Source organism: Catellatospora aurea (assembly GCF_042663325.1).
Classification (GTDB): Bacteria; Actinomycetota; Actinomycetes; order Mycobacteriales; family Micromonosporaceae; genus Catellatospora; species Catellatospora aurea.
Genome location: NZ_JBHTAC010000029.1, coordinates 1 through 56,014, shown reverse-complemented (window position 1 = coordinate 56,014; position 56,014 = coordinate 1). Strand labels below are relative to the sequence as shown.

At 71.6% G+C, this 56,014-nt stretch carries 53 protein-coding genes and 1 pseudogene (1 of these 54 cut by a window edge); 23 read left to right on the top strand and 31 right to left on the bottom strand.

Features of this window, described 5'->3' with window-relative positions; genetic code table 11:
* The 4 genes and pseudogenes from ACFQO7_RS24870 to dut form a co-directional block, all read right to left on the bottom strand.
* Window positions 1-442, bottom strand: the 5' portion of a protein-coding gene (locus ACFQO7_RS24870; RefSeq protein ID WP_376808626.1) for a DUF3159 domain-containing protein. Its footprint begins 260 nt before the window's first position; only the first 442 of its 702 coding nucleotides appear in the window; the start codon lies at window positions 440-442; its stop codon lies off the left edge, out of view.
* A gap of 31 nt (window positions 443-473) precedes the next feature.
* Entirely contained in the window at window positions 474-863 is a 390-nt protein-coding gene (locus ACFQO7_RS24865; RefSeq protein ID WP_360529899.1) for an OB-fold nucleic acid binding domain-containing protein, read from the bottom strand.
* A 371-nt stretch (window positions 864-1,234) separates the two neighbouring features.
* Window positions 1,235-1,990, bottom strand: a pseudogene (locus ACFQO7_RS24860) (DUF3710 domain-containing protein); the annotation flags it as partial.
* 9 nt (window positions 1,991-1,999) lie between these two features.
* Window positions 2,000-2,455 carry a dUTP diphosphatase gene (gene dut, locus ACFQO7_RS24855; protein WP_376808625.1) on the bottom strand — a complete coding sequence of 152 codons (456 nt, stop codon included), beginning with the start codon at window positions 2,453-2,455 and terminating at the stop codon, window positions 2,000-2,002.
* A gap of 181 nt (window positions 2,456-2,636) precedes the next feature.
* On the opposite strand from dut, the gene ACFQO7_RS24850 reads away from it, so the two are divergent.
* Entirely contained in the window at window positions 2,637-3,080 is a 444-nt protein-coding gene (locus ACFQO7_RS24850; RefSeq protein WP_376808624.1) for a DUF3093 domain-containing protein, read from the top strand.
* Here the strand turns inward: ACFQO7_RS24850 and ACFQO7_RS24845 are convergent.
* Entirely contained in the window at window positions 3,063-3,905 is an 843-nt protein-coding gene (locus ACFQO7_RS24845; RefSeq protein WP_376808623.1) for a hypothetical protein, read from the bottom strand. The genes ACFQO7_RS24850 and ACFQO7_RS24845 overlap by 18 nt on opposite strands.
* Before the next feature lie 181 nt (window positions 3,906-4,086).
* A complete protein-coding gene (locus tag ACFQO7_RS24840) occupies window positions 4,087-4,383 on the bottom strand; it encodes a DUF4193 domain-containing protein (RefSeq protein WP_155372233.1) in 297 nt (98 codons plus the stop codon).
* A 343-nt stretch (window positions 4,384-4,726) separates the two neighbouring features.
* Between ACFQO7_RS24840 and ACFQO7_RS24835 the strand changes: the two genes are divergently transcribed.
* Complete coding sequence (locus tag ACFQO7_RS24835; protein ID WP_360529910.1) at window positions 4,727-5,257, top strand: LytR C-terminal domain-containing protein; 531 nt, start codon at window positions 4,727-4,729, stop codon at window positions 5,255-5,257.
* Window positions 5,258-5,336: 79 nt separating this feature from the next.
* On the opposite strand, the gene ACFQO7_RS24830 is transcribed toward ACFQO7_RS24835, so the two are convergent.
* On the bottom strand, window positions 5,337-6,137 hold the full coding sequence (locus ACFQO7_RS24830; protein ID WP_376808622.1) for an inositol monophosphatase family protein: 801 nt from the start codon (window positions 6,135-6,137) through the stop codon (window positions 5,337-5,339).
* A gap of 236 nt (window positions 6,138-6,373) precedes the next feature.
* Between ACFQO7_RS24830 and ACFQO7_RS24825 the strand changes: the two genes are divergently transcribed.
* Both ACFQO7_RS24825 and ACFQO7_RS24820 read left to right on the top strand, forming a co-directional pair.
* Window positions 6,374-8,056, top strand: coding sequence for an RNA polymerase sigma factor (locus tag ACFQO7_RS24825; protein ID WP_376808621.1), 1,683 nt, complete (start codon window positions 6,374-6,376; stop codon window positions 8,054-8,056).
* A gap of 381 nt (window positions 8,057-8,437) precedes the next feature.
* Window positions 8,438-8,671, top strand: a complete 234-nt coding sequence (locus tag ACFQO7_RS24820) for a DUF7455 domain-containing protein (protein WP_155373022.1) — start codon at window positions 8,438-8,440, stop codon at window positions 8,669-8,671.
* 157 nt (window positions 8,672-8,828) lie between these two features.
* Here the strand turns inward: ACFQO7_RS24820 and ACFQO7_RS24815 are convergent, their stop codons facing one another.
* The 4 genes from ACFQO7_RS24815 to ACFQO7_RS24800 all read right to left on the bottom strand — a co-directional run bounded on the left by ACFQO7_RS24815 (window position 8,829) and on the right by ACFQO7_RS24800 (window position 12,775).
* Window positions 8,829-10,547, bottom strand: coding sequence for a DEAD/DEAH box helicase (locus ACFQO7_RS24815; protein WP_376808620.1), 1,719 nt, complete (start codon window positions 10,545-10,547; stop codon window positions 8,829-8,831).
* Between the two features lie 185 nt (window positions 10,548-10,732).
* A complete protein-coding gene (locus tag ACFQO7_RS24810) occupies window positions 10,733-11,374 on the bottom strand; it encodes a trimeric intracellular cation channel family protein (RefSeq protein WP_376808619.1) in 642 nt (213 codons plus the stop codon).
* 88 nt (window positions 11,375-11,462) lie between these two features.
* Window positions 11,463-12,404 (bottom strand): ribokinase, encoded by a 942-nt coding sequence (locus tag ACFQO7_RS24805; RefSeq protein WP_376808618.1) that lies wholly within the window; start codon window positions 12,402-12,404, stop codon window positions 11,463-11,465.
* Between the two features lie 125 nt (window positions 12,405-12,529).
* Complete coding sequence (locus tag ACFQO7_RS24800; RefSeq protein ID WP_155372228.1) at window positions 12,530-12,775, bottom strand: DUF3039 domain-containing protein; 246 nt, start codon at window positions 12,773-12,775, stop codon at window positions 12,530-12,532.
* A 149-nt stretch (window positions 12,776-12,924) separates the two neighbouring features.
* Here ACFQO7_RS24800 and ACFQO7_RS24795 point away from each other — a divergent pair, with 149 nt between their 5' ends.
* From ACFQO7_RS24795 to ACFQO7_RS24785, 3 genes are all read left to right on the top strand, one after another.
* Window positions 12,925-13,848, top strand: a complete 924-nt coding sequence (locus ACFQO7_RS24795; protein ID WP_376808617.1) for a pseudouridine-5'-phosphate glycosidase — start codon at window positions 12,925-12,927, stop codon at window positions 13,846-13,848.
* Window positions 13,845-14,759, top strand: coding sequence for a carbohydrate kinase family protein (locus tag ACFQO7_RS24790; RefSeq protein WP_376808616.1), 915 nt, complete (start codon window positions 13,845-13,847; stop codon window positions 14,757-14,759). The genes ACFQO7_RS24795 and ACFQO7_RS24790 overlap by 4 nt, the downstream gene beginning before the upstream one ends.
* A gap of 92 nt (window positions 14,760-14,851) precedes the next feature.
* Entirely contained in the window at window positions 14,852-15,211 is a 360-nt protein-coding gene (locus ACFQO7_RS24785) for a DUF3099 domain-containing protein (RefSeq protein WP_376808615.1), read from the top strand.
* 91 nt (window positions 15,212-15,302) lie between these two features.
* Here ACFQO7_RS24785 and ACFQO7_RS24780 read toward each other — a convergent pair whose 3' ends face one another.
* From ACFQO7_RS24780 to ACFQO7_RS24770, 3 genes are all read right to left on the bottom strand, one after another.
* Entirely contained in the window at window positions 15,303-16,037 is a 735-nt protein-coding gene (locus tag ACFQO7_RS24780) for an alanyl-tRNA editing protein (RefSeq protein WP_376808614.1), read from the bottom strand.
* Window positions 16,038-16,108: 71 nt separating this feature from the next.
* Entirely contained in the window at window positions 16,109-21,154 is a 5,046-nt protein-coding gene (locus ACFQO7_RS24775; RefSeq protein WP_376808613.1) for a Pls/PosA family non-ribosomal peptide synthetase, read from the bottom strand.
* Window positions 21,155-21,355: 201 nt separating this feature from the next.
* Complete coding sequence (locus tag ACFQO7_RS24770; protein ID WP_376808612.1) at window positions 21,356-22,774, bottom strand: aspartate aminotransferase family protein; 1,419 nt, start codon at window positions 22,772-22,774, stop codon at window positions 21,356-21,358.
* Between the two features lie 321 nt (window positions 22,775-23,095).
* On the opposite strand from ACFQO7_RS24770, the gene ACFQO7_RS24765 reads away from it, so the two are divergent.
* Window positions 23,096-23,794 (top strand): LppX_LprAFG lipoprotein, encoded by a 699-nt coding sequence (locus tag ACFQO7_RS24765; RefSeq protein WP_376808611.1) that lies wholly within the window; start codon window positions 23,096-23,098, stop codon window positions 23,792-23,794.
* On the top strand, window positions 23,784-25,373 hold the full coding sequence (locus ACFQO7_RS24760) for an MFS transporter (RefSeq protein WP_376808610.1): 1,590 nt from the start codon (window positions 23,784-23,786) through the stop codon (window positions 25,371-25,373). Before ACFQO7_RS24765 ends, ACFQO7_RS24760 begins: the two co-directional genes overlap by 11 nt.
* A 123-nt stretch (window positions 25,374-25,496) precedes the next feature.
* On the opposite strand, the gene ACFQO7_RS24755 is transcribed toward ACFQO7_RS24760, so the two are convergent.
* Window positions 25,497-26,078, bottom strand: a complete 582-nt coding sequence (locus ACFQO7_RS24755) for an HhH-GPD-type base excision DNA repair protein (protein WP_376808609.1) — start codon at window positions 26,076-26,078, stop codon at window positions 25,497-25,499.
* Window positions 26,079-26,198: 120 nt separating this feature from the next.
* Here ACFQO7_RS24755 and ACFQO7_RS24750 point away from each other — a divergent pair, with 120 nt between their 5' ends.
* Window positions 26,199-26,429 (top strand): ribbon-helix-helix domain-containing protein, encoded by a 231-nt coding sequence (locus ACFQO7_RS24750; protein ID WP_360529955.1) that lies wholly within the window; start codon window positions 26,199-26,201, stop codon window positions 26,427-26,429.
* A complete protein-coding gene (locus ACFQO7_RS24745; protein WP_376808608.1) occupies window positions 26,416-26,763 on the top strand; it encodes a type II toxin-antitoxin system PemK/MazF family toxin in 348 nt (115 codons plus the stop codon). The genes ACFQO7_RS24750 and ACFQO7_RS24745 overlap by 14 nt, the downstream gene beginning before the upstream one ends.
* Window positions 26,764-26,802: 39 nt before the next feature.
* Here the strand turns inward: ACFQO7_RS24745 and ACFQO7_RS24740 are convergent, their stop codons facing one another.
* Window positions 26,803-27,354 carry a VanZ family protein gene (locus tag ACFQO7_RS24740; RefSeq protein ID WP_376808607.1) on the bottom strand — a complete coding sequence of 184 codons (552 nt, stop codon included), beginning with the start codon at window positions 27,352-27,354 and terminating at the stop codon, window positions 26,803-26,805.
* Between the two features lie 62 nt (window positions 27,355-27,416).
* On the opposite strand from ACFQO7_RS24740, the gene ACFQO7_RS24735 reads away from it, so the two are divergent.
* Window positions 27,417-28,877 carry a DUF7782 domain-containing protein gene (locus ACFQO7_RS24735; RefSeq protein WP_376808606.1) on the top strand — a complete coding sequence of 487 codons (1,461 nt, stop codon included), beginning with the start codon at window positions 27,417-27,419 and terminating at the stop codon, window positions 28,875-28,877.
* An 84-nt stretch (window positions 28,878-28,961) separates the two neighbouring features.
* A complete protein-coding gene (gene dtd / locus ACFQO7_RS24730; protein WP_376808605.1) occupies window positions 28,962-29,384 on the top strand; it encodes a D-aminoacyl-tRNA deacylase in 423 nt (140 codons plus the stop codon).
* 91 nt (window positions 29,385-29,475) lie between these two features.
* Here dtd and ACFQO7_RS24725 read toward each other — a convergent pair whose 3' ends face one another.
* Window positions 29,476-30,261: a sporulation protein gene (locus ACFQO7_RS24725; protein WP_376808604.1), complete on the bottom strand. Its 786-nt coding sequence runs from the start codon at window positions 30,259-30,261 to the stop codon at window positions 29,476-29,478.
* 113 nt (window positions 30,262-30,374) lie between these two features.
* On the opposite strand from ACFQO7_RS24725, the gene sigB reads away from it, so the two are divergent.
* The 3 genes from sigB (at window position 30,375) to ACFQO7_RS24710 (ending at window position 33,379) form a co-directional block, all read left to right on the top strand.
* Complete coding sequence (sigB, locus tag ACFQO7_RS24720) at window positions 30,375-31,355, top strand: RNA polymerase sigma factor SigB (RefSeq protein ID WP_376808603.1); 981 nt, start codon at window positions 30,375-30,377, stop codon at window positions 31,353-31,355.
* A 130-nt stretch (window positions 31,356-31,485) separates the two neighbouring features.
* Window positions 31,486-31,974 carry a SigE family RNA polymerase sigma factor gene (locus ACFQO7_RS24715; protein ID WP_376808602.1) on the top strand — a complete coding sequence of 163 codons (489 nt, stop codon included), beginning with the start codon at window positions 31,486-31,488 and terminating at the stop codon, window positions 31,972-31,974.
* Between the two features lies 1 nt (window position 31,975).
* Entirely contained in the window at window positions 31,976-33,379 is a 1,404-nt protein-coding gene (locus tag ACFQO7_RS24710) for a hypothetical protein (RefSeq protein WP_376808601.1), read from the top strand.
* A 67-nt stretch (window positions 33,380-33,446) separates the two neighbouring features.
* Here the strand turns inward: ACFQO7_RS24710 and ACFQO7_RS24705 are convergent, their stop codons facing one another.
* From ACFQO7_RS24705 to ACFQO7_RS24695, 3 genes are read right to left on the bottom strand one after another with little or no spacing between them, the layout of a single operon-like run.
* On the bottom strand, window positions 33,447-35,996 hold the full coding sequence (locus tag ACFQO7_RS24705) for a GNAT family N-acetyltransferase (RefSeq protein WP_376808600.1): 2,550 nt from the start codon (window positions 35,994-35,996) through the stop codon (window positions 33,447-33,449).
* Between the two features lie 3 nt (window positions 35,997-35,999).
* Complete coding sequence (locus ACFQO7_RS24700; protein WP_376808599.1) at window positions 36,000-37,175, bottom strand: acetoin utilization protein AcuC; 1,176 nt, start codon at window positions 37,173-37,175, stop codon at window positions 36,000-36,002.
* Window positions 37,176-37,191: 16 nt separating this feature from the next.
* Window positions 37,192-38,016 (bottom strand): sulfurtransferase, encoded by an 825-nt coding sequence (locus ACFQO7_RS24695; RefSeq protein WP_376808644.1) that lies wholly within the window; start codon window positions 38,014-38,016, stop codon window positions 37,192-37,194.
* Between the two features lie 89 nt (window positions 38,017-38,105).
* On the opposite strand from ACFQO7_RS24695, the gene ACFQO7_RS24690 reads away from it, so the two are divergent.
* Entirely contained in the window at window positions 38,106-38,282 is a 177-nt protein-coding gene (locus ACFQO7_RS24690) for a VOC family protein (protein ID WP_376808598.1), read from the top strand.
* A gap of 99 nt (window positions 38,283-38,381) precedes the next feature.
* Window positions 38,382-39,068, top strand: coding sequence for a metal-dependent transcriptional regulator (locus tag ACFQO7_RS24685; RefSeq protein WP_376808597.1), 687 nt, complete (start codon window positions 38,382-38,384; stop codon window positions 39,066-39,068).
* 59 nt (window positions 39,069-39,127) lie between these two features.
* On the opposite strand, the gene ACFQO7_RS24680 is transcribed toward ACFQO7_RS24685, so the two are convergent.
* Window positions 39,128-39,673 (bottom strand): hypothetical protein, encoded by a 546-nt coding sequence (locus ACFQO7_RS24680; protein ID WP_376808596.1) that lies wholly within the window; start codon window positions 39,671-39,673, stop codon window positions 39,128-39,130.
* 73 nt (window positions 39,674-39,746) lie between these two features.
* Between ACFQO7_RS24680 and ACFQO7_RS24675 the strand changes: the two genes are divergently transcribed.
* A complete protein-coding gene (locus ACFQO7_RS24675) occupies window positions 39,747-40,124 on the top strand; it encodes a VOC family protein (protein ID WP_376808595.1) in 378 nt (125 codons plus the stop codon).
* Window positions 40,125-40,163: 39 nt separating this feature from the next.
* Here ACFQO7_RS24675 and ACFQO7_RS24670 read toward each other — a convergent pair whose 3' ends face one another.
* Entirely contained in the window at window positions 40,164-40,973 is an 810-nt protein-coding gene (locus tag ACFQO7_RS24670) for a hypothetical protein (protein ID WP_376808594.1), read from the bottom strand.
* Between the two features lie 145 nt (window positions 40,974-41,118).
* Between ACFQO7_RS24670 and ACFQO7_RS24665 the strand changes: the two genes are divergently transcribed.
* Window positions 41,119-42,120, top strand: a complete 1,002-nt coding sequence (locus tag ACFQO7_RS24665; protein WP_376808593.1) for an aldo/keto reductase — start codon at window positions 41,119-41,121, stop codon at window positions 42,118-42,120.
* 161 nt (window positions 42,121-42,281) lie between these two features.
* On the opposite strand, the gene ACFQO7_RS24660 is transcribed toward ACFQO7_RS24665, so the two are convergent.
* The gene (locus ACFQO7_RS24660; RefSeq protein ID WP_376808592.1) at window positions 42,282-43,208 is read right to left on the bottom strand and encodes a DMT family transporter; all 927 of its coding nucleotides are present in this window, start codon (window positions 43,206-43,208) and stop codon (window positions 42,282-42,284) included.
* Window positions 43,209-43,398: 190 nt separating this feature from the next.
* On the opposite strand from ACFQO7_RS24660, the gene ACFQO7_RS24655 reads away from it, so the two are divergent.
* Window positions 43,399-43,722 (top strand): tetratricopeptide repeat protein, encoded by a 324-nt coding sequence (locus ACFQO7_RS24655; RefSeq protein WP_376808591.1) that lies wholly within the window; start codon window positions 43,399-43,401, stop codon window positions 43,720-43,722.
* Between the two features lie 100 nt (window positions 43,723-43,822).
* Here ACFQO7_RS24655 and ACFQO7_RS24650 read toward each other — a convergent pair whose 3' ends face one another.
* Both ACFQO7_RS24650 and ACFQO7_RS24645 read right to left on the bottom strand, forming a co-directional pair.
* Window positions 43,823-44,320: a hypothetical protein gene (locus tag ACFQO7_RS24650; RefSeq protein ID WP_376808590.1), complete on the bottom strand. Its 498-nt coding sequence runs from the start codon at window positions 44,318-44,320 to the stop codon at window positions 43,823-43,825.
* Window positions 44,317-44,679, bottom strand: a complete 363-nt coding sequence (locus tag ACFQO7_RS24645; protein ID WP_376808589.1) for a DUF6915 family protein — start codon at window positions 44,677-44,679, stop codon at window positions 44,317-44,319. The genes ACFQO7_RS24650 and ACFQO7_RS24645 overlap by 4 nt, the downstream gene beginning before the upstream one ends.
* 56 nt (window positions 44,680-44,735) lie before the next feature.
* Between ACFQO7_RS24645 and ACFQO7_RS24640 the strand changes: the two genes are divergently transcribed.
* Window positions 44,736-45,434, top strand: a complete 699-nt coding sequence (locus ACFQO7_RS24640) for an N-acyl homoserine lactonase family protein (RefSeq protein WP_376808588.1) — start codon at window positions 44,736-44,738, stop codon at window positions 45,432-45,434.
* Between the two features lie 238 nt (window positions 45,435-45,672).
* Here ACFQO7_RS24640 and ACFQO7_RS24635 read toward each other — a convergent pair whose 3' ends face one another.
* From ACFQO7_RS24635 to nrdR, 4 genes are all read right to left on the bottom strand, one after another.
* On the bottom strand, window positions 45,673-46,548 hold the full coding sequence (locus tag ACFQO7_RS24635) for a hypothetical protein (protein ID WP_376808587.1): 876 nt from the start codon (window positions 46,546-46,548) through the stop codon (window positions 45,673-45,675).
* 9 nt (window positions 46,549-46,557) lie between these two features.
* On the bottom strand, window positions 46,558-47,658 hold the full coding sequence (locus ACFQO7_RS24630; protein ID WP_376808586.1) for a hypothetical protein: 1,101 nt from the start codon (window positions 47,656-47,658) through the stop codon (window positions 46,558-46,560).
* A 472-nt stretch (window positions 47,659-48,130) separates the two neighbouring features.
* Entirely contained in the window at window positions 48,131-50,947 is a 2,817-nt protein-coding gene (locus ACFQO7_RS24625; RefSeq protein WP_376808585.1) for a vitamin B12-dependent ribonucleotide reductase, read from the bottom strand.
* Window positions 50,948-51,007: 60 nt separating this feature from the next.
* On the bottom strand, window positions 51,008-51,538 hold the full coding sequence (gene nrdR / locus ACFQO7_RS24620) for a transcriptional regulator NrdR (protein ID WP_376808584.1): 531 nt from the start codon (window positions 51,536-51,538) through the stop codon (window positions 51,008-51,010).
* Between the two features lie 401 nt (window positions 51,539-51,939).
* Between nrdR and lexA the strand changes: the two genes are divergently transcribed.
* The gene (gene lexA, locus ACFQO7_RS24615) at window positions 51,940-52,677 is read left to right on the top strand and encodes a transcriptional repressor LexA (RefSeq protein WP_376808583.1); all 738 of its coding nucleotides are present in this window, start codon (window positions 51,940-51,942) and stop codon (window positions 52,675-52,677) included.
* 59 nt (window positions 52,678-52,736) lie between these two features.
* On the opposite strand, the gene ACFQO7_RS24610 is transcribed toward lexA, so the two are convergent.
* Together ACFQO7_RS24610 and hflX are read right to left on the bottom strand one after the other, a co-directional pair.
* Window positions 52,737-54,359 (bottom strand): hypothetical protein, encoded by a 1,623-nt coding sequence (locus tag ACFQO7_RS24610; RefSeq protein WP_376808582.1) that lies wholly within the window; start codon window positions 54,357-54,359, stop codon window positions 52,737-52,739.
* A 51-nt stretch (window positions 54,360-54,410) separates the two neighbouring features.
* Window positions 54,411-55,847 (bottom strand): GTPase HflX, encoded by a 1,437-nt coding sequence (gene hflX / locus ACFQO7_RS24605; protein ID WP_376808581.1) that lies wholly within the window; start codon window positions 55,845-55,847, stop codon window positions 54,411-54,413.
* Window positions 55,848-56,014 lie beyond the last annotated feature (167 nt).

Sequence of the window (56,014 nt, the reverse complement as noted above, 5' to 3'; positions counted from 1 at the left end):
AGAACCAGCCCACCATCGGGTGGCGCAGCGCGATCGAGCCCAGCAGGATCACGATCTGGCCCATGGTGATCCAGATGCCCGGCAGGTAGAAGTCGACCTCCTTGCCGGAGTCCCAGGCCATCCAGGCCCCCAGCCCGATGCCGAACAGTCCGTTCAGCGCGAAGCGCACGGGCCGCTTCTGGATGAGCCGCACCACCGCCACGCCGATCGCCACCGCCGCGGACGCGCCGATGGCGAACTGCAGCGCGGTGCGTGAGTCCTCGGCCGGAAACCAGAAGCCCAGCACGATGTTGGTCAGCACGAACACGATGACCGGGATGGCCGCCTCGGTCATCCCGCGCCAGCCGCCCAGCTGCTGCGCCACCTGCTCGGCGAACGGCGGAAGCTGCTCGAGATCATCCTCGGCCACGGCACGATTACGATCGGTGACAGGGTCGCTCATGACTGCTCCTCGCTGCGTGCGGATCGCTCGCTCACGCGGCCGCTTCCAGCTCGTAGTAAGGGTTGTAGATGACCTTGCGACCGTCGCGTACGGCGACCCGGCCGCGCACGTGCAGCCCGCGCCCCGGCTCGATGCCGTTGATGTGCCGGCGGCCCAGGAACACCAGGGTGATCAGGTCCGTGCCGTCGTAGAGGTCGGCTTCCAGGGTGGGCAGGTTGGTACGCGGCGTGTAGACGACCGTACGAAGCCGGCCGCTGACGTTGACGAGATCGCCGCGGTGCACGGTGTCCGCGCAGACGCAACCCGCGAGTTCGGTGTCCCGGCGCAGCTCCTCCGACTCGAGTTCGGAGTCGGTGGCGGTGAGCCGGTGGAGCATGCCACGCAGCCCCTTGTGCCGTGATCGGGCGTCGTCGGTCGACATGACCTGCTTCATCCTTCCCCGTCGGGGCGAGGTCCCCGAGCGGCGCGTAACAGCCAGCCTACTGCGGGGCGACCCGGCTGGGGACACCCCGGCCCGAACATGGGACAGCCCCGGGCGCGCCGCCGTCGCAGCGGCGCGGCCGGGGCCGGCCTGGGTCAGTCGCGGCGCGGGCGCGGGGAGGGCTTGCGCCGCGGCGCGTCACCCGGAGCGGGGGCCGCGCCGCCGCTGCCGCCCGCCGGTGCGATCGAGCCGAACGTCGGCGTCGTGGGCGTCGGCGGCACCCGGCCCGGCACCAGCCGGCTACCGGATCCGTCGTACGGGTCGCCACCGTAGGCCCCGTCGCCGTACTGCGCCTGGCGGGGCTGCTCGACGGGCGGTTCGGGCTGGTTCTGCGCGGCCTGCCGGGCGGCGGCCTCCTCGGCCATGTTCGGCGGCAGGCGCAGCGGCAGCGCCTCCCGGACCGGGCGGGCGGTGTCGTCGCGGCGGACCGCCAGGCCCGTCAGCACCAGCGTGAGCGGACCGGCCTCGGTGACGTCGACCGCCGCCGGGCCCTGGAACACGGCGCGGACCATCCAGCGCGGGCCGTCGACCCCGATGAAGCGCAGGTCGTTGAACCCCTCGGGGGTGCGGATGCGGGCGCGCAGCTCGACGCCCCAGCGCCCGTTCACCTCCTCGGCGCCGACCCCGTCGGCGAACAGGGACTTGCGGATCTCCTCGCGCACCTCGTCCCAGATGCCCTCGGTGCGCGGCGCCGCGAAGACGCCGAGCTGGAGCGCGTTCGGGCCGTGCACGAGCGCGATCTGCTGGATCATGCCCTGCTCGCCGGCCTGCACCCGGATCTCGACCCCGTCGACGGCGGGCAGCAGCAGACTGCCCAGGTCCAGGCGGGGTGCGTCGGGGGCCTCCGAGGCGTCGTACGGGCCGTCGTCGCCGAAGATCGACGCCTCGGCAGGGAGGTGGGAGCCGTTCGTGCCGTTGGACTTCGCCGCGGGGGTGTCAGCCTCGTCGGGCTGCCAGTCCTCGCCGAGCAGCGCGGCGCGCCGGGCGGCGCGGGCGTCCACGAACTTCGGCTCCTCGGCCTTGGCGTGCCGGCCACCGCTGGCCGCACGTCGTCGCGAGAAGATCACTGTTCCTCCTCATTTCCCCGTCGAGCCGTGCCCACCGGTGCCCCGTACGGAGTCCGGCAGTTCGGCGACGTCGTGGAAGTGTGCCCGCTCCACCCGCTGCACGACAAGTTGCGCGATGCGGTCGCCGCGAGAGATCTTGGCGGTGTTCGCCCGGTCGTGGTTGATCAGCTGAACCAGGATCTCGCCCCGGTAGCCCGCGTCGACGGTGCCGGGAGCGTTGAGCACGGTCACCCCCATTTTCGCCGCCAGACCGGACCGGGGGTGGACCAATCCGACGAACCCGTCCGGCAGGGCGATGGCCACGCCCGTGGGCACCAGCCGGTGCTCGCCCGGAGCGAGCACGACGTGCTCGGCGGCGTACAGGTCCGCGCCCGCGTCACCCGGGTGGGCGTACGACGGCGGCGGCAGGTCCGGGTCGAGCCGGCGGATCGGCACCACGACGGGTGGGGTCGCAGGGGGATACAACGGTCCAAACCTCCGGGGGAAGTGACTGACGCGCACCCGTGACGGGGAGCTGCGTCTCCTTGCCTCTATCCTGCCGCGCCCGGTGGACCCGGCGGGCCCTACCCTCGATGCTGTGACACATCCAGGCAGCGGCACGGCATCCTCAGGCACAACGGCGACAGGGGGTGGCGCGGCACGGCTTGTGTCCGGTCACACCGAGCGCCTGTCCGTGCCGTGGTGGCTCTGGCTGCCGTCTTTGCTGGTCGGAGCGGTGTTGGCGGCTCAGGTCGGATTGGGCGCCGCCGGACCGCGCGGCTGGGTGGCGTACCCGGTGGTGCTGACCCTGGTCGCCGTCGGCCTGTGGCGGCTGGGGCGGATCCGGATCAGCGTGACGGAGGACGAGTTCCTGGTGGACGACGCCCGGCTGCCGCTGCGCCACGTGGCGCAGGCGATCCCGCTGGACGCCGCCACCAAGCGCGAGCTGCTCGGGCCGAGCGCCGACCCGATGGCGTTCGTGATCCAGCGGCCCTGGGTCCCCGGCGCCGTGCAGGTGGTGCTCGACGACCCCGACGACGTCACGCCGTACTGGGTGATCAGCAGCCGCCGGCCCGAGGACCTGGCCCGCGCGCTACGCCGCGTCGGCTGACCCGGGCGGCAGCGCCGGACCGCGCCGCTGCCGGCGCAGATCGTTGCGGATGTCGTCGCCGAGCCGCCGGGTGGCCTTGCGGTTGAGGTAGCTGGCGATGGCCGCGCCGGTCAGCAGCGGCCCCAGCGTGGTCAGGTTACGCCCGAACCGCTTGAGGACCATGTCGCGCAGCTGCTTGCGGGTGGCCGTGCCGAGCACCGTGGCCGCGGCCGCGCCGGGCAGCATCGGGCTGATGCCCCGGTGGCTGGCCCAGCCCTGCATCAGGCTGATCGCCCGCTGCGACGGCGTGCCCACCACCGGCTGCCCGTACACCTCGTGCAGCTCGCCGATGAGCTTGAGCTCGATGCCGACCACGCCGACCGTCTCGGTCGCCAGCAGGACCGGCGTGGACAGCAGGGTGGGCGGCACCGCCCACTCGATGGAGGCCATGCCGCCGCCGACCGCGCCGACACCCGCCGCGGCACGGGCCGCGTTGCGGATCAGGCGCTCGGCGAGGGCCTCGTCGTCGAGGCCCGGGTAGTGCCGCCGCAGCGTCTCCAGATTGCGCACCGGCACGTGCGGGGCCAGGTCGGAGACCGCCTCGGTGATCCAGTTGATCGCCTTGCGCGGCATGAACACTTCTTTGACGCCGCGCTCGCGCAGGCCCACCAGCATCCGCCCGAGCAGCTTGCGCCGCCCCGCCTTGTCCAGGTCCTCGTCGGCGAGTCCCGCCACGGCCAGGGCCAGCTCGTCGGGCCTACCCGCGGCGGCGCCGGGTGCGGCAGTGCCCGACCCGCCGGTCGATGACTCAGCGCCGCCGGGCACCTGGTCGGGGCTCGTGGTCATGGCTGGCTCCTGTCGGCTGAGACGGCATCCGGTCCACGACGGTCGTCGGGCCCGCTGCGGACCCGGACCGTGTGCGGCACGCCGCGTCCGTTGCGGCGTGCCTCGATCCGTGTACCCAGATGTTCTGCGCCATCTCACCCCATCGCGTCAAGCCCCGGAAATGCCCGGCCGGCTCACGCGCTCAGGCGCACTCGCGGCAGATCGGCTCGCCGTTGCGCTCGCCTGCCAGCTGGCTGCGGTGATGCACCAGGAAGCACCGCGAGCAGCGGAACTCGTCGGCCTGCATCGGCACGACCTTCACCGTGAGCTCCTCGTCGGCCAGGTCGCCGCCGGGCAGTTCGAAGTTCTCGGCGAGGTCGGTCTCATCCACGTCCACGCTGCCCGACTGTGTGTCGACACGCCGGGCCTTCAGCTCCTCGAGGCTGTCCTCACCGAGGTCGGCCTCGTCACGGCGCGGGGCGTCGTAGTCGGTGGCCATCGATTGTCACACTCCCAATTTGTGTACTCGTCCGTCATGCGCGCGCTCGTTGTCACTCTCAACGAGCGCGGTACTTTAGCGCGCCCGTGTGGGAGTTGTACGCTCCCGCACACGAAGTTGTTCCCGATGTGACTGAGCAGACAGCGTCATGGGGCCGTCGGGTCAGGCGAGACCAAGGTAGGGGCAGCCGCCCGCCGATCACGGTCGGCGCGCCGGGAACGTACGGCCAATTCCGGCCGTCTGTCGGGTCGCGGCCCCCGGCGGGCCGGTCAACCGATAACCTCTGGCCCATGCCGTCAAAGTGGCGGCAGCGGACCTCTGGCTCACGGGGAGCGGCACCGAGATGCAACTAGCACGAATTCGGGCGATCGCCATCATCAGCACCCTGGCGATCATCGGTATCACCCTCGCCGTGATCACGCTCAATCGTGACACGCAGAGCGAGGCTCCGGTGGCCAAGAGCTGCCCCGCGGGCTGGGTGCCCGTCGACGACACGCTGCCCGACTCCGAGAGTCAGGTCAAGATCAACGTCTACAACGCCACGAGCACCCCGGATCTCGCCCGCAACGTGGCCGCGGACTTCACCAACCGCAAGTTCAAGGTGGAGAAGACGGGCAACGAGAAGAAGGCCCAGCCGGACATCGTCGCCGAGCTGCGCTACGGCCCGAAGACGGTCGGCGCGGCCCAGCTGCTGAAGGCCTACTTCCTCAACGACGTCGAGCCCGTGTTCGACATCAAGCGCGAGAACGACACCATCGACGTGATCATCGGCGGGCAGTTCAAGCAGCTCGCCACGCCCACCGAGATGCGCCAGGCGGTCGCCGCGCTGGGCCGGCCCGAGCTGCCCGAAGGCACCTGCGCCGAGAAGCCCTGACCTGCCGCCCTCCTCGTGAGCCGAGGCCCGGCCCCACCACGTGGTGCCGGGCCTCGCCCGTCCCGGATGGCGTTGAGGGCTACGGGCCGCCGTCCGCGTCGAGTTCGGTGAGCAGGGCCTCCAACGGGGCGTGCAGGGCCGGTGGGGCCGCCAGGACCATCCGGCCCCCGGCGGGGCGGCCGGACAGGCCGGTGACCAGCAGGCCCGCCTCGCGGGCGATCAGGCCGCCGGCGGCCAGGTCCCACTCGGCCAGGCCCTTCTCGTAGTAGGCGTCCAGCATGCCCTCGGCGGCCGCGCACAGGTCCAGCGCCGCCGCGCCCATCCGCCGGATGTCGCGCACCTGCGGCAGCACGTGCGCGACCACCGCCGCCTGGTGCGCCCGCCGCTCCCGGGCGTACGCGAAACCCGTGCCGACCAGCGACAGCGCCAGCTCGGTGGCCGGCGAGCCGGTCAGCCGCCGCCCGTCCCGAAACGCCCCGTGGCCCCGCGCGGCCGTCCAGGTCTCCCCTGTCGCGGCGTTGCGCACCACCCCCGCCACGACCTCCCCGTCCACCTCCGCGGCGATCGACACGGCGTACTGGGCCAGCCCGTAGAGGTAGTTCACCGTCCCGTCGATCGGGTCGACGATCCAGCGGACCCGGCTCTCGCCGGCAATTCCCGCGCCTCCGTACTCCTCGCCGAGTACCGTGTCACCCGGGCGCCGCGCCGCCAGCGCGGCGATCACCTGTTGCTCGACCGCGCGGTCCGCGGCCGTCACGACGTCCGTGGCAGTGGATTTCGTGCCGACATCGGTGATCGCCTCGTTACGCATACGGCGGGCGGTGTCGGCCGCGTCAGCGGCCACCTGTACCGCGATATCCAGCAGTTCCAGCTCGTTCACGACCGTCCTCCTCGTCACCTGGTGCCATCCTGCCAAGGCTCCGGAGCCCGCTCGCGGACCTCCTGCGGCGTGCGCGCCGAGATGATCGCCGAGTACGGCGCTACAATTCACGCCTGCGTCGTGCCGAAGGTGCGAGGCGCATCCACACATCACACTGGCTGACCCACCGCGACGCGCCCTGCGACGCGGCCGAAGCCGCAGATTCTTGTTTGATACTCGCCTCCGGAAGGTCGTCCGTGACTGAAGCCCGCCAGATCAGCGCCGACGTTCGCTCGCTCACCGACATGCTGATCGCCCAAGCCGCAGGCGCCGGCGGCCGGCTCACGCCTGCGGATGTGGCGCGCACCGTGGAGGCTGCCGACGTCACCCCCGCCCAGGCCAAGAAGATGCTTCGCGCTCTGCTCGAGGCGGGCGTGACGGTCGAGGTCGACGACTCCGCCAACGGCCGCCGCAAGGTGGCCGCCGCGCGGGCCGCGACCCCGGCGTCGAAGGCCACCACCGCGAAGGCGGCCCCGCCCGCCGCGTCGAAGGCCGCCAAGCCGGCCGCACCCAAGCAGGCCACGCCCACCGAGAGCGGCGCCGACGCGCCCGCTCCGGTCAAGCTGGCACCGAAGGCCGCTCCGGCCAAGGCCGCCCCGGCGGCCAAGCCGGTGAAGGCCGCCGCCAAGGCCGCCCCCGCGAAGGCGGAGGACGGCGCGGAGGCCAAGGCCGCGCCCGCCAAGAAGGCCGCTGCCAAGAAGGCTGTCGAGAAGAAGACACCCGAGAAGGCCGCGCCCGCCAAGGCCGCCAAGAAGGGCGAGCCGGCCGAGGGCGACGAGCCGGACGGCGCCGACCTCTCGATCGAGGAGCTGGCCGCCGACCTCGAGGACGTCGTGGTCGACGAGCCGGTCGAGGTGGCCCAGGCCGCCGAGGCCGACGCCGCCGCGTCCGACGACTTCGAGTGGGACGCCGAGGAGTCCGAGGCGCTCAAGCAGGCCCGCAAGGACGCCGAGCTGACCGCGTCGGCCGACTCCGTCCGGGCGTACCTCAAGCAGATCGGCAAGGTGCCGCTGCTCAACGCGGAGCAGGAGGTCGAGCTCGCCAAGCGGATCGAGGCCGGCCTGTACGCCGCCGAGCGGCTGCGCCAGGCCGAGGAGGAGGGTCTGCAGCTCACCCGCGACATGCAGCGGGACCTGCTGTGGGTCTCCCGCGACGGCGAGCGCGCCAAGAACCACCTGCTGGAGGCCAACCTCCGCCTGGTGGTGTCGCTGGCCAAGCGCTACACCGGACGCGGCATGGCGTTCCTGGACCTGATCCAGGAGGGCAACCTCGGCCTCATCCGCGCCGTCGAGAAGTTCGACTACACCAAGGGCTACAAGTTCTCCACGTACGCCACCTGGTGGATCCGCCAGGCCATCACCCGCGCCATGGCCGACCAGGCCCGCACCATCCGCATCCCGGTGCACATGGTCGAAGTGATCAACAAGCTCGGCCGCATCCAGCGCGAGCTGCTCCAGGACCTGGGCCGCGAGCCCACCCCGGAGGAGCTGGCCAAGGAGATGGACATCACCCCGGAGAAGGTGCTGGAGATCCAGCAGTACGCCCGGGAGCCCATCTCGCTGGACCAGACCATCGGCGACGAGGGCGACAGCCAGCTCGGCGACTTCATCGAGGACTCCGAGGCGGTCGTGGCCGTCGACGCGGTCTCCTTCTCGCTGCTGCAGGACCAGCTCCAGCAGGTGCTGCAGACGCTGTCGGAGCGCGAGGCGGGCGTGGTGCGGCTGCGGTTCGGCCTCACCGACGGCCAGCCGCGGACTTTAGACGAGATCGGCCAGGTGTACGGGGTCACGCGCGAGCGGATCCGGCAGATCGAGTCCAAGACCATGTCGAAGCTCCGGCACCCGTCGCGCTCGCAGGTCCTGCGCGACTACCTCGACTAAAGCCAGTAAGTCAAGTCGACACTCCGCGCATATCGGGCGTTTGGTATCCACCGAACGTACAGAGATACTCACCGTGCGTACATAGACGGGTAGGCGCTCTGTTTCTGTTCGACGCGCGATCGTTGACGTGGCACTCTGGTGGGACGGCACACTGTGCAGGACGGGTCATCTCCCCGATAACCCGTCTGACCAGGTAGGCTCGACCGCTCGACGGCTGTGACCCCGGTCCCCCCGAGGCCCCATCCGGGAAGCCCTTCGGCACGGCCGGTGTTGGAGGCTTACATGGGCAACGAGCTGAATGACAATGGCGGGTTCGGCGCTGCTGGACTCGGCGGATCGACGATGGATATCAGCATCGGTGACGACCAGAGGAGGAAGGCGATGACCCAGACCCTCACGCCGCCGCCGGAAACGGTGGCTGCCCCAGCCGCCGATGAACGGTGCGACCGCTGTAACGCGGCGGGCAAATTGCGTGTGAAGCTGGCCGGTGGGGGCGAGCTGGTGTTCTGCGGACACCACGCCAACAAGTACGCCGACGACCTTGTCAAGATTGCCGTGGAAGTGGCGGCGGACCCCGAGTTCACCTGGCGGGGCGCCGACATGACGACCAAGTAACACCACAGGCTTGACCCGAAAGGGGCACCGCAACCAGCGGTGCCCCTTTCGGCGTGTCCGGCCCCGCCCCTCCCCCCGCGCAACTCTTAAAGACTTGGGCCCTCCCGCGTGTGCGGTGGGCCCAGGTCTTTAAGAGTTGCTGCAGGTGGTGGGTGGGTCAGAAGGACTGGATGGTCGCGATGCGTTCTTCGAGTTGTTCGATCGTGGCCTGGGCGCTGGGGGGGCCGCCGCACTTGGAGCGCAGTTCGGCGTGGATCTTGCCGTGGGGCAGGTTGGTGCGGTGGTGGTGGGCTGCGACCAGGGCGTTGAGCTGGCGGCGGAGGTGGATGCGGCGCTCGGTGGCGGACATGTCGCGGGCCACCGGTTCGCGCTGGGCGGGGGTCTGCTCGGCACGGTTGCGCCGTACGGCCGCCGCCTGCTCCGCCTGGCGCTTGCTCAGCAGGGCGGCCACCTGGTCGGCGCTGAGCAGGCCGGGTAGCCCCAGGAAGTCCTCCTCCTCGGGCGTGCCGGCCTGGGCGGGCAGCCCGAAGGTGGCGCCGTCGAAGATCACCTGATCGAGCTCGGCGGTGGCGGACAGCGCCTCGAACGACTTGGTCAGCTCGCCGCTGGCGTCCTCCGCCTTCTGTGCGCGCTCCAGCAGCTCGTCGTCCAGGCCGTCCTTGGCCTTGGGACCGCCGAGCACGTGGTCGCGCTCCAGCTCCATCTCGCTGGCCAGCCCGAGCAGCGTCGGCACGCTGGGCACGAAGACGCTGGCCGTCTCCCCGGGGCGGCGGGCCCGCACGAAACGCCCGATGGCCTGGGCGAAGTACAGCGGCGTGGAGGCGCTGGTGGCGTACACGCCGACGGCCAGGCGGGGGATGTCGACGCCTTCGGACACCATGCGCACCGCGACCATCCAGCGCTGCTGGGAGGCGCTGAATTCAGCGATCTTGGCAGACGCCCCGGTGTCGTCGGAGAGCACCACCACGGCCTTCTCGCCGGAGATGGTCTCGATCAGCTTGGCGTACGCGCGGGCGGTCTGCTGGTCCGAGGCGATGATCAGGCCCCCGGCGTCCGGGATGCCCCCGGAGCGCAGCACCTGCAGGCGCGCGTCGGCGGCCCGCAGCACCTGCGGCATCCAGTCGCCCTTGGGGTCCAGCGCGGTGCGCCAGGCGTGCGCGATCAGGTCCTGGGTGAGCGGCTCGCCGAGGCGCACCGCGAGTTCGTCGCCCGCGCTGGTGCGCCAGCGGGTCTCGCCCGAGTAGGCGAGGAAGATCACAGGCCGGACGACGCCGTCGGCGAGCGCGTCGGCGTAGCCGTACACCGAGTCGGCCCGCGAGCGCTGCACCTCGCCGACCCGCTCGTACGTGACGAAGGGGATCGGGTTCTCGTCGGACCGGAACGGCGTCCCGGTCAGCATCAGCCGCCGCACGGCGGGCTCGAACGCCGCCTTCACGCCGTCGCCCCAGCTGCGCGAGTCGCCCGCGTGGTGGATCTCGTCCAGGATGACCAGCGTCTTGCGGGTCAGCGTGCGCCGCAGGTGCACCTGCGGCGCCATGCCGACCTGCGCGTACGTCACGACCGCGCCGTGGAAGTCCGAGCTGGTGTGCACGTCGGCGTTGCGGAACATGGCGTCGAGCTGGATGCCCACCCGGGCCGCCGCCTGCGCCCACTGCAGTTTCAGGTGCTCGGTCGGGGCGACCACGGTGACCGCGTCCACGCTGCCGTCGGCCAGCAGCTCGGCCGCGATGCGCAGGGCGAACGTCGTCTTGCCCGCGCCGGGCGTGGCGACCGCGAGGAAGTCGGGTGAGCGCCGGCGGATGTATTCGACCAGTGCCTTGCGCTGCCAGGCGCGCAGCGCCGGGAACGACTCGGGGACGGGGCGGGCCAGCGCCACGCGGCAGCCTCCTGCTCAGACGGGGGATCGCACGAAAGAGCCCTCGGGTCGGCCACTACCGAAGGGAGGCCGGCCGGACCTCGAAGGCGGGCCCTGAGTCTATCGGCTCGTCAGGACAGGTCCGCGCGCCTGCCGACCCGAATGTGGTGAGTCGCTTTGCACACCACCCGATCCGGCGGCCGCGGTCACCCGGAATCCGTGGTCGCACCGCCGCCCAGGCGCGGCCGCGGCGCCGACCAGTGGCGGTACAGGGCCGTGATACGCACCACGAAGACCAGCAGCGCCGCGCCGGTGAAGGTGAGCACACTGCCCCAGCCGAACCGGACCAGGGACGCCACCGCGATCGCGCCCAGCAGTGACGCCACCGCGTAGATCTCCCGGCGCAGCACCACCGGGATCTCGTTGAGCAGCAGGTCGCGGACCAGACCCCCGCCGATCCCGGTCAGCATGCCCAGCAGGCACGAGCCGACGGCCGGCACCCCGGCGTCGAGCGCCTTGAGCGTGCTGGTGACCGTGAACAGGCCCAGCCCGGCCGCGTCCAGGCCGAGCACGGTACGCCGCAGCCGGTCCAGGTGCGGGTGCAGCCAGAACACGGCCAGCGAGGCGGCGATCGCGGTGGCCGGGTAGCGCCAGTCGGCGAACGCCAGCGGCGGCACCTGGTTGATCACCAGGTCGCGCAGGATGCCGCCGCCCAGCGCGGCGACGAAACCCACGAACACGACGCCGAACAGGTCGAGCCGTTTGCCGACCGCGGCGGAGCCGCCCGAGGCGGCGAAGACGGCGACCCCGGTGAGGTCCCCGATCAGCAGGGCCGACGAACTGTCCACCGGCGCAGGCTACGACGCGGTGTGCCGTACCCCCGCGCCGCCTCGCCGCCGACCACCCACCGGAACCGGCCCCACGGCACCGGCCGGGTCAGTTCTGGGGCTGGTAGGCGCGCTCGTAGAGGGCGTCGATGTCGGCCTGCAGCGGCAGGGACGAGGACGCGCCCCAGTGCTGGGCACAGGCCGCGCCCGCGGCACAGGCCCAGCGCAACGCTTCCTCGACCGGCCTGCCCTGCGCCCAGGCCACCGCGAACGCACCGGTGAAGGCGTCCCCGGCGGCGGTGGTGTCCACCGCGGCGACGGGCGGCGCGCCGACCTCCAGCCGCGTCCCGTCACGGTCGGCGTACGCGGCCCCGGCCGCGCCGAGGGTCAGCACCACCCGCGGCACCGAGGCCAGCAGGTTCGCCATCAGTTCGGGCACGTTGTCGGCCCGGGACGGGTCGCGGCCGCCGTCGAGCCCGGCCAGCGCGGCGGCCTCGGTCTGGTTCACCACCAGCACGTCCACCAGGGCCAGCAGCTCGCTCGGCAGGGCGCGGGCAGGGGCGGCGTTCAGCACGAAGGCCGTCCGGCCCGCGCGGGCGGCCACGGCGGCCTGGACGACCGTCTCCAGCGGGATCTCCAGCTGGCAGAGCAGCACGTCGCAGCTCTCGATCAGCTCACGGTCGACCGCGTCCAGCTCGGTGAACTGCGCGTTCGCTCCGGGCGCGACGACGATGAGGTTCTCCGCGGCGGCGTCGACGGCGATCAGCGCCACACCGGAGGGCCCGGCCATCCGGCGCAGCCCGTCCAGCTCCACGCCGGACGCGGCCAGGCAGCCCTTGAGCTCGTCACCGAAGGTGTCCAGGCCGACCGCGCCCAGGAAGTGGCACCGGGCCCCGGCCCGGGCGGCGGCGATCGCCTGGTTGCCGCCTTTACCGCCGGGAACGGTCGAGAATCCGTCGCCGAGCACGGTCTCGCCGGGGCGCGGCAGGGTGGGCGTCGCCACCACCAGGTCCATGTTCGCGCTGCCCACGACGACCACGCTCGCGGTCATGCCCGCTCCTCGCTGCGCCCGCGGGCGCTACGACCTGACGGAGCCCGCAACGCGGGCTCCTGGCGGCGCGCCGAGACCCCCGTGCCGCACGGCCCATCCGGCCGTCCGTCGGCGCGCGAGCCGGATCATTCGGAGAGGTTCTCGTAGATCTCTTTGCACTCCGGGCACACCGGAAAACGGTTCGGGTCTCTGGTGGGCACCCAGACCTTGCCGCACAGGGCACGCACCGGCGTTCCCTCGATCATGGCTTCGAGCAGTTTGTCCTTGGGCGCGTAGTGCGACAAACGCTCGTGGTCGCCCTCATCTAGGCGATAGTCCGTCGCAACGCGCTCATCAAGGATGGTGCTGGGGTTCGTCACTGGTGTGGTCACCCGAACATTGTCTCAGGTCACCGGCTGGCAGCCCAGCCTGATATCCCGACGTGCTGGTACGAGCCCTGACCCGCACCCGCGTCCGGCCGCCGGCTGAGAGGCCGGACGCCGCGGCCGCCGGAGGCGGACGTCGGCAGCCCCGTAAGCTCATGATCGTGACTGGTGTGAGCATTCAGCTGGGTGACGAGGTCAAGGCGGCGCTGGCCGCCGGGCAGCCGGTGGTGGCGCTGGAGAGCACGATCGTCTCCCACGGCCTGCCGCGACCGGACAATCTGCGCGTCGCCCGCGAGATCGAGCAGGTGGTACGCGACAACGGCGCGGTCCCGGCGACGATCGGCATGGTCGGCGGCCGGCTGGTCGCGGGGCTCGACGACGCGGCGCTCACCCGCCTGGCCACGGGCGAGAACGTGGCGAAGCTCTCGGTGCGCGACCTGGCCATCGCGGCCGCGCTCGGCGCCGACGGCGCGACCACGGTCGCCAGCACGTCGGCGATCGCCGCCGCGGCCGGGATCGGCGTGTTCGCGACGGGCGGCCTGGGCGGGGTGCACCGCGAAGCCGCGCAGACCTTCGACGAGTCCGCCGACCTGTGGACGCTCGCGCAGACGCCGATCGTGGTGGTCTGCGCCGGGGTGAAGTCGATCCTGGACGTGGGCGCGACCCTGGAGCGCCTGGAGACGCTCGGCGTCGGGGTGGCCGGCTACCGGACCGACCGCTTCCCGGGGTTCTTCATCCGCGACAGCGGGTTCGGCGTGGACTGGCGGCTGGACTCCCCCGAGCAGATCGCGGCGGCCATGCGCGCCCAGCGCGACCAGGGCGTGCACCGCGGCGCGCTGGTGGTGGCCAACCCGCTGCCCGAGGACGAGCAGCTCGACCGCGGGCTGCACGACCGCACCCTGGCCGAGGGCCTGGCGATCGTGGAGCGCGACGGGGTGACCGGCAAGCGGGTCACGCCGGTGCTGCTGTCGCACTTCCACGCAGCGACGCAGGGGCAGAGCCTGGCGGTCAACGTACGCATCATCCTGCGCAACGCGGCGCTGGCCGCGCAGATCGCCGTCGCGGCCGGGCAGCAGTGATCCTCTCCGTCGGAGACCTGGTCACCGACGTGCTGGCGGTGCTGCGGGCGCCGCTGGCACAGGGCTCGGACACCCCGGCGACGGTGCACGTCGCCGGGGGCGGCCAGGCCGCGAACACCGCCGCGTGGCTGGCCGCGCTGGGCGCGCCGGTGACCTTCGTGGGCGCGGTCGGCGACGACCAGGCCGGTCGCGACCGGCTGGCCGAGCTGCACCAGGCGGGCGTACGCACCCAGGTGAGCGTGCGCCCCGGGGCGAGCACCGGCAGCATCGTGGTGCTGACGCACGGCGGCGAGCGCACCATGATCAGCGATCGGGGCGCGAACCTGCTGCTGGCCTCCGCCGACGTGGACGCCGCCATCGCCCAGGGCGCGTCGCTGCTGCACCTGTCCGGATACACCCTGCTGGATCAGCCGTCCCGCCCGTCCGGGCGCTACGCGCTCGCCTCGGCCCGCGCGGCGGGGCTGCGCACGTGTGTCGACGCCGCCTCGGCCGCGCCGCTGTACGCGGTCACCACCGAGCTGATCGAGGACGGGGTGACGGGTCACCCGTTCCTGGACTGGGTACGCGGGGTGGACCTGCTGCTGGCCAACGCCGACGAGGCGACCGCGCTGGCCGGCCCCGGCGACCCGGCGGACCAGGCGCTGCGGATGTCGTACGCGATCGGCGGCGACGTGGTGGTGAAGCTCGGTGCGCACGGAGCGCTGTGGGCCGGCCCGGCCGGCGTGGTGCACGTCATGGGCGACCCGGTGCCGATCGTGGACGCCACCGGCGCGGGCGACGCCTTCGCCGCGGGCCTGCTGGCCGCCTGGTCGGCCGGGGCCGGGCAGCACGACGCCCTGCTCGCGGGCTGCCGCCTGGGCGCTCGCGCGGTCGGCATCGTCGGGGCCCGCCCGCCCCTGCCGTCGGCCTGACCCGTGGCGTCCGGCACGGTCCGCGGCCCGCTGTCGGCATGCCGATCGGAGGGGAGCAGGATGGAAGAGTTCCCCGGCTATCAGGAGGCATCGTGAAGAGGCAGGCGGACCGCCCGGCGCTGATCACCGATGCGGCGGAGAGCCCGGAGGTCGAGCTGCGCCGCCGCGAGCGGCGATACATCTTCATGATGCTGCTGCGCGCGGGCTGCCTGATCCTGGGCTCGGTGCTGGCCATGCTGCAGGTGCCGCTGCTGTGGCTGTGGCTGCCGTTGTGCGGCCTGGGCATGGTGCTGCTGCCCTGGCTGGCAGTGATCCTGGCGAACGACCGCCCGCCCAAGGACGAGCACCGCTTCAAGCGCTACCGCCACCACACGGTCCCCACCAACGCGCTGCCCGCCCAACCCGCCGGCCCCGTCTACGAGGGCACCATCGACGACGACCCCCGCCCCTGACGCCCCTCCCGCCGCAACTCCTAAAGAGTCGCGGCATCCCGGCCATCCGGAGGCCGCGACTTTTCAAGAGTTGCGGCAAGGGGCGGGTGGGTCAGGCGAGGCGGACGCGGACGCGGCGGTTGGCCTTGCCCTTGGACTCGACCTTGACCACCTGGAGTTTGCCGATCTGGGCGGTCGAGGCGACGTGGGTGCCGCCGTCGGCCTGCACGTCCAGGCCGACGATGTCGACGATGCGGATCTCCTGCTCGTCGGCGGGGATCAGGTTGGACTGGGTGCGGATGATGTCGGGCAGGGCCAGCGCCTCGTCCCGGCCGAGCACCTTCGTCACCACCTGGCGGTCCGCGCCGACCTCGGTGTTGACCAGCTCCTCCAGCCGCGCCTTGAAGTCGGCGGGCACCTCGGGCAGGTTGAAGTCCATCCGGGCCTCACCCGGCTCCATGTTGCCGCCCGTGACCAGCGCGCCGAAGTCGCGGAACACCACCCCGCACAGCACGTGCAAGCCGGAGTGCGTACGCATCAGCAGGGTGCGCCGGGTGTCCTCGACGGCTCCCGCGACCTGCGTGCCGACCGGCGGCACCGGGTCTCCCTCGGCCGGGATCAGCCACAGGTCGTCGCCCTTGCGGGTGCCGGTGATCCGGGTCTGCACGCCCTGCCAGAGCAGCACGCCGTGGTCCGGCGGCTGGCCGCCGCCGCCCGGGTAGAAGGCCGAGCGGTCCAGCACGATGCCCTGTTCGGCATCGGCGGCCAGCACGGTGCAGGTCCAGTCGCGCAGGGTCGGATCGGCGAGGTCGAGGCGCTCGGTGCGCCCGTGGTGTGTGACGCCCATGACCCCGCAGTCTAGGCGTCACCGGCCGCGCCTTGTCGGGCGACGCGACCGGTGACGCCGGTGCGACGTGGCTAGGCGTCCCCGCCGGACGCGCTGTTCGGCGACGGGACGGTGCGGGCGGTGACCCGGCCACCGGCCAGGATCTGCATCATCACGTCCTGGCCAGCGGCGGAGCGGGTGGCGGGGCGCGGGGCGCGGCCCAGCGACTTGGCGACCGCGGGGCGTACGCCCCGACCGGCCGGTCTGCGCCCGCGCCGTCCGGCGGGCCGCCGCCGCACCGCGACGGTCACCCAGTGCTGCTCGGCGGCGCTGCCCCACTGCTCCTGGTGGAACCAGTAGCGCTGGCGGCCGTTCGGCGCGGCGCCGACCACCTGCAGCGGTTCCAGCAGCGTGTCCAGCTGCTCGAAGCGGACCTCGCCGTCGTCGCCGGCGCAGCGGGTGAAGGCCTCCTTCAGCGTCCACATCCGCAGCAGCTGCTCCCCCTGGTCGTCGGCCTCCATCAGGCGGGCGTGCTCGGCGGCCGACAGCGCCGTCCAGGGCAGCGACGTGTGCTCCCGGCCGGCCGGTTCGAGATCCACCCCGATGTCGTACGCGTCGGAGACCGCCACCGCGATCGCCGAGTCGGTCAGCGAGACGCTCACGTCGATGCCGGACAGCGGCCCGGACACGGTCAGCTTGCCGAATCCGCCGTAGTGCAGGCTCCAGTTGCGCGGCGCGACCTCGCCGTGCCACTCGATCGACAGGATCATGCGGACCAGCGCCCGGGTGACGACGAAGGAGCTGCGGCGCTCGTCCGAGCGCATGCTCGCGGCCTCGGCCCGCTCGTCCGCGCTGAGGAACTGGGCCAGGTCCTTCTCCCGCCGCCGGCACGCGGCCAGCGCGAACAGGGAGACCGCAACGCCCGCCGGACGCCGCCGCCGCGGCGAGGGGGTCGCCCGCAGCTCGGTGAGCAGGGCGCGGGCCGCCGCCCGCGAGCCGGCCCGGGGGCCGGACACGCAGGGCACGGGCCTGGTCCGGCGCGGCGCGGCGGGCAGCGGCTCGCACACCTGCCGCGCCGGGTTGCCGGTCCAGTCCTCGCCGTCGGGGATCTGCTCGCCCTTCATCAGGAAGGAGTGCAGTCCGAGCACCGCGTTCTCCCCGACGGTGACGCCGTAGTGCACGAACGCGTGGACGCCGATGGTCGCGCCGGAGCCGATCACGGTCGGCTCGGACCGGAACATGCCGTCCTCCTGCGAGTGGCATTGGATCACCACGCTGGAGTTCAGGCAGCAGTCGTCACCGATGGTCATCATGGTTCGCTCGGACATGTAGGCGCCGTCGTCGTACACCCGCTTGCCGATGCGCACGCCCAGCATGCGCCAGACCCACGGCCGGAACGGGGTGCCCGCGTACGGGACCGGCGCCTCCAGCTTCCACAGCCGCTCGATCCACCAGTAGTACGGGTCGTAGATGGAGCAGCGTCGCGGACGCAGCCGCTGGAACCGGCCGACGATCCGCTCCACGAGCACGCTGTAGAACAACTGGAACACCATCATGAAAACCGCGGCGGCGGGGACGACGAGCAGGCTCCATTCGGCGTACAGGTCGACCGCCGCGGCCAGCACCACGATGCCGACCGCGACCGGGATCCATCGGACCAGCAGGAACCAGGCCATGGTGCGCAGGTTGTACCGATCCTTGCGGGCCAGTTGCCGGCGCAGCGCGTCGCCGGTGGGGGGCTCGCAGCCGGACTCCCGCGCGACGACCCGGGCGATCGGGAAAGACGGGGAGCCGAGCAGCCCCGTGTCGTGGCGGATCGGCCCGTCGGTCGGCACCGTCGCCTTCGTCGCGTACAGCACGTTCTGGCCGACGGCGTGGTTCGCCGGGAAGGTCACGTCGTTGCCGACGAACGAGCGGGCGCCGACCGTGACCCGCGACATCGTGAACGAGGTGGTGGAGTAGTCGGCGTTCACCAGGGACAGCCCGTCGGACACCATCGTGCCGGTGCCCACGGTGCACAGGAACGGCGAGTCGAACTTGAACTCGATGCCGAAGTTCGAGCCAGTCTGCACCACCTGCTGCAGGTCCACGCCGATCCAGCGCAGGTAGTTCACGACGTAGGAGCTGTCGCCGAACAGGCGCATGAACAGCGCCGAGTTGGTCATCCCCGAGATGGTGGACTGCAGCCAGTAGCGGAAGCTGTAGAGCGGGTACACCGTGTCCGGCTTCCACAGCAGGTTGAGCAAGCGCGGGATGGTGACGATGAAGGCCAGGCCGAACAGCAGCGAACCGATGTAGAGCACCGCCGAGATGAGCACCAGGTCCAGGTAGATCATGCTGCTGATGGAGAACGGCCGGCCGTCGACCAGGCTGCGCAGCAGCGGCACCTGGGTGACCACCGCGACGAGGGCGCCGAACACCAGCGGACCGCGCGCGAGCACCAGGTTGGCGATCTTGATCCCGCTGTAGACGGTCTTGCGTAGCCAGCCGCAGCTGCGCGGCGGCACTGCGGGAAGCCCGGCATGTCCGGGCTGGGCCGGTATACCCTGCCAGCTCTCCCCGGCCGGCACGGCGTACCCCGAGGGCAGCGTCGAGGTGTGCCCGAGCCGGGCACCGTCGCCGATGGCGCAGTTGATGTCCAGTCCGGTGTGCTCGCCGATGATGACGTCGCTGCCGATGGTGATCCGGCCGGTCTGGATGTAGCCCGACTGGGCCCGGTAGCCGGTGAAGTGGCAGTCCTTGCGGATGACGGTGTCATCGCCGATGGTCAGCAGGTCGGTGCAGACCGGCATGACCGGTGACAGGATCACCACGTTGCGGCCGACCTTCGCGCCCAGCATGCGCAAATACCACGGGTACAGCGGGGTGCCGTAGAACATCAGCAGCCGGCTGGCGCCCACGCACATGCGCACGTACCAGAAGCGCAGGTAGGCCAGGCTCCATAGGGGGATCTCCTGCTCCTTCCAGCGCCCGATGAGCAGCCATTTCACGGCGACCGGGTAGAGGGCGAGGATCACGAAGCCCACGATGCTGAAGGCCGCCGAACGCAGGTACAGCTCAAGGTAGCCGTCGGCGCCGGCCAGGAAGATGATCGCGACGACGAGCAGGACGCCACCCATCACCGCGCTGCCCAGCCCCAGCACGAATTGCGCCACGCCGCAGGCCCAGTACTGCAGCGAGCTGGCCCGGCGGGTCTGGCGCGCCGGGACCGGCGCGGTGCGCGGCCGCGCGTTCTCGGCGGCGGCCGGGGCGACGGCGGCGGCCAGCGCCCGCACGGTGGGGTACACGTACACGTCGCGCATGGACACCGAGGGCAGGTCTGCGCGCTGCCGCACCTTGGCGCAGAAGCGCGCCATGAGCAGCGAGTCCGCGCCCACCTCCTCGAAGAAGTGGCTCTCCACCCCGACCCGGTCCACCCGGACGATCTCGGCCAGCACCTCGGCGTACCCCTGCTCGACGGGGGTGGCGGGTTCGGCCGCGGTGGGCGGGGCGGCCAGCCGCCGGTTGCTCGGCGGCGGCAGGCTCTTGCGGTCGGCCTTGTCGCTGGGCAGCATCGGGATCGCGTCGAGCTGCTCCAGGTACGACGGGATCATGTACCCCGGCAGCCGTTCCCGCAGCCAGGCGTAGATCTGCTGGCGGTCCAGCGCGACCGTGTCCTTGCGCAGGCTGTAGTAGCCGACCAGCTCGGTCACGCCCGGCTCGGGGCTGTGCGTGTCCACCACGGCCTGGGCCACGCCCGGCACCTGCAGCAGCACCGACTCGATCTCGGTCAGCTCGATGCGGTAGCCGCGGATCTTCACCTGGGTGTCGATGCGACCCAGGTATTCGATCTCACCGGCCTCGTTGACCCTGCCCAGGTCGCCGGTCCGGTAGATGCGCCCGGACGGGTTGTTCCTGATTTTCAGGAAGTCGGGGATGAAGGCGCGCTCGGTCAGGTCGTCGCGGTTGACGTAACCGACGGCCAGGCCGACGCCCGCGATGCCGATCTCGCCCAGCTCGCCCGGGGGCAGGGCGCGGGGCGCGTCGGGGTCGAGGATCACCGTGGCGTACGTGGGCAGCGGCAGGCCCAGCGTGATCGGCTTGTCCGGGTGCACCGGCGTCCAGGTCGCGGTGACGGTCGCCTCGGTGGGCCCGTACACGTTGAGGAAGCGGCGGTTCGGCCGATGCCAGCGGGTGACCAGGTCCTGCGGGCAGGCCTCGCCGGAGACCAGCAGGAAGCGCAGGTCGGGCAGGTCCTCGTCGAGGGTGGCCAGCAGCGTCGGCACGCAGCACATCGCGGTGACGCCGCGCGCGGTGAGGAACTCCCACAGGTCCCGGCCGAGCAGGCTGGCCCCGCCGGGTTTGGGCACCAGGGTCGCGCCGACCATCCAGGACACCCAGATCTCCTCGACCGAGAAGTCGAAGGCGATGGTCATGCCCTGGTACATCCGGTCCTCCGGGCGCACCCCGTACAGCTCGGCGGCGACCCGGACGAAGTTGACGATGGCGGCGTGCTCGACGGCGACGCCCTTGGGCCGGCCGGTGGAGCCGGAGGTGTAGATGATGTACGCCAGCTCGTCGGCGGGCTCGCCCCGCTCGTCGCCGGTCAGCCGCTCGTCGGCGGCGGCCGCCAGCTCGGCGGTGATCTCGTCGAGGCAGAGCACCTCGGCCTCGGCGACCTCGGCCAGGTGCTCGCGCAGGTGCGACACCGACAGCACCAGCCGCGCCCCGGAGTCGCCGACGATGTAGGCGAGCCGGTCGGCGGGAAAGCCGGTGTCCAGCGGCACGTACGCGGCGTGGATCTTCCCGATGGCGAGCATGCCGACGTACGACTGCACGGGCTGGTCGAACAGCAGCGCGATCCGGTCGCCGGGGCGGGCCCCGCGGCTGATCAGGTGCCGGGCCAGCCGGTTGGCGCGCGCGTCGAGCTCGTCGTAGGTGAGCGCCTCCTCGCCGGTGTCCACGGCGAGCTGCTCGCCCCGGCCGTACCGGCGCAGCCGGTCGCACTGCTGCTCGAACAGCTGGGACAACCGCTCGCCCGGCCGCCAGCGCGGCTCGTGTTCGTAGCCCGGGCAGGTCAGCACGAGACCTCCGTTGCGGCCGGGTTCGACGTCAGGGAACTCGGGAAGATCATTGACATCGAGGACGCGTGTGCTCATGGGCTTCTCCCTCCGCGGACGACAAGGACGGGTGAGCGGAACGGGCGGGCCGGTGGGGGCCTGTTCCGGGGAACGCGGGGTCCGCGGTGCACGGACCGCCGTGTTCGGGCGATGCGGGAGCCTTCCCGGCGGCCCCGCGCGGTGTGCGCGGGGCGCGCCGGTCCGCCGCAGCGCGGTCAGGGGCGCTGGAACGCCCCGTGCTCAGCCCATGCCGTCCGCACCGGCGCGCGAGGACGCCGGCTCGCTCGCCTCGGCGGCGCGGTACGACTCCTCGATGGCGTCGATGACGATGCCGCACGCGGTGTCGATGACCTCGGCGGTCACGTTCAGCGGCGGCAGGATCCGGATGACGCAGTCGTCCCGGCCGCCGAGTTCGACGATCAGGCCGCGGCGCAGCGCCCGGGACTGCACCTGGCGGGCCAGCTGCCCGGCCGAGCGCCCGTCGCCCGGGTCGGCCAGCTCCACGCCCCACATCAGGCCCCGGCCGCGCACCTCGCGGACCACCGGGTGGGCCCGCAGCTCGCCGAGCCGCTCGGCCACCTGCGCCCCGCGCTCGCGTACGTTGGCCAGGATCTGGTCGCGGTGCAGGATCCGGACCGCCTCCGCCCCCGCGGCGAAGGCGAGCTGGTTGCCCCGGAAGGTGCCGGTGTGCGCGCCGGGCTGCCACACGTCGAGCCGCTCGTCATACATGATCAGCGCGACCGGCGTGCCGATACCGGACAGCGCCTTCGACGCGACGATCACGTCGGGCTCGATGTCGTACTGCTCGAACGCGAACCAGGTGCCGGTGCGCCCGCACCCGGTCTGCACCTCGTCGACGATCAGCGGGATGTCCAGCGAGCGGGTCAGCGCCCGCACCCGCCGGACGAAGTCGCGGGTGGCCGGGATGACCCCGCCCTCGCCCTGCACCAGCTCCAGGATCACCGCGGCCGGCCGGGCGACGCCGCCGTTGGGGTCGAGCAGCGACTTCTCCAGCAGCCCTGCGCAGTTGGTCTCGCAGGTGTCCGGGCGCAGTCCCAGCGGGCAGCGGGCGCAGTAGGAGTACGGGTAGAAGTGCACGCCGGGCACGCCGTTGGCGATCGGGCGCTTCTGCGAGACCAGCCCGGAGGCGGCCATCGCGGCGTGGCTGCACCCGTGGTAGCCGCCCTGGAACGAGACGATGTCGCCGCGGCCGGTGGCCGTCTTGCAGAGCTTGATGGCGGCCTCGACGGCGTTGGCGCCGGTCGGCCCACAGAAGTGCACGCGCATGCGTTCGCGCAGGCCAGGGGCCAGCATGGACAGCTGTGCCTCGACGAACGCGTCCTTGGCGGGGGTCGGGAAGTCCAGCGCGTGGGTCAGCCGGCCCAGCTGCGACGTGACGACACGGACCAGCTCGGGGTGGTTGTGGCCGAGCGACAGCACGCCCGCGCCGGTGAGGAAGTCGATGAACACGTTGCCGTCGACATCGCGCACGAAGCTGCCGGAACCCTCGGCGATGGCGATGGGGATGTTACGGGGATAGGTACGCGCGTTGGACTCGCGGCGCTGCTGGCGCTCCAGCAGTTCGGCCGAACGGGGTCCGGGCAGGTCGCAGTGGACGGACGGCCCGGTCAATGCGTCAGGCTCGCTGAGCATCGTCATTGGTTCTCCTCAGGCAGGACACGGTGGTGCCGGGAGGCTCCACCTGGGCGAGCGGCCCTCGAACTCCGCCCGGAAGGTGGAGGACGACGCCATAACGATTACCAAATGAAATCGTTAGCTCACCCTCCGTGATGCTACCGAGCGACCGATAGCTTGCTCCGGATTTCAGAAGGTTCGTCCGGTCTGCTATGGACCGAAGGACGGATTCCGGTCCGGACCCCTGCGGGGGACTTCGCGAAACTGGTATAAGAAAGACCAGGTCAACACCTGTGCAAGCGGCGTGTCGGGCCCGGCGTGGCGGCCCCCACTACCATGCGCGTTATGTCCCGCACCTCGCACGCGCTCGCCGCGCTCGCCGCCCTGGCCCTCACCCTCACCGGGTGCACCTCCACAGCGGACGACAAGACCCTGCCCGCCGACCTGCCCGCCGCGCAGACCCTGCTGGCCGACGGGGCCAAGGCGATGGCCGAGGTCAAGTCCGCGCACTTCGTCATCGACGTCAACGGCAAGATCAGCGGGCTGACCCTCAAGCGCGCCGAGGGCGACCTCACCCAGGCGGGCTCCGCGCAGGGCACCGCCTCCATCGAGCAGTTCGGCACCGCGATCGAGGCCCAGTTCGTCATCGTCGGCACCGACCTGTGGCTCAAGGCCGCCACCGGCGGCTTCCAGAAGCTGCCCCTGGCCGCCGCCGCCACCGTGTACGACCCGTCGGCCATCCTCGACCCCAATCGCGGCGTCGCCAAGCTGCTCACCAGCATCAAGACGGCGACCACCAAGGCCAAGGAGACGGTCGACGGCAAGGAGACCTACAAGATCCAGGTCGAGCCCGACCCGGTCGTGCTGGCCGCGCTGATCCCGGGCGTCGGCGCCGGCGTCACCGGCGACATCTGGCTGGACGCCACCAGCAAGCAGCTGGTCAAGGGCGTGTTCACCATCCCGGCCAAGGGCAGCGACCCGGCCGGCACGGTCACCGTCACCTTCACCAAGTACAACGACCCGGTGACGATCAGTGCGCCCTGATCACGACGCCACGGGCGGCGGGGCGGTCCCCGCCGCCCCGCGGCACCGTCTCGCCGTCGGCATGGGCGCCCTCGCCGTGCTGCTCGGCGCGCTCGACGCGTACGTGCTGGTCTCGGTGCTGATCGACATCGTCAACGACCTCGGCATCCCGATCAACCACCTGGAGCGGGCCACCCCGCTCGTCACCGGCTACCTGCTCGGCTACGTCGCGGCGATGCCCCTGTTGGGCAGCCTCTCCGACCGGTACGGCCGCCGGGTCCTCATCCTCGCCTGCCTCGCCGCGTTCGCGGTCGGGTCCGTCGTCACCGCCACCGCGACCGACCTGGCCCCGCTGGTCGCGGGCCGGGCGCTGCAGGGCATGGCCGGCGGCGCGCTGCTGCCCGTCACCATGGCGCTGATCGCCGACCTGTTCCCGCCCGCCGCCCGGCCCGCCACCCTCGGCTGGGTCGGCGCGGCACAGGAACTCGGCGCGGTGCTCGGCCCGCTGTTCGGCGCGGCCGTGGCACTGTGGATCGGCTGGCGCGGCATCTTCTGGATCAACATCCCGCTGGCCGTGCTCATCGGCGTCGCCGTCTGGCTGCTGGTCCCGCCGCACCGCCCCGACCCGGACGCTCCCCCGCGACGCGTCGACGTCGTCGGCGGGCTGCTGCTCGCCCTCGTGCTCGGCCTGTGCGTGATCGGCCTGTACAACCCCGACCCCGCGCACGACGTGCTGCCGAGCTGGGGACCCGCCGTGCTCGCCGCGGCCGGTGTCGCCCTGGTCGCGTTCGTCGCCTGGGAGCGGCGTGCCCGCACCCGCCTGCTCGACCCGGCCGGCGTCGCCATGGGACCGCTGCTGGCGACGCTGGCCGCGAGCGCGTGCGCGGGAGCCGCGCTCATGGTCACCCTGGTCGACGTCGAACTCGTCGGGCACACCCTGCTCCGGCTGGACAGCCTGGACAGCACGCTGCTGCTCACCCGGTTCCTGGTCGCGCTGCCGGTCGGCGCGGTGCTCGGCGGGCTGCTGCTGCGGCGGCTCAGCGAACGGGCGCTCACCGTCGTCGGCCTGGCCGGCTCCGCCGGGGCGTACCTGCTGATCGCCGGCTGGCCCGCCGACCTGCTGGCCGCCCGGCACGAACTCGGCCCGGTCAGCCTGCCCCGGCTCGACACCGACCTGGTGCTCGCCGGGCTCGGCCTGGGCCTGGTCATCGCGCCGCTGTCGGCGCTCGTGCTGCGGATCGTGCCCGCCGCCCAGCACGGGGTGGCCTCGGCCGCCGTCGTGGTCGCCCGGATGATGGGCATGCTGCTCGGCGTCGCCGCGCTGACCGCCTGGGGCCTGCACCGCTTCCAGGAGTTCACCAAGGACCTGCCCACGCCGCTGCCGTTCGGCATGACCGAGGACGAGTTCCGCCGCGCCCTGGCCACCTACCAGACCGCCCTCGACGCCGCCTTACGCGCCGAGTACCGCGAGATCTTCCTCGGCACCGCCGCGATCTGCCTGCTCGGCGCCCTCGCCGCCCTCGGCATGCGCCCCCGCCGCACCCCCACGCCACCCACCCCCGCCCCCGCCGACACCGAAGCCCTCCTCGACAGCGTCTAAAGCGAAGGAAGGGCACCTTCTTATCGGTATACGTTCGGTATACGTTGTGGAAGGTGCCCTTCCTCACTCTTCAGGTCTGTGAGCTGGGATGACGGCGGCTCGGCGCCGGCCGGGGTGGGCGCGTCAGGACTTGGCGGCCTTGGCCTCGGCCTTCATCTGCTTCTTGAACTCGCGGACCTTGGCCAGCGAGGCCGCGTCGCGGATGTCGGCGACCGAGCGCAGCGAGCCCTCCTCGCCGTACACCCCGGCCGCCTCGCGCCACCCCTCGGGCTGCACGCCGAACTGCTTGCCCAGCAGCGCGATGAAGATCTGCGCCTTCATCTTGCCGAAGCCGGGCAGCGCGGACAGCCGCTTGAACAGGTCCTTGCCGTCCTTGGCCCCGGTCCAGATCTTCGCGGCGTCGCCGTCGTACTCGTCGGCGACGGCGCGGGCGAGCTTCTGCGAACGCTCGGCCATCGAGCCGGGGAAACGGTGGATGGCGAGCGGGGTCGCGTACAGCTCCGCGAACGCGGCCGGGTCGTAGTCGGCGATCTGCGCCGGGTCGAGCCGCTGCACGCCCATCCGTTCGGCCAGCCGGTACGGCCCGACGAACGCCTTCTCCAGCGGGATCTGCTGGTCCAGCAGCATGCCGAGTACTCGCGCAAACGGGTCATTCAGGAGGAGTTCATCCGCCGCGGCATCCTGTGCCAACCACAACTTCGCCATGGTCACAGGATCTCAGAATCCGACACGGGCAACCCACACGGCTCGGCGTATTCGCCGCAGCCGTACCCTCGGTAGCAACGCCAGTAGCATCGATCGACCCCTCCGGGTAGCATCGAATCCATGAAACTGAGCGTCAGCCTGCCGGCGGAAGACATCGAGTTCATCGATGACTACGCCGACCGCCGGGGCAGCGCGTCTCGGTCTGCGGTCCTGCACCGCGCCATCGACCTGCTGCGGGCAAGTGAACTCGAAGACGCCTACGCGGCGGCCTACGACGAGTGGGACGCCGGCGAGGACGGCCGGTTGTGGAGCGCCACCGAAGGCGACGGGCCGGCAGATGCAGCGCGGTGACGTGTACCTGGTCAACCTCGACCCGGCCCAGGGATCCGAGTCCAACAAGGTCCGGCCCGCGGTTCTCGTGGGCAACACCGTGGCCAACCGCACCGCGGAGCGAAACGGCCGCGGTGTCGTCACGCTCGTGCCGGTGACCTCGAACACCGAACGGGTCTACCCGTTCCAGGTGCTGATCCCGGCGGGTGAGGCCGGGCTGAGCCGCGACTCGAAGGCCCAGGCGGAACAGGTCAGGTCCGTCGACTTCGTCCGCCTCCGCCAACGGCTCGGCAGCTTACGCCCCGAAACGCTGAGCAGGCTGGACGCCGCGCTCCGCGTACACCTGGATCTGTAGCTCCGGATTTGCCGGGCATCTGGCGGAAAGTGACCTTGGTCAGGCCGGGACGGCCACCCGCGCGCGGGACCACCAGGGGCGGGTGACCAGGCCGCCGAGCAGGCAGCCGACGGCGTTGACCAGGACGTCGTCGACGCTGCACACCCGGTTGGCGACGAACAGCAGCTGGGTCACCTCGATCGCCAGCGAGCAGGCCGCCCCGAGCAGCAGCAGCCGCATGGGCGAGGCGACCGCCGCGAACCGCACCGGCGCACCCGCCCCGAGTGCGAAGAACACCAGCAGGTTGCCGCCGATCTGCGCGACCACCCACGGCAGCGGCATGGTGAACTGCTGACCGAGGTCGCTCAGCGGCACCAGGTACAGCATGGTCGTGTCCGGCGGCACCTGCTGCGGCGTCATCGTCATCCACACCCAGGGCAGCGTGCCGAGCACCATGGCGCCCTCGGCCAGCGACCACCGCCACGCGAGGCCGCGCGGCACGCCCGCCCGCGACCGGTGACGGACCAGTCCGGCGACGACGAGCAGGGTCAGGGGCACCAGCGCCGCCGTCGTGATCAATACGGTGTGCCAGTGCGCCCATACCTGTGCCATGCGCAGCAGGTTAGTGCACACGTCCCTGCACCGTGCGCCGCGCGTTGGTGCACGATGTCAGGGTGCAGACGCTGCTGGATACCGCTGACATCGATCATCTGCGAACCGCGCTGACCGGCGCCGGGTTCACCGCCTCGGGCATCGCCGACCGGCTGGGGCCGCAGGCGTCGGCCGACGCGGGCCGCAGCGACTTCCGGGCCGCGCTGCGGATCACCGGTTCGGGTGATCCGCTGGACACCCTGATCCGGCTGTTCATCTGCGGGCAGACCGAGCCGGAGGCCGCCGTCGCCGCCGCGCTGGCCCCGCTGCCGGTCGCCGCGGCCCGCGCGGCCGGGCTGGTCGTGCTCGCCGACGGCGGGCTCGCGGCGGGCGTCGACCTGGAGCCGTACGGCGACTGGTGGGTCCTTTCCGACCTGCCCGCCCAGCCGGGCCGCCAGCTGCCCGCCGACCACGTGCTCGGGGTGGGCGGCGCGTCCACGACGCTGGCCGGCGCGACGGTGCGCACCCCCGTCGGCACCGCCCTCGACCTCGGCACCGGCTGCGGTGTGCAGGCGCTGCACCTGAGCACACACGCGCGCGCCGTGACGGCCACCGACCTGTCCCCGCGCGCGCTGCGCTTCGCCGCGACGACGGCCGCGCTCAACGGCATGAGCTGGGAGCTGCTGCAGGGCGACATGCTCGCCCCGGTCGCCGACCGCCGGTTCGACCTGGTGGTCAGCAACCCGCCGTTCGTGGTCGGGCCCGGCCTGGCCACCCACGTGTACCGCGACTCCGGCCGGGCCGGCGACGACGTCTGCGCCGAGCTCGCCGGGGCCGCGCCGACGCTGCTCAACGAGGGCGGCACGCTGCAGTTCCTGGCCAACTGGGTGCACGTCAAGGGCGAGGACTGGGAGGACCGGGTCGCGAGCTGGTTCGCGGGCACCGGCATGGACCTGTGGGCGATCCAGCGCGAGGTCAGCGACCCGCTGGACTACGTACGCCTCTGGCTGGCCGACGCGAGCGAGAAGCACGACGCGTTGCGGGCGGCCGAGTGGCTGGACTGGTTCGCCGCGCACGGCGTCGAGGCGATCGGCTTCGGCCTGGTCACGGCCCGCCACAGCGACAAGGCCGACCCGTCGGTCGTCTGCGAGGACCTGCGCCAGCAGGTCCAGCCCCCGCTCGGCGACCGCGTCACGGAGTGGTTCTCCCGCCGCGACTGGCTCGACGCCCGCAACCGTGACCAGCTCCTGTCGGCCCGCTACCGCCGCGTCGACGGCCTCCAGCTACGTCAGGAGGCCACCATGGGCGACGACGGCTGGATCGTCGACCGCCAGCTGCTGGCCATGCCCGAGGGCCTGCGCTGGGTCGAGGAGATCGACCCCCTCATCCTCGCCCTGGTCAGCGGCTCCAACGGCGACCTCCCCCTCCACGACCAGATCGCCCTCCTGGCCACCGCCCACGAAGCCCCCACCGAAGCCCTGGCCGACGCCCTCCTCCCCGTCCTGGACCACCTGGTCGAACGCGGCCTCCTCCTCCCCACCTGAGGGGTTGATCATGAACTTATGGCAAGGTTCGACGGTGTGTCGTCGGCATAACTTCATGATCGAAGCGATGGGAGAGAGGTGCCGGTGCGCGCGGTAGTGCAGACGGTGAGCCGGGCCAGCGTGACCGTGGACGGCGAGGTGGTCGGGGAGATCAAGGACGGGCTGCTGGTCCTGCTGGGGGTCACGCACAGCGACACCCAGGCCACCGTCGAGACGATGGCCCGCAAGGTGTACGAGGTGCGCCTGCTCGACGGCGAGCACAGCGCCTCGGACGTCGGCGCGCCGCTGCTCGTGGTCAGCCAGTTCACGCTCTACGGCGACGCCCGCAAGGGCCGCCGCCCCACCTGGCAGGCCGCCGCCCCCGCCGAGGTCGCCGAGCCGGTGTTCACCGCGTTCGTCGAAGCGCTCCGCGCCCGCGGCGCCACCGTCGAGACGGGACGTTTCCGCACCCAGATGCTGGTGGAGTCGGTGAACGTCGGCCCGAACACCCTCATCCTCGACCTCTGACAACGGGAGCCGACCACCCCGGTGATCATGAACTTATGGCAGCGACCCGCCGTCGAGCCGTGCCATAAGTTCATGATCAACGCAGGAAAGGTCAGAAGAGGGGGCCCTTGCGGGCGGTGGATTGGGTGAGCCAGTCCTGCAGGAGGCCGCGCCAGTCGGTGTCGGCGATGGTGGCGGGGTCGACCGTGAATCGGCCGAAGATGTCGCGGTCGGCGAGCGGGCCGACTTTTCTGTCCAGTTCCATCACGACGTGCAGCTTGCGGTCGGTGGCGACGAAGGTGACCTCCAGGTTGCGCAGCTGGGCGGCGTACGCCGAGCCGGGCAGGAACTCGATCTCCTGGTAGAAGGGCAGCGTCTGGGGCAGGCCGCGCAGGCGGCCCTTCTCCATGTGCGCCTTCACGAACTGGAAGCCGAGCTTGGTCAGCGCGTCGAGGATGTGCTGCTGCGCCGGCATCGGCTCGATCTCGACCGGGTCCAGGTCGGTGCGGTCGACCGCACGGGCGACCTCCAGCTCGGTGCGCAGGCCGACGTTCATCCCGGCGATCGGCTGCCCGAAGGCGCGGGTCAGCGGCGTCTCCAGCGGCACGTCGCAGGTGATGTCGAATATCCGACGCTCCCGCGCGGCCAGCGTGAAGCCCTCCACCACCTTCTGCCGGCTGATCTCTCCGGTGGACTGGTCACCGAGCAGCCCACCCTGCACCCCGACGTCGGTGACCAGCGCCAACGCGATGTATCCGATCGATACCTGGTGATCACCACCGGTGACCTCGACGGTGCCGGTGAGCTTGCCGCCGGGCTTGGCCCGCGACACCGTCAACTCCGTCCGCACGGACGGCCCGCCGACCCCGAACATGCGCATCAGGCGCTTCACGACCACACGTCCCTCCCCTGTCCGCCCCATCGTGGCAGATTCACGAAATCGTCTCACCGCCGTCTCACGCGCCATACACCAAGCTGTCCAGTACACAAGGCGACACGGGGAGGACAGCGATGAGCGACGAGAGCATGAACGCAGTGGCCGTACTGGACAGCACGACTGCCGATCTGGACGAGACCGATGAGCGGGGCGTCTCGACCGACCTCGTCCGCGCGTACCTCAACCTCATCGGCCGCACCAAGCTGCTGACCGCCGAGCAGGAGGTCGTGCTGGCGCGCCGGATCGAGGCCGGCCTGATGGCCGAGTACGTGATGGAGCGCGACGGCATCGAGCACGACCGCGACCTGGAGACGGTGATCCGCGAGGGCCAGGCCGCCAAGAACCACCTGCTCGAGGCGAACCTGCGCCTGGTGGTCAGCATCGCCAAGCGCTACACCGGACGCGGCATGGCGTTCCTGGACCTGATCCAGGAGGGCAACCTCGGCCTCATCCGCGCCGTCGAGAAGTTCGACTACACCAAGGGCTACAAGTTCTCCACGTACGCCACCTGGTGGATCCGCCAGGCCATCACCCGCGCCATGGCCGACCAGGCCCGCACCATCCGCATCCCGGTGCACATGGTGGAGCAGGTCAACCGCATGGTCCGGGTGCGCCGCGACCTCGCCGCCGCGCTCGGCCGCGAGCCGTCCATCGCGCAGATCGCGGTCGCCCTGGAGATCCCGGAATACCAGGTCATCGAGCTGATCTCGTACGACCGCGAGCCGGTCAGCCTGGACCAGGCCGTCGGCGAGGACGGCGAGAGCGCGCTGGGCGACTTCGTCGCCGCGGTCGACCCACGCGGGGACGCCGCCGACGCGCTGGCCCAGGGTCAGCTGCGCGACGAGGTCGAGATCGTGCTGTCCACCCTGTCGACGCGCGAGCAGGCCGTGATCCGGCTCCGCTTCGGCCTGGACGACGGCCGCCAGCGCACCCTGGACGAGGTCGGCAAGGAGTTCGGCCTGTCCCGCGAGCGCATCCGCCAGATCGAGAAGACCACGCTGCTGAAGCTGCGCAGCGGCGAGCGCGCCGAGCGCCTCTCGGTGTACGCCGCCTGACGTTCTCCCAGCTGAATCGCGCGGCCCCGGTCAACCGACCGGGGCCGCGCGGCTTTACCGTGTCCGGCGCTCAACCTTTCGGGACGCTCCCGTGTTCGGTGGGGTGGACGGACGAGGGGAGACCGGCTCGATGCCCGACGACGACTTCGAGGCGTTCGTGGAGCAGCGCTACAGCGCGCTGTTACGCACGGCGTACCTGCTGTGCGGTTCTCGCGATCGGGCGGAGGACCTGCTGCAGAGCGCGCTCGCCGCGGCGTTGCCGAAGTGGCGGCGGATGGACCACCCCGAGGCGTACCTGCGCCGGGTCATGGTCAACCAGCTGGCCAACGTGTGGCGGCGGCCGATCCGGGAGATCGTGACCGCGGTGCTGCCGGACCGGCCGGGGCACGATCCGGCGATCGAGGACCGCGACGAGCTGTGGACCGCGCTGCACCGGCTGCCGGTGCGCATGCGCGCGGTGCTGGTGCTGCGGTACTGGGAGGACCGGTCGGAGCAGGAGACCGCGCAGATCCTGGGCGTGAGCGTGGGCACGGTGAAGAGCCACGCATCGCGCGGCCTGGACCGGTTGCGTGAGCTGGTCCCCGCCCCGTCGATGGCCGCCGCGAACGGGGAGAACTGACATGATCGACGAACTTCGCGCCACCCTGGACCGGCACGCCGACGACGTCCGGCCGCGGCCCGAGCCGTACGCCCGGGTGGTTCGGCTGCGCCGGCGACGCCGGCAGCGGCGGGTGACCGTCCTGGCCGTCGTCTTCGTGCTGCTGGTGACCACGCCGACCATCTGGCTGCTGACCCCGCCGGGGGACGGACCGCACCAGCCCGCCGCGTCCGTGCCGGCAGCGCTGCTGCCCCTGCTGCGCTCGCCCACCCGCGGCAGCCTCGCCGGTGACGAGGCGTTCCTGGACGTGATGCGGCGGCGCACCGCGGCCGAGGTCGGCTCGGTGCGCGGCAACCCGGGCGACGGGCCGTACATGCCCACCGACCCGGACCGCATCAAGGTGCTGTTCGCCGGGGACATCGGCTCGCGGCGCTACGTGCTCACCGCGGGCATGGACGGGTGGCCGCTCAAGGCGGCGTTCCTCGGCGACCTGGGTGAGGGGCCGGAGGAGCTGTACCAGACCGGCTCCGGATCGCTGGAGGCCGCCGAGGAGACCAACTTCGGCACGGGCGACGGGGTGCACCCGGAGGAGAGCTTCCTGCTGCTCGGACCGGTCGGAGCGGTGTACGAGGAGGGGCAGGCGTTGTGGTCGTCCACCGGCGTGACCCGAACCTGGCACCCGGTCGAGGTCCCCGACGGCTACTACGCCGTCGTGGAGGTCGCCCGGAGCCAGCGGCTGCGGGTGCGGCTCGGGGACACGGTGCTGCGCGAGGTCCAGACCTACCCGGCTGACACGGGCGCGGCGGTGGGACTCGACCCGAAGCCGTACGGCGGGCGGGGCACGGCCTTCCCCGACGTGGCGGAGCAGGTCGGCAGTTCGCTGCTCAGGTTGACCCAGCTCGCGGGCACCGGTGCGACGCTGCGGGTGCTGTGGAGCTCGCAGGTGCCCGCGCCCGGCGCGGCCGGCGGGACGGGGCGCGCGGTCACCGTCCAGGTGGTGACGGCTGACGGGGGTGGGCCGTACTTCACCGGGATCGCCGACGCGGACGGCAACTGGCGGGACCACCCGACCGGTTCCGGCTTCGCCGCCGGGCCGGAGCAGGCGCTGATCGTGATGCGCCTGCCCAGTTACGCGGCCGAGGACAACCAGCGGCTGCAGATCATCGCGCCGCCGTCGGGGGTCCGGGCGGAGCTGGTGCGCAACGGACAGGTCGACGAGGTCCCCCTGACCAAGGGGGCGGGGTCGTGGACCGAGGCGGGCAAGGTGACGGCGACCGTGCGGGCGTACGACGCCGCGGGCAACCTGCTGGCGACGGCCGAGTTCGCAGACCTGCTGCCCCCGCAGTGCGACCGCCTCAATCCGCCGACCTGCCAGGCGTCGGCCGCCGCACCGTCCGCACCGGACACGGCGGGACCGACGCCGTGAGTGGTGCGGGCATCGGAGGTTAAGAAGGGCACCTTCTTCTACGCGGAGCGTGAAGAAGGTGCCCTTCTTACCTCAGTTGGCGGGGGCCGGTGTCGGGGCGGGGGGTGGAGGTGGCGAGTTCGCCCAGGGCGTGCAGGACGGAGACGCCGGTGGGGTGGACGAGGATCGGGTTGAAGACGAGGTGGCGCAGGCGGGCCGTGTCTGCGGCGAGCTGCCCGATGCGGACCAGCAGCGCGGCCAGGGCGTCGGCGTCGGCGGCGGCGAGCAGCGGGGCGGCCTTCGGGGCGCGGACCAGGGCCGCGGCGTCGGTGTCGGTGAGCGGCGCGGCGCGCCAGGCGCGGTCGCCGACGAGTTCGGTGACCGGGCCGGCCAGGCCGAAGCCGACGACCGGGCCGAACGCCGGGTCGTCGACGACCTCGACCACGCAGGCGATCCCCGGCGCGACCATCGGCTGCACCAGCACTTCGACTCCCGCGCCGAACAGCTGTTCCAGGTCGGTGTAGGCGCGGCGGACCTCGTCCGGGCCGGCCAGGTTGAGGCGTACCGCGCCGAGGTCGATGCGGTTGGGCCGGTCGGCCACCTTCAGCGCCACCGCGGCCCGGTAACCGGCCGCGGCGGCGGCGACCTGCTCGGCGCCTGCCGCGCGGGTGCTCGGCACGACGGGGATGCCGTACGAGTCCAGCAGGGTCTCCAGGTCGGGCGCGGCCGGGTCGGCCCCGGGCGGCGCGGGCGGCAGCGTGCCCGCGGGCGCGCGCAGCCAGGCGGCGCGGCGGGTCACCTGCGCGAGCGCCCGCACCGCCTCCTCGATCGAGCGGTAGGACGGCACCTGCGCCGGCCCGCGCCCGGCGAGGAAGCTCGCCAGCACCGGCTTGTCGGCGTCGCGCACGGCGTCGGCCAGCGCGTCGGCGTACGGGCCCAGCAGCGCCGTCTCCGCGCTCTGGTCGGCGGCGAGCGGGCCGGTCGGCAGCGGCGGGGCGACGACCACGACCACGGCGTCGGTGTCGTCGCTGTGCAGTGCGGCGTGCACCGCGGCGGCGAACTCGTCCGGCTTGGCGGCCGGGCCGACCGCGCCGGACCGGCCGACGCGCAGCCCGGCGGCCCGGATCTCGGCCGAGGCCAGCGCCGACAGCGCGAACGCGTTGCCGACCACGCCGATCCGGTCGCCGGCCGGCAGCGGCTGGGCCGCCAGCAGGGTCGCCACGTCGAACAGCTCGCCGACGGTGCCGACCTCGATCACGCCGGAGTGCGCCCGCAGCGCCTGCATCGCGGCCTCGTCCAGGGTGGACCCGCCGTGGCCGGTGTGCCCGGCGAGCATCACGATCGGCTTGTGCCGCCCGGTGGTGCGGGCGATCCGGGCGAACTTGCGCGGGTTGCCGAACGACTCCAGGTACATCGCGACGACGTCGGTGTGCGGGTCCTCGGCCCAGAACTGCAGCAGGTCGTTGCCCGACACGTCGGCGCGGCGGCCCGCGCTGACGAAACCGCTCACGCCCAGCCCGCGGCGCTCGGCCTCGGCCAGCAGCAGCAGGCCCAGCGTGCCGGAGTGGCAGAACAGGCTCACCCGACCCGGCGCGGGCAGCCGTGGCACGAGCGTCGCGTTCAGGCTCACCGCGTGGTCGGCGATGCCGAGACTGCCCGGCCCGATCACCCGCATGCCCGCTACCCGCGCAGCTCGGACCAGGTCACGCCGCTGCGCCGGGTCCATCTCGGTCAGCACCAGCAGCCCGTGCACGCCTGCCGCGGCCGCATCGGCCAGCACCTCGGGCAGCGCGACGGGCGGCGTCGCGACGACGGCGAGATCGATGCCGGAACCGTGGGGCTTCTCCTCCCCGCGGACCAGGCCGGATCCCGGCTCACCGGGACTGGACGGGCCGCCGGTCGGAAGGGACTGCGGGCTCAGCTCGGCCAGCGACCGCAGCGGTCCCTGCGGGTGCACATGGTGCACCGGACCGGCGAACCCGCTCGCGCGGAGGTGGGCCAGCACCGCAGCGCCGACGCCGTGGCCCGACGCGCTCGCGCCGTAGACGGCGACGGCGCGCGGGCGCAGCAGGCGGGCCACCGAGCGGGCCTCGGTGCGCTGCTCGCGGTCGGCCTGCACGGCGCGGGAACGTTCGGTCGGCGCGACCGGGAAGGTCAGCGTCACCACGCCGTCGGCGTAGCGCCTGGTCACCTCGTACCCCGCGTCGGTGAATACGCGCAGCATCGCGCCGTTCTCGGGGAGCACCTCGGCGACGAATCGGGTGATGCCCGCCTCGGCGGCCGCGGCGGCCAGATGCTCCAGCAGCACCGAGCCGACGCCGCGGCCCTGGTAGGCGTCCTCGACCACGAACGCGACCTCGGCGTCGACGGCCTGCTCGCCGAGCCGCTCGTAGCGGCCCACCGCGACCAGCCGGTCGCCCGCGGCGACCACGAACGCCTCCCGGTCGACGTGGTCGACGTTGACGAACCGGTGCAGGTCCCGGGCCGGGATCCGGGGGTACGGCGAGAAGTAGCGCAGGTAGCGGGTGCGCTCGGAGAAGCGCGAGTGCATCGCCACCACCGCGTCGCCGTCCTGCGGCGTGATCTGCCGCAGGTGGACCGTGGTGCCGTCGGACAGCAGCACATCCGCGCCGGTCATGGCTCAGTCCCGGGGGTCGTGCGGGTCGAGCCCGTGCAGCGGGAAGACCGCCTTGCGCGCCGCCATGATCGCGCGGTCGAGCTGGTCGCCCTCGGCCTCGGGCTGCCACGGGGTGAACGTGACGTCGCCGCCGTCGGTGAGCGTCGTCGGCACCGCCCGCCCCGGCACCCGGCGCGCGGCGAACTCCCGCCACGACTCCGGCAGCGGGGTGGCCGGATCAAGCGGCTCGCCGGTGACCATCGCCAGCAGGTGCGTCCAGGCCCGCGGCACCACCTCGACCAGCGCGTATCCGCCACCGCCGGTCGCCACCAGCCGTCCCTCGCAGACCTCGTCGGCGAGCGCGCGCACGGCCAGTTGCGCCGCCCGCTGCCCGTCGACGGTCAGCCGCAGGTTCGCCAGCGGGTCGAGCCGGTGCGTGTCCGCCCCAGCCTGCAGCACGATCAGCTGCGGCCGGAAGGCGCGCACCACCGACGGCACCACGGCGTGGAACGCGCGCAGCCAGCCCCGGTCGCCGGTGCCCGGGGGCAGCGGCACGTTGACCGCGGTGCCCTCGGCCTGCGGGCCGCCGGTCTCCTCGACGTACCCGGTGCCGGGGAACAGGGTCAGCGGGCCCTCGTGCAGGCTGACCGTGAGCACGCGCGGGTCGTCGTAGAAGATCTCCTGCACGCCGTCGCCGTGGTGCACGTCGACGTCGATGTACGCGATCCGCTCCGCGCCCTGGGCGAGCAGGTCGGCGATGGCGACGGCGGGGTCGTCGTACACGCAGAACCCGGCCGCGCGGGCGGGCATCGCGTGGTGCAGGCCGCCCGCCACGTTGACCGCGCGCCGGGCCCGGCCCGACCACACGGCCCGCGCCGCGGCCAGGGTCGCGCCGCAGACCAGCGCCGACGACTCGTGCATGTGCTCGAAGACCGGGTTGTCCGGGGTGTTGAGGCCGTACCCGCGGAAGAACGGGTCGTCCGGGGCGGCCCGGACCGCGTCCAGGTAGTCCCGGCGGTGCACGCGCAGCAGCTCGGCCTCGGTGGCCGGCTCCGGCGCGACCAGCTGCACCCCGGGCCGGTCGAGCACGCCCAGCTCCCGGGCGAGCGCCATGGTCAGCTCGACGCGCACCGGGTTCAGCGGATGATCGCCGAGGTTGTAGCCCAGCAGCGCGTCACTCCACACCACGGTCGCCGTCATGACCTGACCTCGCCTCTCATTCGCGGCCGATCGGCCGGGACGGGTCGGTGATCCAGTGGCTCCAGGAGCCGACGTACAGCGCGGCGTCGGTGCGGCCCGCGGCGTGCAGGGCGAGCACGGTGTGCGCGGCGGTCACCCCGGAGCCGCAGTACGCCCCGACCGGCGCGTCGCCCAGGTCGGCGAACACCTCGGGCAGGTCGGCGCGCAGCGTGCCGTCGGCGTTGACCAGCTCGCCGTAGGGCAGGTTGCGGGCGCCCGGCACGTGTCCGGCGACCGCGTCGATCGGCTCGGTCTCACCCCGGAAGCGCGGTGCGACCCGCGCGTCCAGCAGCACCCCGTCGGCCGCGAGCGCCGCCGCGCCGACCGCGTCGAGCACCGGCATGCCACCGGGCACCACGGTCACGTCACCCCGGACGACCTCCGACGGCTTGTCGGTCACCTCGCCGCCCGCGGCGGACCAGGCGGCGAAGCCGCCGTCGAGCACCCGCACGTCGGCGTGGCCGGCCCAGCGCAGCGTCCACCAGGCCCGCGCCGCGGCCATGCCGTCACCGGCGTCGTAGACCACGACGGGCCGGCCCTCGCGTACGCCGGCGGCGCGCAGCGCGCCTTCCAGCGCCTCGGGGTGCGGCAGCGGGTGGCGGCCACCCGGTCCGGGCGGCCCGCACAGGTCGCGGTCGAGGTCGACGAAGACGGCTCCGGGCAGGTGGCCGGCATCGTAGTCGTCGCGGCCGGGCGGGCCGGACAGCCGCCACCGCACATCCAGCACGGTCGTGGGCTGCCCCGAGCGGAGCCGGTCGGCCAGCTCCACCGCAGTGATCAGTGGTGTACGCACATGAGCCAGTCAACACCATGGCCGCGCTGTGTCGTAGCGCACTGTCCCACCCGGCTGCGAGACTTCCCGCCGAGTGATCCCGGCCGGTTCCGTCGGAGATGGACGAGGCGCTCGCGACAACGACGGCGGTCGGTGCGACACTGCTGAAACCCGCCCAGAAGGTGGAGTGGGGCGGCTATTCGGGCTACTTCGCCGATCCGGACGCACCTGTCGGAGAGGTGGCATACGACCCGTTCCGGCCGCTCGACGAGGCAGGCCTGCGCGAACCGCCATGAGCGGCACGGCCGCAGGTTGATCAACCGATAGACGCCGACGGGTGTCGCTGCGGTGACACGCAATAGAATCGCAGCCAGCGACTTGGAGAGGACCCGTTCATGTCCGACCTCATTGACACCACCGAGATGTACCTGCGCACCATCCTCGAGCTCGAGGAGGAGGGCGTGCCGCCGCTGCGCGCCCGCATCGCCGAGCGCCTGCACCAGAGCGGCCCGACGGTCAGCCAGACCGTGGCCCGCATGGAGCGCGACGGGCTGCTGACCGTCGTGGAGACCGACCGCCACCTGCAGCTGTCCGAGGCCGGGCGGGCGCACGCGGTCGCCGTCATGCGCAAGCACCGCCTCGCCGAGCTGCTCCTGGTCAACGTGATCGGCATGCCCTACGAGGAGGCCCACGAGGAGGCCTGTCGCTGGGAGCACGTGATGAGCGACGCCGTGGAGAAGCGGGTCTACGACCTGCTCAACCGGCCGACCCGCTCGCCGTACGGCAACCCCATCCCGGGCCTGGACGCCCTGGACATCAAGCCCCGCGACACCGAGGGCGGCGACGCCCCCGAGCGCAACCTGGCCTTCCCCGGGCTCACCGGCCAGGTCGTGGTGCGCCGGATCTGCGAGAGCGTGCAGACCGACTCCGAGGTGCTGCGCCAGTTGCACGCCGCCGGCGTGGACCCGGGCGCGACGGTCACCGTCGCCCAGGAACGCGACGGCGTCTCCATCGACCACGGCGGCGAGCCCGTCCGCCTGCCCCGCGAGGTGGCGTCCCGCGTCTTCGTCACCAGCCGCTGACCGTGAAAAAGGCTCCACCGGCCGCGTCGAACGGCCGGTGGAGCCTTTTCGTACCGGTCTCACACTCCGGCGCGGTCGATGTCCTTGGCCAGTTCGACGACGTCGGGCAGCAGGGCCGCGGCGTCGCCGCCCTCGGGCAGGGTGACTTTGAGCACCAGCAGGCGAGCGTTGCCCGCCAGCCAGCCCACCTCCGCGTACGGGCCGCGGCCCTTGGCGGCGGGTTTGAGCTGCGAGTAGGCGACCTTGCCGAGTGCCGACACGGCCTTCGCGCCGTCGGGCAGCATCGCGTCCTTGAACACGGCGACGTCGGCCTTGGTCGGGCTCACCGACAGGCTCAGTTCCGGCAGCGCCGCCTCGGTCGGCCGGGCCACGCACGTATTGGTCTTCTGGTGGTTGGCCGCGCCGGCTATCGCCATCCGCACGCCGAGCCGCTGCTCGATGCGGGCGGAGTCCAGCAGCAGGCATGCGCCGGTCGGCGTGGGCGGGCTGGGCGACACCACCCGGGGGGCCTGCGTCGCCGGCGGTTCGTGCGCCGACGCCCCGGCGCCGGAGCAGCCCGCCAGCAGCGTTCCGCTCGCCATCAGCGCCATCACCGTCGTCCGCACCGGACCAAACTAGCCGCTGCCGGGGTACGCCGAAAGTCCACTCACGTTCGGGTGGCGTGCCTAGCCTGATGCCATGACGGGAAAAGTGGTGCATTTCGAGCTGCCGGCCGACGACATCGAACGGGCCCGCACGTTCTACACCGACGCCTTCGGCTGGCAGCTCGACGCCATGCCGGAGTTCGACTACATCTGGGTGCGCACCGTGGCCACGGACGACCGGGGCAACCCGGCCGAGCCGGGCGCGATCAACGGCGGCATGACCCGGCGCGAGGCTCCGGTGACCGGCCCGGTCATCACGATCGAGGTCGAGGACCTCGACACCGCGCTCGCCAAGATCGTCTCGTGCGGCGGCCGGGTGCTCCAGGAACGACAGTCCGTGGGCACGATGGGCTTCACCGCGTACATCGCCGACACCGAGGGCAACACCGTGGGGCTCTGGCAGAACGCGTGACGGGGGCGGGACCGGCCCGCCCCCGTCGGCGCGAACCGGTCAGCCCACCTGCTCGATCTGGCCGCGGACCTGGATGAACTCGGCCTTGACCTCGTTCACGGTCTTGAAGTACCAGACCACCATGCCCAGGCTGCCCTTGTCGGCCCAGGCGCAGACCACCAGCGGCACCGCCTCGGTCTTGGCGCTGCCGCACTTCGCCTCGCCGCCCAGCGGGCCCGCGTCGACCGGGACGATCCCGGTGGCGACCACGCCTGACGTGCCCATGCCGGCGAACGCGGCGTCGACCTCCTGGCCCGGGTCGGTGATGCGCGCCGAAGCCGCGAAGATCATCACCAGGTCCCGCTTGGCCTGGTCGCCGTAGAAGGCCGCCACCGCGCCCGTCGCCGACGGCAGCGTGGCCTCGAAGCTGCTCTTCATGGTGTCGGTCACCGTTTCGAGCTGCGGATCGGTCGACTTCGGCCGTCCCGCGAGCGTCGCGGGCGCGACCACAGTGATCTCCTTCGCCGCGACCTGCGCGCTGGCCGAGGCGATCGCGCCGTCGATCTCCTGCTCGATCTGGTCGGCGGTGTCCTTCACCAGGTACCAGACGCCGACGCCGCCGCCGCAGCAGAGCAGGAGCACGCCGAGCGTGATCCCGATCCACAGACCCGCCCGCGACTTCTTCGGGGCCGGCGGCACGGGGTAACCGGGCTGCGCGGGGTATCCCGGCTGCGCCGGGTAGCCGGGCTGAGCCTGATATCCCGGCTGCTGGGGGTAGCCGGGCTGGGCGGGATAGCCGGGCTGGGCCGGGTAGCCGGGCTGCTGAGGGTAGCCGGGCTGCTGGTCCGGGGACGGGGGCGGATACGACATGGGGGCTCCTGGCACTCGGGGGTCAGCGCATCGTATCGGCGTACCCCGTCATCCCGGACCTTCCGTGTCCGGGTCCGGACTGCGCACCCGCGCCGGGTCTCCGGCTGTCCGGGCGTGTCCGCCTGCTCCGGGAGAAGATGGGGGCATGACCGCCAAGCGACGCATCGGCAACAACGGACCCGAGGTCAGCGCCATCGGCCTCGGCTGCATGGGCATGAGCTTCGCCTACGGGCAGCGTGACGACGAGGGGTCGGCCGCGACGCTGCGGCGCGCCCTGGACATCGGGGTGACCCACTTCGACACCGCCGACATGTACGGCTACGGCCACAACGAGGAACTGATCGGGCGCACCATCGGCGACCGGCGCGACGAGTACGTGCTCGCCACCAAGTTCGCCAACCGCGGCGAGCTGGACGCGCAGGGCGACCTGGTCCGGCGCTGGGTCGACTCGTCGCCGCAGTGGGCCCGCGAGGCGCTGGAGGACTCGCTGCGCCGCCTGCGCACCGACCGCATCGACCTGTACTACATGCACCGGCGCAGCCCCGACGTGCCGATCGAGGACACCGTCGCGGCCATGGCCGACTTCGTCAAGCAGGGCAAGGTGCGCTTCATCGGCCTGTCCGAGGTCAGCCCCGCGACGCTGCGGGCCGCGCACGCCGTGTTTCCGATCACCGCGGTGCAGATGGAGTACTCCCTGTTCACCCGGTTCGTCGAGGACGAGATGCTGGCGACCTGCCGGGAACTCGGGGTGGGCCTGGTGGCGTACTCCCCCGTCGGCCGCGGCTGGCTCACCGGCAAGATCACTTCCCCGGCCGACTTGGCCGCCGACGACTTCCGGCGCACCGTGCCACGGTTCGCCGAGGAGAACTTCGCCCAGAACATGGCCCTGGTGCGAGCGGTCCGCGAGGTCGCCGACGAACTCGGCGCGACCCCGGCCCAGGCCGCCCTGGCCTGGCTGCTCGCCCAGGGCGACGACGTGCTCCCCATCCCCGGCACCAAACGCGTGCCCTACCTGGAGGAGAACATGGCCGCCGCCGACCTGGTCCTCACGCCCGACCAGCTCCACCGCCTCACCGCGGCCGTCCCACCCGGCGCGGTCGCCGGCGAACGCTACGCCCCCGCCGGCATGTCCACCGTCAACCGGTGAAGGCGAAGGAAGGGCACCTTCACATCGCTCCGCGATGTAGAAGGTGCCCTTCCTAACCTCGGTCGGGTGGGCTGCGGGGGCATGATCGCCGTTTCAGGTCAGTATCTGCGCTCTGACCAAACGTTCTGTCCCGAAATAACGATCACCAGATGGCCCGGCCGTCAGCCGGTGCGGGCCAGCCCGGCGACCGCCGCCAGCATCAGCACCGCCCCGGAGGCCGCCGCCAGGGTGATCCGCTCGCCCAGCAGCCCGACCGCGATCAGCACCCCCGCCACCGGCTCCACCAGCGTCACCACCGCGGTCACCGTGGCCGGCACCGCCGCCACCCCGGCGAAGAACAGGCGGTACGCCAGCGCCGTCGGCACCGCCCCCAGGTACAGCAGCCAGCCCACCGTCCCGGCGAGCCCACCCACCGACAGGTCGGCCGGACCGTCCGCCGCCGGCAGCAGCCCCTCCACCAGCGCGATCGGCAGCAGGCAACCCGCCGCCACCGCGAACGAGCCGACCGTGGCCCCGGACAGGTCACCTCCGACCCGCCGCGAGTAGATCGTCACCACGGCGTACCCGGCCGCCGAGAGCAGGCCGAACGCCACCCCCAGCACCGGTGCGGACCCGGCCTGCCCGCCGCCTCCCACCAGCAGCACCAGCCCCGCCAGCCCCAGCGCCACCGCGGCGACCCGGCCCGCGCTCAGCGCCTCGCCGAGCGTCCAGCGCGCCGCGAGCGCGATCACCACAGGGCACGCCCCGAGGGTGACCACGGTGCCGACGGCCAGCCCGGCGTACGCGATGGACCCGTAGTAGGCCGTCTGGTACACCGCCAGCCCGGCCCCGAGCACCAGCGCGTCCCGCCGGCGCGCGCCGAACCGCTCGCCGAGGGCCAGGTGCAGCCCGGCCAGCACGGCGATGCCGAGCACCAGCCGCCAGAAGGACACCGCGACCGGCCCGAGGCCGCTGGTGCGGTAGAGGACCGCGGCGACCGCGCCGCCGGTGCCCCAGGCGGTCGCCGCGACCGCCACGTAGAACATGCCGCGCCCGTGCGACGCGGTCCGGCACGCGCGCGACGGCGCGAGCCCTGTGCTGGACTCCATCTTCCTGTCTCCACTGCTCGATGGCCGACGATTCCGCGTATGCGGACGGCCACCGGACGTGCGGCGAATGCCGTCACGTCAGTGGTGCGACGCCGTCCGCCTCAGGCGACCGGCGGGGAGATGATCGAGTGAGCCATGGCCGCGATGCTATCCGGGGAATGCGCGGCCCTTCCAGGCAGTTGTCCGATGCGTGGGAATCCTGGAGGAGTACGAGCGCGGAAGGCTGTTCTTCGACTACGGCGACTACATCACGGCTGCCCAGATCCTGGGACCGGTGGTGGACGAAGCCCCGGACGACGTGGCGCCCCGGCTGCTGCTGGCGCGCGCCTACTACCACTCGGCCCAGCTGCACAAGGCCGAGGACCAGCTGCGCCGGGTGCTCGACCACGACCCCGCGGAGCACTACGCCCACCTCATGCTGGGCCGCTGCCTGCAGCGGCAGAGCCGCCACGACGAGGCCCGGCCGCACCTGCGCATCGCCGACGCGATGGGCATCGGCGGCACGACCGCCTGAGGCCGCTCGACCATAGGCGCCGGGGCCCGGACCTCGTTGCCCTGTCCGGCCCCGGACCCGCGTTCACCGCGCCGGCGTCCGGGGCGCGCCACCGGCAGGGTCACTCGTGGTCGTAGAACTCGACCGTGATGCCGCTGCGCCGAACGGTCACCGTGGCGTGGTCGCCGAACGCCTCCAGCAGCACATCGTTGAACCCGCCGCCCCGGACGGCGTCGGCGAGCGCCCGCACCCGCTCGTAACGCTGCTCGTCGTCGCCCTCATACGGCAGTTCGGTCCGCGGGTAGGAACCCCGATCGGACAGGCAGCGGCCGCCCAGCGTCGGGTGCCTGTCGGCGTACTCGCCGACCTCCAGCACACGCCAGTCGTCGTCCGCGCCGTCCTCGGCCGTCCGCGCCCAGAACGACTCCGCGCTGAACACGCACGCCTCGCCGTCGTTGAAGTACGGCGTGTACTGCTGCCAGCCGAACTCCACGATCGCGTCGTCGTCGAGCACCGCGGTCAGGATCGGTCTCAGCTCCGACAGCGGGCGCTGCGGCACCCGGTCACCGGCCGTGATCTCGCCTTCGACCGGAATGCCCAGGAAACTGGTGTGGCTCAACGGTGGTCCTCTCCCAACAGTGTCGACAACGGCACCTCTTTGCGCTGCGCACCCGACATCCACGGCTTGATCGCCATACCCGCGATGTAGTCGGCGGGCGAGGGCAGCCAGCCCAGGTCCTCCAGGATGTGCCGCTCGGCGATCAGCCGCACCGGGATGCGCTTGCGCCCCACCCGCAGCGTGTCTCCGAAGATGCGCTGGCACAGGTAGACGCCCGCGGTGTGGTGGTACATCGAGCGGTGCCGGACGTCGCCGATGATCTGCTTCGAGGAGTCGATGAACTCCTCGATGGCGAGGTAGTCCTCCGGCTCACCACCCCACTTGCGGGCCGCGGACTGCGCATGGTGCCACGAATTCATGGCGCGAAGGTTAGGCAGCTCCCCCGACAATTCATGATCGGTGCCAGGATGGCCTGATGGCGGGCGACAACGCGATACACAGACTGGACCTCGGCTACTTCATCCGGCCCGCCGAGGAGGCCGGCGGTCCACACCCGAGGGTCGAGGCGGTGCTGGCGTACCTGGTGGACGGCGCGGACGGGCTGATCCTGTTCGACACCGGTATGGGCCACGGCGACGACGAGACCGAGGCCCACTACCGGCCGGTCCGCCGCCCGCTGCCGCAGGCGCTGGCAGACCATGGCGTACGCCTCGACGACATCTCCCTGGTCGTCAACTGCCACCTGCACTTCGACCACTGCGGCGGCAACCCGCTGCTGCCCGGCCGCCCCGTGTTCACCCAGCGCACCGAACTCGCGACCGCGCGGGCCGGGAACTACACCTTCGACCACCTGGTCGACTTCCCCGGCGTCGACTACCGCGAACTCGACGGCGAGGCCGAGATCAGCCCCGGAGTGTGGATCATCCCGACGCCCGGCCACACGGCCGGGCACCAGAGCCTGGTGGTACGCGGCCCCGACGGCGTCACCACCGTGCTCGCCGGGCAGGCCTACGATCTGGCCACCGACTTCAGTTGCGCCCAGCTCGCCCGCCGTGCCGCCGCCGACGGGGCAGCCGCCCCGCTCCCGCCGTACCACCCGTGGCTCGACCACCTCGCCACCCTCGACCCGCAGCGCGTCGTCTTCGCCCACGACGCCGCGGTCTGGCACGCCTGACTCAGGAGCCGTCGGCCCAGTAGCGGTTCAGCCGCGCCACGGCCTCGTCCTTGGTCATCGCGACCTTTGTGCGCCTCCCCGGTCGGTTGTACCTAAGCCATCGACCTGACCTACGAGCCAGTCGCGTAATAGTTCGTCTTCGCAAAGGCTCACCAACCGAACTTGGCCCGAGCTGTCTGCATGATTGGGCGCGTCCAGCACCTGCAGAGAACCTGGTTTCAATGCGCGGCGATAAGGGTCAGCCGCGGTAGGCGCGGGTCAGTTCGGCGACGAACGCGGGCGCAAGAGCACGGATCTGCTTGGCGTCCAAAGCACCGGACAGAGCCTCGGCAGCCATTGCAATACCAGGAGAAGCGCCCCGACCGAACAGACTCTCCAGCAGGTTCACACCGACGGCGACGGTCGATCCGGCCATCGCGTCGTCCGCCATGGCGGCCATCTGCCTCCCGATCTGCTCGGCGCTGGCGTGCCCGCGCATGAGCCGAATGACGTCGCCGGAGTCCTTGCTACGCACCCGGTGCGGGCGTCCTTGATTGTCGTGGAGCCGCTCGTAGATCTTGTGGCACTTCGCGATGAGCAGAGCAGCCGGCCCGGCCACGCGCACCTGCAACAGACGAGCGTCGGTGTCGGGTTGGAGGCTACCGACGGTCATCACCTGGTTGTCCAGTACCGCCGCCTCGAGGCCCGCCGCCCAACGCGTGGCGTTGCTGCCGTGGTCCGGTAACCGGGCGTCGCGGCGTCCGTGGTTAGGGGCAAGCTCGCCGGGAACGATCAGGTCGACGGGAATCACCTGGGGTTGTCCAGACACGGTAACCGTGGCCAACCAGCTGCCTGGCTCGACGCCGCCACCGGCTTTGACTTTGAGGGTGAACCCGTTTCGGCGCATCGCGTCGGCGATTTCCGGCTCCTCGCTCAGCCGCTGTGGCACGATCGCCAAGTCGCCGTCGGTCGTGTAGGGCGCGACACCGGCGTCAAGGTCGGCATCACTGGAGTGCAGGTACACCGCTTGCGCTCCAACGATGACCACGGCATCGCGGTGTACCGCCAAAGCTTCGAGAGCGTCGAGCAGCACGCATCGGGCGGCGACATAGAGGGGGTCGATGGCGACGCTCACTGCGGCAGGCTACTGGCGCAGAGCCTTCAAGTCCGGCAACCGCCATCCGGGTGTGTCGATCATCCACTCGAGGACCGCCTCGCCTTCCTCCGGCAGTCTTCCGTTGCCGGACAGCAAGTCCATGACGAGTTGGCTGTAGCCGACGTGGCGGAGGCCGTCAACACTGTGGGGCCGCTCCAACTGGGAGCCGGACGCCGCCTCCAGGAGCACCACATTGGCACCGGTGCTAGTGGCCAGCAGTTCCCAACGCTTGGCATAGGTATCGATGTCCGGAACATAGAGCAACAGCTGGGCCGGGGCAGCCACCGGGGCGATCCGGTGAGCGGCGAATGACCCGGTGACCAGCGCATCGGGGGCGCCGCGCAACTCGCGCAGCAGCACATCAAGTCCGCGGCGCGCCAGGTAGGTGATCGAGCGGTTGGTGCGCAGCACTTGATATTCAGCTGCACGAGCACGTAGCAGTTGCGGCCAGTCCACGCTGGTGACAGGGCCGCTGCCAGGACGATCGATTAGGCCCTGTTCGTGCAGACTGGAGAGGGACTTCGACAGATAACCCTTACTCAGTCCCGTGACTTCCGCGAGGTCGGCGAGCCGGTAGGGCGGCTCGACGTCGGCCAGCACACGTACCAGCGCGTGGATCTGAGTACCGCGCAGCAGCACCTCGGAGCGCTCGCGTGGATTGGGGTCGGTGTCGGATCCGATGAGACGTACGTAGAGGGCAGGGCGGCGCATTCTGATCAGAGCGTTGCCGGTCAGGTCGAGGTAGCTCCACCCTTCCTCGGCGATGAGCGCGCGCGATCGCGGGCTGATCCACGGTGCGAGGACCAGGACAGTCGGCTCGTGCATCAGGTGTAGCCGCGCCGGTCGCAGCATCGGCCTCAGATGCTCCACGGTGCGGGGGGTCACACGGGCCTTGGCCTCTACGAGGAAGGTGCCAATGTACGAAGAGGCATCCCCAGCAACCTCCCAAAATGCGTCGTACCCCGCGTCGTCCCGTGCCTCGTGAGGTGCGGGCCGACGCCGTAGTTCCAGTCCAGGACCCTCGTTGAGTAGCGCGGAAAGAGCATCATAGCCATCGGCGAGCAACTGTTTCTCGGACTGCAACCCCACAAGCAAAAGTTTCCACTATGTCGCGTGTTCGCACAATGAGCAAACCGGTGTGTTCGTGGAAACTTTTCCAAAAGAGCGGCCAGACCGCGGTAGCTCACGCCAGGTGTTACGAGCCCACCTCGAGCTACAACGTCGGGCGGCGGTCTGGCCTTTCGCCTCCGCCTTGCGCTGCCCGGAAGAACCGGCGCGCTGCTGGGTGTCCTAGCCGTCCAGCATCGCCGTGAACATCGCAGGCGCATGATTGGGGCTGGCCGATCTGCGGCCCAGGATGTGGTGTCATGCAGGTTCCTACACCGAGCGGGACACCACGTCCTTGCCGCAGCGACCGCCCGGCCCCCTACAGGATCGGGCGGTCGCTGGCCTTTCAGGCGCCAGCCGTAGCACCGGAACTCCCTTGCCACGGCCCGCGTGCCTTAGCTGCCGCCTTCATCGAACGAATTCGGCGTTGCAGCAAATGCACCTCGGCCCAATATCAGCTGCAGCCGCTGGTCGAGCCGCAGCCCTCGCAGACGTAGCAGCTGCCCGCGGGGCGCATCTTGGTGCCGCAGGTGTAGCACAGCGGCGCGTCCGACACGCGGCCCGTGATGGACTCCAGCACCTCGGTCGAGGAGCCGATCCGGGTCGGCGCGGCGACCGGGGTCACCGCGGTCTGCGCAGGGGCGGCCGACGCCGCCGGCGGCACGTACTCCACGCCCTCCTCCTCGGCCCGCAGCCGCGCGGCGCGCTCGGACGCGGTGAACACGCCCAGCTCGGCCCGCTGCTCGTAGGGCAGGAAGTCGAGCGCCAGGCGGCGGAAGATGTAGTCCATCACCGAGTTCGACAGGCGGATGTCCGGGTCGTCGGTCATGCCGGCGGGCTCGAACTTCATGTTCATGAACTTCTCGACGTACGTCTGCAGCGGCACGCCGTACTGCAGCGCGACGGAGACGGCGATCGAGAACGCGTCCATGACACCGGCCAGGGTCGAGCCCTGCTTGCCCAGCTTGAGGAAGACCTCGCCGAGGCCGTCGTCGGGGTACGACGACGCGGTCAGGTAGCCCTCGGCCTCGCCGACGGTGAAGGAGACCGTCTGCGACGGGCGCTTCTTCGGCAGGCGCTTGCGCACCGGGCGGTACTCGATGACCTTCTCGACCACGGGGGCCGAGACGGGGGCCACCGCCTGCGCGGGCTCCTTGTCCTTCTTGGAGACCGACAGCGGCTGGCCGACCTTGCAGTTGTCGCGGTAGATGGCCAGGGCCTTGAGGCCGAGGCGCCACCCGTCGAAGTACATCTGCTCGACCTCTTCGACCGTCGCCGACTCCGGCATGTTGACGGTCTTGCTGATCGCGCCGGAGATGAACGGCTGCACCGCGGCCATCATGAGCACGTGGCCCATGGGCGCGATCGAGCGCTCGCCCATCGCGCAGTCGAAGACCGCGTAGTGCTCCGGCTTGAGGCCGGGGGCGTCGACGACGTGGCCGTGCTCGGCGATGTACTCGGTGATCGCCTCGACCTGCTCCTCCTGGTAGCCCAGGTTGCGCAGGGCGCGCGGCACGGTCTGGTTGACGATCTGCATCGAACCACCGCCGACCAGCTTCTTGAACTTGACCAGCGCCAGGTCCGGCTCCACACCGGTGGTGTCGCAGTCCATCATGAAGCCGATGGTGCCGGTGGGGGCGAGCACGCTGGCCTGGGAGTTGCGCCAGCCCTGCTTCTCACCGAGGGCGTTGCCCGCCTTCCACTGCTTCTGCGCCTCCTTGGCCACCAGGGTCGCGACCGGGCCCACGGGCTTGATGGCGTCCGCGGCGGCGGCGTGCTTGCGCATGACCCGCTGGTGCGGGGTGGCGTTGCGGGCGTAGCCGTCGTACGCGCCGACGACGCCGGCGAGCTCGGCCGAGCGCCGGTACGCGACACCGGTCATCAGCGCGGTGATCGCGGCGGACAGCTGGCGGCCGCCCTCGGAGTCGTACGGCAGGCCCGACGCCATGAGCAGCGCGCCCAGGTTGGCGTAGCCGATGCCGAGCTGCCGGTAGGCCCGGGTGTTCTCGGTGATCTTCTGGGTCGGGAAGTCCGCGAAGCAGATGGAGATGTCCATCGCGGTGATCACGAACTCGACCGACTTCGTGAACCGCACGACGTCGAACGAGCCGTCCGCGCCGAGGAACTTGAGCAGGTTCAGCGAGGCCAGGTTGCAGGACGTGTCGTCCAGGTGCAGGTACTCCGAGCACGGGTTGCTGGCCGTGATCCGGCCGGTCTCCGAGCAGGTGTGCCAGTCGTTGATGGTGTCGTCGTACTGGATGCCGGGGTCGGCGCAGGCCCAGGCCGCCTCGGCCATCTTGCGGAACAGGCCCTTGGCGTCGACGGTGTCGATGACCCGGCCGTCGAGGCGGCCCAGCAGGTCGAAGCCCTTGCCCTCCTCGACCGCGGTCATGAACTCGTCGGACACGCGCACCGAGTTGTTGGCGTTCTGGTACTGCACGCTGACGATGTCGCGGCCGCCCAGGTCCATGTCGAAGCCCGCGTCGCGCAGCGCGCGGATCTTGTCCTCCTCGCGCGCCTTGGTCGCGATGAACTCCTCGATGTCCGGGTGGTCCACGTCGAGGATGACCATCTTGGCCGCGCGGCGGGTGGCGCCGCCGGACTTGATGGTGCCGGCCGAGGCGTCGGCGCCGCGCATGAAGCTGACCGGGCCGGACGCGGTGCCGCCCGAAGAGAGCAGCTCCTTGCTGGCGCGGATGCGGGAGAGGTTGACGCCGGAACCGGAGCCGCCCTTGAAGATCAGGCCCTCTTCCTTGTACCAGTCCATGATGGAGTCGACCGAGTCGTCCACGGACAGGATGAAGCAGGCGCTGACCTGCTGCGGACTGGCGGTGCCCACGTTGAACCAGACCGGCGAGTTGAAGCTGAACACCTGGTGCACCAGCATCCAGACCAGCTCGTGCTCGAACAGCTCCGCGTCGGCGGGGGTGGCGAAGTAGCCGTGCTGCTCACCGGCGGCCCGGTAGGTCTTGGCGACCCGGTCCACCAGCTGCTTGAGGCTCCACTCCCGCTCGGGGGTGTCGACCGCGCCGCGGAAGTACTTCGTCGTCACGATGTTCGTCGCGTTGACGCTCCAGAAGTCGGGGAACTCGACCCCCCGCTGCTCGAAGTTGATCGAGCCGTCGCGCCAGTTCGTCATGACGACGTCCCGGCGTTCCCAGGTGATCTCGTCGTACGGGTGCACGCCCTCGGTCGTCCACACCCGCTCGATCTTCAGACCTCCGGCGTTCGCCCGCGTGCGCTTCGCGCTCGCCGTGGCGTTCTCCCCCATCGTCAGCCCCCTCAGGTTCTCTTTAATCAACAAACAACTGCACGTTCTGATTGCCGAGCGTCAGCCCGCGACCTGACCCGCGGGCAGCCCGCTGTCGGCCTCGTCGGAGGCGGGTTCGGCTGCCTCTTGCCCAGCCGCCCGGGTTTTAACCGCGGCCCGCAGGACCTCGATCTCCCGGATGAAGTCCTCGGCGGACTGGAAGTCCTGGTACACGCTGGCGAAGCGCAGGTAGGCGACCTCGTCCAGGTCACGCAGCGGCCCGAGGATGGCCAGGCCGACCTCGCCGCTGGGAACCTCCGCGGCCCCCCGGGCGCGAACGGCCTCCTCCACCCGCTGCGCGAGCAGCGCGATGGCGTCCTCGTCGACCGGCCGGCCCTGGCAGGCCTTGCGCACGCCGCCCATGATCTTCGAGCGGCTGAACGGCTCGGTCACCCCGCTGCGCTTGACCACGGCCAGCACCGACTCCTCGACCGTGGTGAACCGCTTGCCACATTCGGGGCAGTGCCGGCGGCGGCGGATGAGCTGGCCGTCGTCGGCCTCCCGGGAGTCCACCACGCGGGAGTCCGGGTGCCTGCAGTACGGGCATCGCATCGCTGTCACCTCCCACGTCGTCGTCACCCTTGCCGGGTGTCCCGTCCCGCATTCCGGGCACCGCACCGCCGACGCCTGCCTCTTCGCGGGCGCCCGGGGGTGGGTGCGGATGCGGGGGTACGGCCGACCCGCCAGATGGGGCTCTTACCCCAATCTATGGGCGGTCGGCTCGGTGCCACCACAAGATGTTGGGGTTGAACCTATGCCCCAACCGACGCGTAGGCAAGTTGAAACGCGCTTGCGCGTGGCGTGTCGCGGACAACAACACGTACCGTCACCCACTCGTGAAACATGCGTGACACCGTCGACAGAGTCGTACAGATGTTTGAAACTGACATCATGTCGCATTAGTGTGTCCGGTGAGAGTCGCCGCCACTGTCACTATCCACCGGAGGTCCGACATGTCCCCCACCGAGCGAGCGTCCCGGCCCGGCCGGCCGCCCGCGGCGCCCGCGGGCGCGGGGCCTGTGCGCGCGGTCTCCGCGACCAGTGCCTCCCCCGCCGACCTGCAGGCCGCCGACCTGAGCAGCCGCCAGAAGCGCATCCTCGCGGTCATCCGCGAGTGGGTGGAGCAGCACGGTTACCCGCCGACCGTGCGCGAGATCGGCGAGGCCGTCGGCCTGGTCTCCCCGTCCTCGGTCGCCTACCAGCTCAAGGAGCTGGAGCGGAAGGGCTTCCTGCGCCGCGACCCGTCGCGCCCGCGCGCGGTGGACGTGCGCACCCCGGCCGACGCCGACGACGAGGCCGCGCTGGCCGCCCGCCCCACCCCGGTGTATGTGCCGCTGCTGGGCCGCATCGCCGCCGGCGGGCCGATCCTGGCCGAGGAGTCGATCGAGGAGGTGCTGCCGCTGCCGCGCGAACTGGTCGGCCAGGGCACGCTCTTCTCGCTCCAGGTCAAGGGCGACTCGATGATCGAGGCCGCGATCTGCGACGGCGACTGGGTCGTGGTGCGCCAGCAGCCCAACGCCGAGAACGGCGACATCGTCGCCGCGATGATCGACGGTGAGGCCACCGTCAAGGTCTACCGGCTGCGCGAGGGACACGTGCAGCTGATGCCGCGCAACCCGGCCTACGACCCGATCCCGGGCGACGCCGCGGTGATCCTCGGCAAGGTCGTCTTCGTGATGCGCCGCGTCTGAGCCTGACGACGAAGCGGCCCGCCCCCACTGCCGGGGGCGGGCCGCTCTCCGTTCACGCGTCAGCGGTACTGCTCGTAGCCCTGCTGGTTCGGGTAGCCGCCGTCGGGCTGGTAGTACGCGGGCTCGGTCTGGTGGACGCCGTCGTGCACCTGGCCGCCGCCGTACTGCTGGCCCTGGTACTGCTGGTGCCCGCCGTACTGCTGGCCGCCGTACTGCTGTCCGTAGCCGGGCTGGTTGCCGTGGCCCTGGTTGCCGTAGCCAGGGTCGTAGCCCTGCTGGCCGCCGCCGTACTGCTGGCCGTAACCCTGGTCGTAGCCGCCGGGCTGGCCGTACTGCTGGCCGCCGTACTGCTGGCCGTAGCCCTGGTCGTAGCCGCCGCCCTGCTCGGCGTAGTAGCCGGACTGGTAGCCGCCCCCGCCGACGCCGACGGGCGCGAGCATGGTGGTGGCCGAGTTGTCCGCCGGCTCGAAGTCGTCGTCGACCTCGCCGCCCTTGCGGCCCTTGCGCTTACGGCCCTTGATCACGCCGACCACGCCGAGCACGACCAGCAGCACACCGAACACGCCGACCCCGGACAGCGCCAGGTACAGCTGACCGATGTCGTCGAAGAGGTCGAGATACCAGGCCTTGCCCGCCTTCTCGGGGCCCTTCTGCGGGGCCTGCTCGACGAACTCCTCCGTATCCGGCGTGTACTTCAGCAGCGTGGGCTTCTGCGCGGCCGCGGTCGCGGTCTTGGTCTGCTCGGTCTCCGAGACGGTGACGAACTTGCTGCCGTCGGCCGAGTAGGTGATGGCCTCACCGAACGGCTCCTCCGGCAGGTGGGTGACCCGCGGCTTGTCCTTGGTGAGCGCGCCCGCGATGTCGTTGCCCTTGATGTCCCACTCGAACGCGTCGGCGTACGTGCGCAGCACGACCTTGGTGCCGTCGGCGTTCTTGGCCGCGCCGGTGACCTGGCGGCGGCCCAGGCCGCCCATCGGGTTCGCGGTCTCCGTACGCGGCAGCGTGAGCGAGCCCAGCTCCTTCATCGGCGTGGGGTTGCCGCCCGCGACCAGGGGACCGGTCGGCGCGAAGAGGTAGGTCTTGCCCTCGGCGGCGGTGAAGTCCCAGTCCTTGGTGACGATGATCGGCTTGCCCTCGGCGTCGATGATCAGCGCCTCGGCGTCGAACTTCTTCGCCGGGTAGGACATCCGGTACGGGCCGGTCATCTTGCCGTCCGCGAACTTCCACAGCGCGATGCGCGGGCGGTCGTGGGTGACGGTGAAGTCGTCCTGGTTGATCTTCGCGTCGCCGGTGTCGGCGATCCAGATCTCGCCGTTCGGGCCGGCCGCGACGTCCTCGGGGTCGAGCGCGCCGTCGCCGGTGTACTTGTACGACGCCGTGACCTTGCAGGCCGAGTTGAGCTTGAACAGCTTCATGTTCGACTTGACGTCGTTGCTGTCGTTGATCGCGTAGTACGTGTTGCCGACCGCGACCAGGCCGGACAGCTCGGTCAGTCCCGGGGTGTTCGCCGACGGGCCCGTGACAGTGCAGACCTTCTCGCCCGGCACGACCTTCTCTTCAGTCGCCTTACCGCTCGGAGCCGGGCTGGGCTCGGCCCCCGCGGGGGCGCTGAGCAGCCCGACTCCGAGCGCGACCGCGAAAGTGGCCGCACCTGCCTTCACCAGGATTCCCGTTAACCGCATCCGGACAGTTTGCCACGACTGGACACGGTCCTGCGTAACGCGATTAATACGTCACGATGCGTCGGTTACCCAGTCACTATCAGTAATTGCGTATACGCCCAGCTCAGCGGCCAGTTCCCGATCGGCACGGGCCCGGAGCTGGGTTCCGGCGGCGGTGTGTCCCGACGCCAGCACCTCACCCCTGCGGTGGACCTTCGCCACCAGGTCGCCCCGGTCGTACGGCACGCACGCGACGATCTCCACCGCCGGCACCGGCAGCTTCGACTCGATGATGTCGCGCAGCTCCTCGATGCCCTGCCCGGACCGGGCCGACACGAAGACCGCGTCGGGCCACTCCCGCTTGAGCCGCAGCAGCGTCTCCTGCGGGGCGGCGTCGGCCTTGTTGACCACCAGCAACTCGGGCAGCCGGTCCGCGCCGACCTCGGCCAGCACCTCACGCACCGCCCGCACCTGCTCCTCGGGGTCCGGATGGGCCCCGTCGACCACGTGCACCACCAGGTCGGCGTCGGCGACCTCCTCCAGCGTGGAGCGGAACGCCTCGACCAGCTGGTGCGGCAGGTGCCGCACGAAGCCGACCGTGTCCGACAGGGTGTACACCCGGCCGTCGCGCGCCTCGGTGCGGCGGGTCGCCGTGTCCAGGGTCGCGAACAGCGCGTCCTCGACCAGCACCCCTGCTCCGGTGAGCCGGTTGAGCAGGCTGGACTTGCCCGCGTTGGTGTATCCCGCGATGGCCACCGACGGCACCGTGTTGCGGCGCCGGCCGGCCCGCTTGGTGTCGCGGATGACGCTCATCGCGGTGATCTCCCGCTTGAGCTTGGCGATCCGGGTGCGGATGCGCCTGCGGTCGGTCTCCAGCTTCGTCTCACCGGGACCGCGCAGACCCACACCGCCGCCCGCGCCGCCGCCACGACCGGAACCACCGGTCTGCCGCGACAGGGCCTCGCCCCAGCCTCGCAGACGCGGCACCAGGTACTGCAGCTGCGCCAGCTCGACCTGGGCCTTGCCCTCCTTGCTCTTGGCGTGCTGGGCGAAGATGTCCAGGATCAGCGCGGTCCGGTCGACCACCTTGACCTTGATCTTCTGCTCCAGGTTGCGCAGCTGGCTCGGGGACAGCTCGCCGTCGCAGATCACGGTGTCCGCGCCGGTCGACTCCACCGCCGCCCGCAGCTCGTCGACCTTGCCGCGGCCGATGAACGTCGCGGCGTCAGGCTGGCTGCGCCGCTGGATCAGGCCTTCGAGCACCTGCGAGCCGGCGGTCTCCGCGAGCGCGGCGAGCTCCGCGAGGGAGTTCTCCGCGTCCACGACGGTGCCGGAGGTCCAGACGCCCACCAGCACCACCCGCTCCAGCCGCAGCTGCCGGTATTCGACCTCGGTGACGTCGGCGAGCTCGGTGGAGAGCCCCGCCACCCGGCGCAGCGAATGCCGCTCCGAGAGTTCAAGGTCACCGGTGGTCTCTTCGGCCACCAGGATGTCGGGGAAAGTAGGCAAATCTGCTCCTTGGTCTCTCGATCTGTCGGCTTCAAGGTTGGCACGGAAGTACCCGGAACGCACCTGTATTGAACCGCCGTTCGCACGCGCGTTCGGCCAGGCGCCCCCGCCCCCGCGTTCGGCCGCCGGCGTCACGCGGCACCAAGGAGGTAAGCGAAGCGAAGCCG

Coding starts and splice junctions, on each gene's coding strand:
- ACFQO7_RS24865 (WP_360529899.1), bottom strand. CDS start 863: ATGTCGACCGACGACGCCCGATCACGGCACAAGGGGCTGCGTGGCATG.
- ACFQO7_RS24845 (WP_376808623.1), bottom strand. CDS start 3,905: ATGACCACGAGCCCCGACCAGGTGCCCGGCGGCGCTGAGTCATCGACC.
- ACFQO7_RS24840 (WP_155372233.1), bottom strand. CDS start 4,383: ATGGCCACCGACTACGACGCCCCGCGCCGTGACGAGGCCGACCTCGGT.
- ACFQO7_RS24835 (WP_360529910.1), top strand. CDS start 4,727: ATGCAACTAGCACGAATTCGGGCGATCGCCATCATCAGCACCCTGGCG.
- ACFQO7_RS24820 (WP_155373022.1), top strand. CDS start 8,438: ATGACCCAGACCCTCACGCCGCCGCCGGAAACGGTGGCTGCCCCAGCC.
- ACFQO7_RS24805 (WP_376808618.1), bottom strand. CDS start 12,404: ATGACCGCGAGCGTGGTCGTCGTGGGCAGCGCGAACATGGACCTGGTG.
- ACFQO7_RS24795 (WP_376808617.1), top strand. CDS start 12,925: ATGATCGTGACTGGTGTGAGCATTCAGCTGGGTGACGAGGTCAAGGCG.
- ACFQO7_RS24780 (WP_376808614.1), bottom strand. CDS start 16,037: ATGGGCGTCACACACCACGGGCGCACCGAGCGCCTCGACCTCGCCGAT.
- ACFQO7_RS24775 (WP_376808613.1), bottom strand. CDS start 21,154: ATGAGCACACGCGTCCTCGATGTCAATGATCTTCCCGAGTTCCCTGAC.
- ACFQO7_RS24770 (WP_376808612.1), bottom strand. CDS start 22,774: ATGACGATGCTCAGCGAGCCTGACGCATTGACCGGGCCGTCCGTCCAC.
- ACFQO7_RS24765 (WP_376808611.1), top strand. CDS start 23,096: ATGTCCCGCACCTCGCACGCGCTCGCCGCGCTCGCCGCCCTGGCCCTC.
- ACFQO7_RS24755 (WP_376808609.1), bottom strand. CDS start 26,078: ATGGCGAAGTTGTGGTTGGCACAGGATGCCGCGGCGGATGAACTCCTC.
- ACFQO7_RS24750 (WP_360529955.1), top strand. CDS start 26,199: ATGAAACTGAGCGTCAGCCTGCCGGCGGAAGACATCGAGTTCATCGAT.
- ACFQO7_RS24745 (WP_376808608.1), top strand. CDS start 26,416: ATGCAGCGCGGTGACGTGTACCTGGTCAACCTCGACCCGGCCCAGGGA.
- ACFQO7_RS24740 (WP_376808607.1), bottom strand. CDS start 27,354: ATGGCACAGGTATGGGCGCACTGGCACACCGTATTGATCACGACGGCG.
- sigB (WP_376808603.1), top strand. CDS start 30,375: ATGAGCGACGAGAGCATGAACGCAGTGGCCGTACTGGACAGCACGACT.
- ACFQO7_RS24715 (WP_376808602.1), top strand. CDS start 31,486: ATGCCCGACGACGACTTCGAGGCGTTCGTGGAGCAGCGCTACAGCGCG.
- ACFQO7_RS24710 (WP_376808601.1), top strand. CDS start 31,976: ATGATCGACGAACTTCGCGCCACCCTGGACCGGCACGCCGACGACGTC.
- ACFQO7_RS24705 (WP_376808600.1), bottom strand. CDS start 35,996: ATGACCGGCGCGGATGTGCTGCTGTCCGACGGCACCACGGTCCACCTG.
- ACFQO7_RS24700 (WP_376808599.1), bottom strand. CDS start 37,175: ATGACGGCGACCGTGGTGTGGAGTGACGCGCTGCTGGGCTACAACCTC.
- ACFQO7_RS24690 (WP_376808598.1), top strand. CDS start 38,106: ATGGACGAGGCGCTCGCGACAACGACGGCGGTCGGTGCGACACTGCTG.
- ACFQO7_RS24685 (WP_376808597.1), top strand. CDS start 38,382: ATGTCCGACCTCATTGACACCACCGAGATGTACCTGCGCACCATCCTC.
- ACFQO7_RS24675 (WP_376808595.1), top strand. CDS start 39,747: ATGACGGGAAAAGTGGTGCATTTCGAGCTGCCGGCCGACGACATCGAA.
- ACFQO7_RS24670 (WP_376808594.1), bottom strand. CDS start 40,973: ATGTCGTATCCGCCCCCGTCCCCGGACCAGCAGCCCGGCTACCCTCAG.
- ACFQO7_RS24665 (WP_376808593.1), top strand. CDS start 41,119: ATGACCGCCAAGCGACGCATCGGCAACAACGGACCCGAGGTCAGCGCC.
- ACFQO7_RS24660 (WP_376808592.1), bottom strand. CDS start 43,208: ATGGAGTCCAGCACAGGGCTCGCGCCGTCGCGCGCGTGCCGGACCGCG.
- ACFQO7_RS24645 (WP_376808589.1), bottom strand. CDS start 44,679: ATGAATTCGTGGCACCATGCGCAGTCCGCGGCCCGCAAGTGGGGTGGT.
- ACFQO7_RS24640 (WP_376808588.1), top strand. CDS start 44,736: ATGGCGGGCGACAACGCGATACACAGACTGGACCTCGGCTACTTCATC.
- ACFQO7_RS24625 (WP_376808585.1), bottom strand. CDS start 50,947: ATGGGGGAGAACGCCACGGCGAGCGCGAAGCGCACGCGGGCGAACGCC.
- nrdR (WP_376808584.1), bottom strand. CDS start 51,538: ATGCGATGCCCGTACTGCAGGCACCCGGACTCCCGCGTGGTGGACTCC.
- lexA (WP_376808583.1), top strand. CDS start 51,940: ATGTCCCCCACCGAGCGAGCGTCCCGGCCCGGCCGGCCGCCCGCGGCG.
- ACFQO7_RS24610 (WP_376808582.1), bottom strand. CDS start 54,359: ATGCGGTTAACGGGAATCCTGGTGAAGGCAGGTGCGGCCACTTTCGCG.